This window comes from Pseudofrankia saprophytica, from assembly GCF_000235425.2.
Lineage (GTDB): Bacteria > Actinomycetota > Actinomycetes > Frankiales > Frankiaceae > Pseudofrankia > Pseudofrankia saprophytica.
On sequence record NZ_KI912266.1, the window covers coordinates 7,012,146 to 7,052,761 of the forward strand.

A 40,616-nucleotide genomic window follows, 5' to 3' on the forward strand; every position below is an offset into this window, starting at 1 on the left:
CCGGGTGGCGGCGCCGCGCCGCGTCGATCTCCGCGCGCCGCGCCGCGCCCCGGCGGCGAGTGAGCTGCTCACCCATTCCGACGCGCAGCAGGTCGAGGCCGTCAGACAGCGGGCGATGACGCGACTCGACCAGGCCGTCGGTGAAGAACACCAGGCTGGAACCGGGCGGCAGCTCGACGGCCGACTCGACGAACTGCGCGGGGTCGCCGACGCCCAGGGGCAGCCCGGGGTCGATCTCGAGGTAACGCGGATCGTCGTCAGGGGGCACCAGCAGCGGCGCCGGATGGCCGGCGCCGGCCAGCACGACCCGGGCGCACTGGTGGTCCGGCCCGTCCCCGGCGGGGTCGGCGTCTCGCGAGCCGGCGACCGGCGTCGCGGCGCGCGCCGGCTCGTAGATGCCGTACAGGCAGGTCGCGAACGGCAGGCCCGGCAGCGAGGAGACCATCACGTCGAGCCGGGCCAGCAGGTCGGCGGGCCCCCACTCCTCCAGCGCGTAGGCGCGCAGCGCGGCGCGCAGCTGGCCCATCACCGCGGCGGCGCGCAGCCCCCGCCCCATCACGTCGCCGATCGCGAGCCCGACCCGGCCGTCGGCCAGCGGGATGACGTCGTAGAAGTCGCCACCGACCTCCGTGCCGGCGGTGCCCGGCCGGTACTCCATCGCCACGTCGGCGCCCTCGAGCACGGGCGGGTGCGCCGGCAGCAGCGAGCGCTGCAGCGCCCGGCCGGCCTCCTGGGACTCGCGGTACATCCGGGCGTTGACGAGCGCGAGCGCGGCCCGGCCCGCGAGATCCTCCGCGAGTGTCTGCTCGACCTTCGTGTACGGAGGGTGGCCGTGTGCCCGACTCAGAGTCAGGGCCCCGATGACCTGGTCGCCGTACGGCATCGGCACGGTCATCGACGGCCCCCAGCCGAACTGACGGAAGCGCGCGTACTCCCGGGAGTCGGGGAACAGCGAGCGGCGCAGCGTCGGGGTGAGGTCCTCGATGCACATCGGCTCGCCGGTGCGCACCACCAGGCCCGGGGCGTAGTCGTCAGTCACGCGGGGCGGGTGGGTGGCGGTGAGCGCCCGGACGTAGGCGGCGGCCTGTGGGTCGGCATGGTCGACCAAGACCAGGTCGAGCACGTCGCCCTCAGGCGCACGCAGCCAGAGCATGGCGCCGTCGCCGAGGCGCGAGCGCGCCAGCTCGATCACCATCTCGATGATCCGATATGGCTCGAGTGAGCCGCCGAGCCGCAGGCTCGCGGCCGACAGGAACGACAGGCCCTCAAGGGCGGCCCGCTCCTCGGCGTGCCGCCGCCGCGCCCCGCGCAGCGAGCGGACGGCGCCCCACAACAGCTCGGCGCCGCGCGATCCACCAATCCTGGCCGGCCCGGATCCGCCGGGGGTGTCAGCCTCGGCCGACCCGCGGCTGCCGACCGGCCCGACCAGCCCGATCGGCAGCTCGGTCGCGACCGCCGGGTCGTTCTCAGTCGGCGAATCGGTATTCGCCGGCACGTCAACCGCCATCGCCACCTCGGCCGCCGGCGGAGCATCGGCCGCCGGCGACGTGTCAGCCGCCACCGGGAGCTCGGGCGCCTGGCATCCCGGCTCCGGAAGACGGTCCCGTCCCTCCGCACCGAGAGCCCTTAAGCGAGAACTCTTCGGAGTGGAACGATAACGGGCAGTCACGTCGTCCACTCGGGAAGTGTAGTTCAGCTAACCCAATGCTCGCTTGGTGAGAACATCTGCACCTTGCGCAACGAGGGCCCACCAGCCGCGACGACAGCCGGATGTCCTCCGCGCCATGACATCGGCCGACCTCGACGACCTCGACGGCATCGGTGATCTCGGTGCCCTCGGTGCCCTCCGTGACCTCGCCGATCTCGCCGATCTCGCCGACAGCCGGCGCCGCCAGCGGCTTGAATGCCCCTATGGCCCTGACCCCCGGCTGGTGGCGCGACGCCGTCTTCTACGAGGTCTATGTCCGCAGCTTCGCGGACGGCGACGGCGACGGGATCGGCGACCTCGACGGCATCCGCGCCCGGCTGCCCGAGCTGGCGGAGCTCGGCGTCGACGGCCTCTGGCTCACGCCGTTCTACCGCTCGCCGATGGCCGACCACGGCTACGACGTCGCCGACCACCGCGACGTCGACCCGCTGTTCGGCGACCTGGCCGCCTTCGACGCGCTCCTCGCCGAGGCGCATCGCCTCGGCCTGGCCGTGCTCGTCGACCTCGTCCCCAACCACTCCAGCGACGCCCATCCCGCCTTCCAGGCGGCGCTCGCCGCCCCACCCGGTGACCCGGCGCGGCACCGCTACCTGATCCGGCGAGGGCGCGGCGCCGCCGGCCTGGAGCCGCCGAACAACTGGATCTCGACCTTCGGCGGCGGGGCCTGGACCCGCCTCGACCAGGCCCGCCGTTTCCCGGCCTCCGCCGCGGCGACTCCGCCGACCACAGGCGACGAGGTGGCCAGAAGCGACCAGCCGGCCAAAGGCGACGAACCGGCCGAGTGGTACCTGCACCTGTTCGCGCCCGAACAGCCGGACTGGAACTGGTCCGACCCGGCGGTACGCGCCGATCACGAGCGGACCCTGCGGTTCTGGCTCGACCGGGGGGTCGACGGGTTCCGCATCGACGTCTCCCACGGCCTGATCAAGGACGACGAGCTGCGTGACAACCCACCGGGGCCGGCCGCCACCCCGGCGACCAGCTTCCGGGAGAAGCTGGAACCGCGCGTCTGGGACCAGGAGGGCGTGCACGACGTCTACCGGTCGTGGCGCACGCTCGTCGACGGCTACCAGCGCTCGGACGGCCGCGAGCGGGTGCTCGTCGGCGAGACCTGGGTCGAGGACCCGGACCGGCTGGCCCGCTACGTGCGCCCCGACGAGCTGCACCTGACGTTCGCGTTCTCGCTGCTGACCGTCGAGTGGTCGCCGGAGCAGTGGCGCCGGGCGATCCAGGAGGGCCTCGCGGCCACGGCCGCCGTCGGCGCGCCGCCGACCTGGGTGCTCGCCAGCCACGACGCGACCCGCCCGGTGACCCGCTACGGCGGCGGCGCGGCCGGCCTGCGCCGCGCCAGGGCCGCTCTGCTGACGCTGCTGGCGCTGCCGGGCGTCGTGTTCCTCTACCAGGGCGACGAACTGGCCCTCCCGCAGGTGGACGTGCCCCCGGAGGCCCGTCAGGACCCGGTCTGGGAACGCTCGGGGCACACCGCGGCCGGCCGGGACGGTTGCCGCGTGCCGATGCCGTGGTCGGGCGACAGGCCGCCGTTCGGCTTCGCGGCCCCCGGCGTCATCCCCTGGCTCCCGCAGCCCGCCGACTGGTCCGCGCTCACCGTCGAGGCTCAGCGCGCGGACCCGTCGTCCACCTGGCGGCTGGCCCAGTCGGCGCTGGCGGTCCGCCGTTCCTTCCAGGAGCACTCCGACCAGGAAGACCCTGACCAGGAAGGCCCCGCCGGGACCACCGGCCTCGGGTGGCCACGGGTCGCGGACGGCGTGCTGGCCTTCGAGCGCCGCGTCGTCGCGACCGAGCCGGCGCCGCCGCGGTCCACGCCCGCCGGGGCGCTCACGGACGCCGCCAGGAGCGCCCTCGCCGAGGTGCTCACGCGCGCCGGCCACGATGGGCCGCCCGCGGCCGGTCAGGGCGCCGGGCTCGTCCTGAGCTGCTTCCTGAGCACCGGGGCCGAGGCGCGGATCCCGGTGGCCGGCCGGCTGCTGCTCGCGAGCGACCGGGTCGAGCACGACGGCGAGACCCTGGTCATGCCACCCGACACCGCCGCCTGGATCATCCGGGCGGCGACCGGCGACGACGGCCGCGCGGCCTGAGGCGAGGCCTTCGGGCCGGACCGTTCCTCGGCGCGGGTCAGCCCACGGGCAGAATGGAGCGGTGAGCCGACAGCCGTCGCCTGCCCAGCCGACCCCCGAGCCGGCGCCAGCGCGACCGCCGGCGGACGCCGCGTCGCCCTCGGCGGACGCGGCGCGTCCCCCCTCGGGCCCGGCCCAGCCCATGCTGCCCGTCGGGCCGCCGCCAGGAGCGGACGAGACGTTCTACGCGTCCGTCGGCGGCGAGGAGACCTTCCGGCGGCTCGTGGCCCGCTTCTACGAGGGGGTCGCCGCCGACCCGGTGCTGCGCCCGCTCTACCCGGAGGAGGACCTCGGCCCAGCCGAGGAGCGGCTGCGGCTCTTCCTGATCCAGTACTGGGGCGGGCCGACGACCTACCACGAGCGGCGTGGCCATCCCCGCCTGCGGATGCGGCACGTCCCGTTCGCGATCGGCCCGGCCGAGCGGGACGCCTGGCTTGCCCACATGCGCGCCGCCGTCGACTCGCTGGACCTCTCCCCCAGCCAGGACGAGACGCTCTGGTCCTACCTCGTCTACGCCGCGGCCTCGATGCAGAACCGTCCCTAGCGAGCCGGGACGGCCGGCGCCGCGGCTTCCACGGTGCCCATCGTGCCGAGCGACCCGGAGACGGCGAGCGCGGGCGCGGCGGCGCCGCGCGGCAGCAGGAGGGTGCCGACACCCGCGATCGCGATCCCGACGAGGTCGAACACGAGGGCCGCGATCATGGCGTCGGCCAGGCCGCCGCGGTCCGCCACCGCGAAGAACACGGTCCCCATCCCGGCGACGCCGAGGGCCGACGACGCCTGCTGGGTGGTCGTGAGCAGTCCGCTGACCGCACCGCTGACGTCGGCGGGCGCGCCGGCGAGGACCGCGGCGACGAGCGCCGGGATCACCAGGCCGTTGCCGGTCCCCACCGCGAGCAGCGGCGGCATCAGCTGGGCTGTCGGAATCCCGGTGCCCTCGGCGGCGACGAGAGCGAGCATCCCGATCAGGCCCGCCGTGCTGATCAGGGCACCGACGGTGAGGGTCCGCGGGCCGTACCGGGCGACCAGGCCGCGCGCCGCCATGGACGACAGCGCGAACGCCACCCCGAGCGGCCCGAACACGAGCCCGGCGTTCAGCGGCGACCGGTGCTGCCCCTCCTGCAGGAAGATCGTGGCCGCGAGCAGGAAGCTGCCGAGGAAGGTGAAGAACCCGAAGCTGACCAGCAGCCCGGCGATGGTCCGCCGGGTCCGCAGCACGGCCGGCGGGACGATCGGGTGGCCGCCCGTCCGGGCGAGCCGGACCTCCCAGCGGCCGAACGCGGCCAGCACCAGCACGCTGGCGGCGAGCGCCACCCAGGTCCACAGGGGCCAGCCCTCGTCCCGGCCGAGCGTCAGCGGGACCAGCACCAGACCCAGCCCGGTCGCGAGCGCCGAGAGTCCGATGAGGTCGAGCGGCTCGGGCCGGGCGGCCTTCGACTCGGCGAGCAGCCGCCAGACCACCGCCATGGCGACGATCCCGATCGGCACGTTCACCAGGAAGATCGGCCGCCAGGCGAGCCCGAAGAGGTCCGCGTCGACCAGCAGGCCGCCGATGACCTGCCCGGAGACGGCGCCGAGGCCGATGGTGACACCGAAGAACGCGAACGCGCGTGGCCGCTCGGACGCCGGGAAGATCACGTTGATGATGGCGAGCGCCTGCGGCACCATCGCCGCCGCGCCAATGCCCTGCGCGAGCCGGCCGATGATCAGCGTCGCCTCGCTCGGGGCCACGCCGCACAGCGCCGAGGCGGCGGTGAACACCCCCATGCCGATCAGGAACATCCGCCGGCGGCCGGAGCGGTCGCCGAGCCGTCCACCGGTGATCAGCCCGGCCGCGTAGGTGAACGAGTAGCCGGCCACGATCAGCTCCAGGCCGGCGTCCGACGCCCGCAGGTCGCCGCCGATGCTCGGCGCCGCCACGTTGACGACGAAGACGTCGAACAGCGACATGAACGTGGCGACGAGGATCGCGGGGAGCACCCGCCAGCGCCGTGGGTCCGGTTCCGCCGGCTCGCCGGGCCGGGCCGAGCGGGCCGGCCCGGCCGCGCCGGCGGGCGCGGGAACGGCGACCGGGGCACGGCTGGCTGTGCTGGGCGAGGACAGCGGCGATGAGGGCGCACCCGCGGGCGTCTCGGTCGCGGGCTCGTCGACCTTGTTGGAGGCCATCAGGCTCCTCGACTCGTAGTTCGAGATCCGTCGAACTACGAGAAGTCGTCCGTGGCCCAGGGCATTCCCGGGAAACGATGCGAGCCTCGCGGCGTTCCTGACTGTGGTTGTCTGGTGGCCCGGGGCCGCGCCCCGAGCCGAGGGCTGGGAGGTGGGTCATGGGCACGCTGCCGATGCCGGCGACCCAGGACATCGATCTCGTCACCGTGCTCGCCTCGCTGGGCGACCCGTCCCGCCTCGAGATCGTCGGCGCGCTCGCCCAGGTCCAGGAGGCCGCCTGCGGTGAGCTGCTCGCCGGCCGGATGGCCAAGTCGACCCGCAGCCATCACCTGCGGGTCCTGCGCGAGGCCGGTGTCATCGCCACCCGCGCCGAGGGCACCCACAAGTTCTCCCGGCTGCGCCGCGACGACCTCGACGCCCGCTTCCCCGGCCTCCTGGACGCCATCGTGACCGGCGCGCTCCCGGCAGCGACCATCCCGCCACCTGCCACCCCGCCAGCGGCCACTCCAGCGGCGGCCACCCCGCCGGCCGCCGCCAGTGCCGGCCCCGCCCAGGCGCCGTCCTGATCGACCGCCGGCCAGCCCGGCGTCCCAGTGGCCTGGCGCGCGACAGCCAGCGTCAGGTGAGCACCGCGGCATGGTGCGCGGACCACTCGGCCAGCGCCCGCAATGGCCCGGAGGCGAACGACTCGCCCAAGGTCGTCAGCCGGTACGCGGAGCCAGGGCCTTCCTCATGAGTCAGCAGGCCCCGGGACACGAGGCGGCCCAGCGACTCGTGCAGGACCTTGTCACTGAGGCCACCGATCTCGCGGATGAGATCAGCTCGCCGGCGGGGTCCACGTCGAAGGGCCGTGAGCACCACGGGGTCCCAGGTGTGGGCCAGCAGTTCCGCGCCCGCTCGCACATGACAGTCGGCCACGAAGGTTGGGCAGTCCACGTCGTTCAGTCTCTCGCCTTTTCGCCTACCAATCGGTAGGACCGGGATCTCTAGCGTCCACGGCATGACCGATATCGGAATCCTCGGAACCGGCAACCTCGCCACCGCGCTGGGCACCCGCTGGGCGCGCGCGGGCCATGACGTCGCCATCGCGGGCCGTTCCAGCGACCGCGCCGCCACGGTCGCGGCGACCGTCGGCGGCCGTCCGACCACTCCGGCCGCCCTCGCCGCGGCCGAGGTGATCGTGCTGGCGATCACCCCGGCAGGCGTGCAGGAGGCGCTGACGCTGGCCGAGGCGACGAGCGGGGCGTGGAACGGCCGGGCACTCATCGACTGCACCAACGCCGTCGACTACGCCACGGGCCAGTTGCTGGTGCCCACGGGCTCCTTCACCGAGCGCGTCGCGGGGTGGGCGCCCGGCGCGCACGTGGTCAAGGCTCTCCACCTGTTCGCCGGGCAGATGTGGCTCGACGACCCCGACGCGCCCCGCACCGTCGCCGTCTGCGGCGACGATCCGGACGCGCTGGCGCTCACGTCCCGCCTGATCACCGACCTCGGGGGCCAGACCGCGGTTGTGGGCGGGCTCTCGGCGGCTCGACAGCTCGAGGAGGCCGCCGGCTTCGTCATGAGGCTCGTCGCGGCTGGATACAACCCGAGGACGGCCGTGCCGGACGTCACCCCGGCGCGTTAGGCGAAGGCCTTGGGCGCCGTTCGGGCCTCCGGTCGCGCTGGCTTCGCCGCCGTCGCGCGGCCGGGAGGCCCGCCAGCGGGTGTCAGGGCGCGCGCCGGTCCGTCCTGGGACGGTCCCAGCCGGGCGTGAGGGCGAACGGAAGGGCGCGCCAGGCCGGCTCCGGGCGAAAGTCGTGCCAGGTGCCGTCGAACGGGAAGAGCCCGGCCTCGACGTCCTTGATCAGTCGTTCGCCCTCGGCGCGGACGGCGGCGGCGTCGCGCACCCAGTAGCGGTCCGGGAAGGCGAGGCGCTCCTCGAGCTCGTCCTCGTCCTTCCACTCCCAGCCACGGTCCGGCCAGACCCAGATGTCGAGATCCTGGTCACAGCCATCGACACCGACGGCGCCATCGCCGTCACGCCAGCGGGTGACCGGCTCCTCGAGGTTGACGTACCAGGCGTCGAACTGGCCACGCCAGTCCCAGAACCACCAGACGCTGTGCGCCCGGTCGGGCGGGATCAGCATGAAGATGTCCGGGCCCCACCAGGTCGTCCGGGTGAGCACCGTCCGCTGCGTGATCCACTCGGCGAACGGCATGTCCCGGATCCCGCGGCCATCCTCGCTCATCCGGACCGCCGCCGGACCGCCGTGCGGGATCCAGACCCGCAACCCGCGCTCGTCGTCGCCGACCACGACGCCGCAGCGGACGAAGACCAGCTCGTCGTCGGTGAACATGCGGTGCAGGATCAGCTCGCCCGGCTCGAACGGCGGCCCGCCATGATCCACAGGCCCCACGATAGCGCCTTTCGGAGGCGCCTCGGCCCGGACGGCGCGGCGCGGGTCGGCCAAACGGTGGGAAACCGGTGACAAACGGGCACGTGCGGCCTCCCCTCCGATCACCGCGTCGCCGGGACCGCGGCACGGACCAATAGGGTTGACGCATGGCGCAGTACGTCTTCCAGATGCGCAAGGTGCGCAAGGCCCACGGCGACAAGGTCGTCCTCGACGACGTGACCCTGGCGTTCCTGCCAGGCGCCAAGATCGGGGTCGTAGGTCCCAACGGTGCGGGGAAGTCGTCCCTGCTCAAACTGATGGCCGGGCTCGACCAGCCGAGCAACGGCGACGCCCTGCTCTCTCCCGGCTACACCGTCGGCATGCTGGCTCAGGAGCCGGTGCTCGACGAGACCAAGGACGTCCGCGGCAACGTCGAGGACGGCGTGGCCGAGATCCGCAAGGTGCTCGCGGACTACGAGGCCATCAACGAGAAGATGGCCGACCCGGACGCGGACTTCGACACGCTTCTCGCCCGGCAGGCCGAGCTGATCGACAAGATCGAGGCCGCGAACGCCTGGGAGCTCGACAGCCAGCTCGACCAGGCGATGGACGCGCTGCGGCTGCCGCCCGGCGACGCCGACGTCTCCAAGCTCTCCGGTGGCGAGCGGCGCCGCGTCGCGCTGTGCCGCCTGCTGCTGGAGGCACCCGACCTGCTGCTGCTCGACGAGCCGACCAACCACCTGGACGCCGAGTCGGTGCTCTGGCTCGAGCAGCACCTGGCCCGCTATCACGGCGCCGTGCTGGCCGTCACCCACGACCGGTACTTCCTCGACAACGTCGCCGGCTGGATCCTCGAGCTCGACCGCGGCCGGGCACATCCCTACGAGGGCAACTACAGCACGTACCTGGAGAACAAGGCGGCCCGCCTCAAGGTCGAGGGCGCGAAGGACGCCAAGCGGCGCCGGATGCTCTCCCAGGAGCTGGAGTGGGTCCGCTCCAACCCGAAGGCCCGGCAGGCCAAGAGCAAGGCCCGCCTGTCCCGCTACGAGGAGCTCGCGGCGGAGGCAGACAAGTCCAGGCCGCGCGACTTCGACGACATCCAGATCCCGCCCGGCCCGCGGCTGGGCAGCCTGGTGATCGAGGCGAAGAACCTGACCAAGGGCTTCGGCGACCGGGTGCTCATGGACAACCTGTCGTTCAGCCTGCCGCGCGGCGGCATCGTCGGGATCATCGGCCCGAACGGCGTCGGCAAGACCACCCTGTTCACCATGCTCACCGGCGAGGCGAAGCCCGACTCGGGCGCGCTGACGATCGGCGACACCGTCGACATCTCCTACGTCGACCAGAGCCGGTCCGGCCTCGACGGGAAGAAGAACGTCTGGCAGGTCGTCTCCGACGGGCTCGACCACATCATCGTCGGCAAGGTCGACTTCCCGAGCCGGGCGTACGTGTCCTCGTTCGGTTTCAAGGGCCCCGACCAGCAGAAGCCGGTCGGCGTGCTCTCCGGCGGTGAGCGCAACCGGCTGAACCTGGCCCTCACCCTCAAGCACGGCGGCAACGTGCTGCTGCTCGACGAGCCGACGAACGACCTCGACGTCGAGACGCTGCGCTCGCTGGAGGACGCGCTGCTGGAGTTCGCCGGCTGTGCCGTGGTCATCTCCCACGATCGCTGGTTCCTCGACCGGGTCGCCACCCACATCCTCTCGTGGGAGGGCGACGACGAGAACCCCGCGAAGTGGTTCTGGTTCGAGGGCAACTTCGCCGACTACGAGGCCAACAAGCTCGAGCGCCTCGGCCAGGAGGCCGCCCGCCCGCACCGCGTCACCTACCGCAAGCTCAACCGCGACTGAGGCCGTCCCGTGCCGGACGCTCCGCGCCCGACGCCGGGCCGGGAGCCGGGGCCAGAGCCGCAGGGCCGCCGTCACAACGACGGCGGCCCCGCGGCGGTGATGTCATGGGCGCTGTCATGAACGGCTCGCCCGGTCGAGGCCGAGGCGCGGCACGCGGCGCGGACACCCGGTGGCCAGGCGACGCGGTTAAGGCGGTCTGACCGGGGAATCTCGCCGATGCGCTGTTCGCTGCACGAAACACGCTGCCGAGAGGCGCCGGCGGTCCTCCGGACCTCCGTTCATCGATGCTCCTTCGCAACCACCTGAGCATCGACGGCCTGTTCACTGGATGGCCGACTTTCAAGTCAGGCCGCCAGGCTGGTGAGGCTTCTCTGGCCCTTTTCCGCCGCGTTTCCTGGTCAGTAGTCGTCATTGGCGGCCGGTCATCACGGCTTGCCGCGCCACGTTTGTCATGCGTTCTTCTGGAGGTCGCCGCAGTGACTGCCACCCGTTACCCGCCCGCGACGTACCGGCCCGTACGCAACTTCTCCGGAACGATGATCCAGCCGACCAGGGGCCTCATCCCGCACGTGCAGGTGGGTCATGGCTCGCTGTTCCACTGGTTCGACAACCCGGCAAGCAGGGTCAGCGCGCATCTGTGGATCTCGAAGAACGGCACAATCGAACAGTACGTGCCACTCGACAGGAAAGCCTGGGCACAGGCCGCCGGAAATCCGCACTGGATCAGCGTCGAGTGTGAGGGGCTCGACAGCGAGGATTACACGCCTACCCAGGTGAAGCTACTGGGCGAGCTCTATGCCTGGGGCATGGACGAGTTCGGCTGGCCCGATCAGATCACCGACTCGCCGAATGGCCACGGCATCGGAACGCACCGGATGGGCGCCGGCCCGTGGGGCGGCCACTCGTGTCCCGGCAACATTCGGGCCAACCGGCGCCCCGACATCCTCGCCGTCGCGGTGGGCCTGCAGGGACCCCAGCCGAGGCCCGACGAGCACCCGCACTTCGCGAATATGCCCACGCTCCGTGAGGGGTCCCGCGGATCCGAGGTCGTGACGCTGCAGAATGCCCTCAACGCCGTGTTCAGTGCCGAGATCAGCGCTGGTCATCTTCCCGGGCTCGCCGCCGACGGCGCCTACGGGACGCTGACGTTGTCACGGGTGGCGTCGCTGCAGCGGTTCGCGTCGCCCTGGTTCGGGCCCATCGACGATGACGGGGTATGTGGTCCTGACACCTGGCGCAAGATCGACCACATCCTCGCCGGGATGCGTCAGCCAGTACCGGCATGACGGGACCACCGCCCGTGCCGCGCCACGGGCGGTGTCGCGTCCGACCTAGGACCAGGACGATCGAAGTCCGGGCGGTGCTCCCCGGCCGCAGGGCCGGGGAGCACCGCCCGGCGGAGCGCCCGTGTGTCCTCGCGACCGATGCGACCGTCCACCGATACGACCGTCCGAGGACCGTTTCCGGTCCGGGTACGCGGCTGTCTGATGGCAGGTTGGCCCTTTACTGGCCCGGCGCACGGTCCCGTGGCCCTGTCCTGCGCCCGCCATCTGCCGCGGCGGGGGCGGGGTATGCGGGCGATGTAGGCGACGTGGCCGGGTCGTCGATGTAGGCGGCGGCCTGGAGGGTGAAGAGCTCGGCGTACTGGCCACCGACGGCCATCAGCTCGCGGTGGGTGCCGGACTCGGTGATGCCGCCGTCCTCCAGGAAGATGATCCGGTCCGCCTGCCGCACCGTGGAGAAGCGGTGCGAGATGTAGAAGGCGGTGCGGCCGGTCGCCAGGGCGCGCAGCCGGGTGAACAGGTCGTGCTCCGCGCGGGCGTCGAGGGCGGCGCTCGGCTCATCGAGGACGAGGATCCGGGCGTCGCGCATGAAGCCGCGGGCGAGGGCGACCTTCTGCCATTCGCCGCCGGAGAGGTTCACCCCGTTGCCGAACCAGCGGCCGAGCGACGTGTCGTATCCGTGCGGCAGGGCACGGATGAAGCCGTCCGCGCCGCCGTCCAGGCCGGCCTGTTCGACGCGCGGCCGATCGGAAAGCGCGGCGAGCTCGCCCAGGCCGATGTTCTCCGCGGCGCTGGCCTGGAAGGAGACGTGGTCCTGGAAGACCGCGCCGATCTGGGCACGCAGCGCGTCCGCGTCCACGTCGGCGATGTCGACGCCGTCGACGAGGATCCGGCCGCCGTCGGGTGTGTAGAGCCGGCACAGCAGTTTGATCAGCGTCGACTTCCCGGCGCCGTTGCGGCCGACGATCGCGATCGTCTCCCCGGCGCCGACCTCGAAGCTGACGTCGTTCAGCGCCACCACCTCGGTGCCCGGGTAGCGGAACGAGACACCCTCGAAGACGACGTGCCCGCGCAGCGGCGTCGGCAGCGGCACCGGTGCCGGCAGCGGCGCGGGCGCGGGTGCCGGTTCGGGTGCGGGTGCGGCCCGCGGCGCCGGCACGGTGGCCGGGGCGTCGACCGGCGCCGCCTCGATCGCCGCCGCCTCGATCGCGGCCGCCTGGATCACCACCGCCTCCGATGCCACCCCGGGCGACGCGGCCGCCAGCCGGGCCGCCTGGTGCGCGGCCTGCCGCTCCGCCTCGGTCGGCGTGGCCAGCAGCCGGTACAGGTCGTCGACGTACAGGTTGTTCTCGTACATCTGGGTGAGCGAGCCCAACATGCTCGACACGTTGCCCTGCACGCTGGAGGCGGCGGTTCCGTAGAGAGTCAGGTCGCCGAGCGTGAGCCGCCCGGCGGCGGCCTGGAGCGCGACGTAGAGGTAGCTGCCCGAGCGGGCGAGCTCGGCGAGCAGGCTCCAGCCCAGTTCGGCGAGCTGACGGCGGATGGCCAGCTCACGCAGTCGTTGGTTGTAGTTGGCCGACAGCAGCCGGAATCGCTCGACGAGGTAGGGGCCCAGGTTGAAGATCCTGATTTCCTTGGCGTCGGTGTCCGTGGTCAGCACCCGCTGCAGGTAGTTGATCCGCCGGTTCACCGGCGACGTCCACCTGCTTCGCATGTAAGTCCACCGGCCGTAGCGGGTGTCGATGACGAAGGCGGGAATCGGCGCCACCAGCACGATGACCCCGAGTAGTGGGTTAAGGCTGACGAGCAGGCCGATCATGCTGACGAACGTCACCACCGTCTGCAGCAGCCCGAAGAACGTGGTGAGCGTGTCGAACGGCCGGGTGCCCTGCTGAGAGGCCCGCTGCAACAGGTCGTACGACTCGGACTGCTCGAAGAAGCTCAGCTCGAGCTGGCTGGCCTTCTCGACCACCATCGTCTGCACGGTGAGCGACAGCCGGTCGGACAGGATGCGTTGGACGATGGACCGCGCGGCCGACAGCAGCTGGCTGAGGATGGACACCGCGAACTGGATCAGAGCGAGCCAGAAGACGACCTGGGTGCTGGTCAGCGTGGCCACCCGCGGGCTGCCGGGCACCGGCAGTGCCAGGACCGACTGGTCGGGCTGATGGCCCGCCCGGATCTGCACCGCCCGGACCACCGCGTCGACGAGCAGTCGCGCCGTCGAGGCGGTCAGCGCGGGGAACAGCCCGACCACGACGGTCAGCAGCGCGAGCATCACCGTCGCCGACGCGCTCGCCCGCCAGCACAGCCGCAGCACCCGGGGAAGCCCGACCACGGTCGCCTTGGTGCCACGGCCGGCGTCCCGTAGCCGTTCACGCCACGGCTTCGGCGGATCCGGTGGCGGATCGGGGATGTCGACCGGCCCGGTCAGGCCGCTCGGCAGGCCGGACTCGTCCCGCTCCGGCCCGCGTCTGACGGAACGGCGCCTACCCGGCATGCGACCCCCTCGCGCTCCTCGACCGCTGGCGCCGGCCGGGTAACTCTCTCTGCCGGGACCATCGTCCTCTCCCGCGCATTCGGGACTTGCGACGTTCGCGCACGGCCGACCGAGACGCCGCCTGCGGACGCCGGCCGGCCGCCGGCGCAGGTTGTGGGGGTTGGCTGCCGGGTACGGGCCGACGTATGCCCGCAAGGACCCACGCGGCCCCCCGTGGACCGGATGGGCGGCCGCAGGCGAGGACCAGTGGCCACCCGCGGCCCTCATATCCGCCGGACCCGCTCGCAGCTGCCACGATGCGCCGGGCGCGCCCCGCTCACGGGGGACGGCCGGGCGGGTCGAAGCGGCCTCGGCGCGCGGCCATGGGCCGGCTCCAGGCGGCCTGGTCGCGGCGCACCCTGTGGGCGGTGGTGCTCCCGGCGCTCACCCTGCTCGCGGTGATCCTGCTGGAGATCAGCAATCGGACGTGGACGATCCGCGAGCTCGTGGTGATCAGTCCCATGGCCGCCGCGACGCTCGCGGGCCCGGGACTGACCGCCGCGTACGCGGTCGCCGCGGTCGTCACCGAGTTCGGGCTCGGTTGGTACGACGACCTCGACACGGCCGCGGCGGGCGGCTGGACGGCACAGATCGTCCGGCTCGGTGGGGTCGCGCTCGGCGGCGTGCTGGCGGTCCTGGCCAGCCGGTACAACACCGGGCGAGAGACCAAGCTGGCCAACGTCAGGCGGGTCGCGGAGGCCGCGCAGCAGGCGATCCTCACCGAGGTGCCGCCGACGTCCCGGGAGGGCCTGCGGCTCGCGGTCCGCTACGAGAGCGCCGCCGCCGAGGCGAGGGTGGGCGGCGACCTCTACGACCTGGTCGACAGCCCGTGGGGCACGCGGCTGCTGGTGGGTGACGCTCGCGGCAAGGGGCTCGAGGCGGTGCGGCTGGCCAGCCGGGTGCTCGGCTGCTTCCGCGTGGTCGCCCGCGGCCGCCAGCACATCCGCGAGGTCCTGCCCGACCTCGACGCCGAGGTGGCCAGCGTCGGCGGGCTCGACGACTTCGTCACCGGCATCGTCGCCGAGCTCGACGGGCGCCGGCTCACCCTGGCCAACGCCGGCCATCCCGACCCGCTGCTGTGGCGGCGCGGCCGGGTGCGGCTGCTCGCCCCGCTCGACCGCCAGCCGCCGCTGGGCCTCGGCGCGGGGGCCGCAGGGGCCGACGCGGGCGTGGTCACCGTGCGGCTGGAGCCGGGCGATCGCCTGCTGTTCTATACCGACGGGATCGCCGAGGCCCGGGAACGACGCACCCGTGCCTTCTTCCCGCTGCTCCCCGCCACCGAGCGTGCCTTCGGCCGCGCGGGCACCCTCGAGGAAGCCCTCTCGGATCTCGCCGCGGCGGTCCGCGCGTGGACCGGCTCGGCCCTGAGCGACGACGTCGCCCTGCTCGCCGTGGAAGTGCCGCTCGCCGCGGAGCCGCCGACCGACTCACGCTTCATCCCCGCGGGGACCTCGGCATGGAACCGGCCAGACCAGGCACCCAACCCGACAGGACATCCGATCAGACAGGACATCCAACCGGACAGGACACCGAGACGACGCTGGAAGGCGGGGGATGACGGGGATGACTCCACTCACCGAGCTGGACCTGCACCTACCCGAGCCGGTGCTCGACCTCCCACCGGGTGAGGCCGTACCGGAGACCGAGTTCATCGAGGCCGCGATGCGCTGGCATTTCGGCCCGACCACCGGCTCGCCGTTCTGGCTGCGGGCGGCCGATGACCTCGACTTCGACCCACGCCGCGACGTCCACACCGTCGCGGACCTGGCGAAGTTCCCCAACCTGGTGGACCTGCTGCGCGAGGTGCCGGCCTTCGACCTCGTCCCCCGCGGCTACGGACCAGACCCCGGGATCGGCGGGGTGTACGAGAGCGGCGGGACGACCGGCCCGCCCAAGCGGGTCGTCTTCCTGGAGGACTGGCTGGACTGGCTGATGGGTTACAGCGTCGCCGACCTGGCCGCCCGGCGCTGCCCCAGCGGCGTCGACTGGCTCGCGGTCACGCCGAGCGGGCCGCACATGTTCGGTGCCTTCATCGAGCGGTTCGTGCGCCGGTCCGGCCGGCTCCGGTTCACGATCGACCTCGACCCGCGATGGGTGAAGCGCGTCATCGCCGAGGGCCACGCCGACGAGGCCGACCGGTACGCCGACTACCTCATCGACCAGGTCCGGCACGTGCTGACCACGCAGGACATCCGCGTCATGGTCATCACGCCGCCGCTGCTGGAGCGCCTCGCCCGCCGCGACGACCTCGTCGAGCTCGTCCAGGCGAAGGTCAGGATGATCGAGTGGGGGGGCGCCCACATGGACGCCGACACCCGCGCCCTGTACATGACCGAGGTCTTCCCCGACGCCACGCTCTACGGCCGCTACGGCAGCACGATGGTCCTCGGCGCGGCGGTCGAGCGGCATGGGCTCACGGCGGACGACCCGTGCGTGTTCGACCCGCCGTCCCCCTACGTCACCTTCTCGGTGGTCGACCCGGAAACGCTGCGGCCGGTCGAGTACGGCGCCAGGGGGCAGGTCGTGATGAACCACGTGAGCCGCTCGGCGCTGCTGCCGAACAACCTGGAACGCGACCTCGCCACCCGCGTCGAGCCCCCGCCGGGGTCCGGACAGGCGGGCGACTCGGTCGCCGACGTCACTCCGGTCCACGTGTTCGGCGGGGAGACGGTGGTCGAGGGGGTGTACTGATGACCAGTCCGGTCAGCACCGACCTGCTGCAGCTGGACGCGCTCGGACCGGGCGGGCCGTTCCGGTCGCGGGAACGGCTGACGATCAACGACGTGACGGGGACGCCGATGGCCGAGCTGAGCCTGGTCCCCCGCCTCTTCGTGCACCGCGCCATGGCCGCGCTGCGGGGGGCGCAGACCTTGCCGGCGCAGGAGCGGCTCGCGGCGCTGGCCCGAGCCGCCGAGGCGTTCGAGCACGGCGCGCCCGCCGAGATCCCGACCGACGAGTACACGCACCTGGTCAGCCGGATGTCCGGGATGCCGATCTCCGTGGTGCGCTCGGCCGTGAAGGGAATCGCGCGCAGCCTCGCCGGCGCCGGCTCGGATGTCGGGTGCGCCCGCCCGACGGCCGCCGTCGAGAGCTGGCGGGACCCGGCGACCCGCGAGGGAAGCGCTGTGTGGACCCGGCGCGCCGAGGTGTTCGCGGTCCACGCGGCCGGCAACCACCCGGGAGTGCACTCGCTGTGGCCGGAGGCGCTGGCGCTCGGCTACCGGGTCGCCGTCCGGCCGTCGCGCCGCGAGCCGCTGACCCCGTACCGACTGATCACCGCGCTGCGCGACGCCGGCTTCGGCGCCGACCAGGTGGTGCTGCTGCCGACCGACCACACCGTCGCCGACGACATCCTGCGGGCGGCGGACCTGTCGATGGCCTACGGCGGCGACGAGGTGGTCCGCAAGTACGCCCATGACGGCACGGTGCTGCCACAGGGGCCGGGCCGGTCGAAGATCCTCGTCTCCGGCGGGGACTGGCGGCCACACCTGGACATGATCGTCGACTCGGTGGCCGACGAGGGCGGCACCGCGTGCGTGAACACGACCGCGGTCTACGTCGAGGGCGACCCGACCCCGCTCGCGAAGGCGCTGGCCGAGCGGCTGGCCGCGCTCCCGAGCCTGCCGCCGCAGGACGAGGCAGCGGTGCTGCCCACCCAGCCGATCGAGACGGCCCGCGCGGTGGAGAAGTACCTGCTCGACCACGCCGGTGACGCCACTGGGCGCCTCGGCGGCGACGGGATCGTCGACCCGCTGCCCGGCGGCGGCGCCGTGCTGCGCCCGGCCGTCTTCCAGGTGGACCGCGCCGACGCGCCGCAGACCGGCATCGAGCTGGGCTTCCCGTGCGTCTGGGTGGCGCCGTGGTCGGCGAAGGACGGCGCCGGGCCGCTGCGCGACACACTGGTGCTCACGGCGATCACCGAGGACGCCGGGCTGGTGGACCGGCTGGTCGACGACCCGTCGATCAGCAACGTCTACCTCGGCGACCACCCGACGTACTGGATGCGCCCGAACGTTCCGCACGACGGCTACCTCGGCGAGTTCCTGATGCGCACCAAGGCCGTCATCCGGGATTAGGCCTGCTCGATGCCAGCAGACGAACGGCGGCCGGCCGCCAGGCGAGACGCCTGGCGGCCGGATACGTCGTTGCTTGGCGAGCGGTTACGCCCAGCCCGGCATGGGGTAGCCGGCGGTGAGGTCGCGGACCTCGCCGGCGATCTGGGCGAGGACCGCCTCGTCGTCGTCCGCGGCGGCCTTGACGGCCTGGTCGATCCAGGCGGCGATCTGGCGCATCTGCCCGGGGCCCATGCCGCGGGTGGTGACCGCGGCGGTGCCGAGGCGCAGCCCGGACGGGTCGAACGGCTTGCGGGTGTCGTACGGGACGGTGTTGTAGTTCAGCTCGATGCCGGCCCGGTCGAGCGCCTTCGCGGCCGGCTTGCCGCCGATGCCCTTGCTGGTGAGGTCGACGAGGATCAGGTGGTTGTCGGTGCCGCCGGAAACCAGGTCGAAGCCGCGCTCGGTGAGCGCCTCGGCCAGCGCCGCCGCGTTCGCGACGATCTGGTGGGCATACGTCTGGAAGTCGGCCGTCGCCGCCTCGCGCAGCGCGACGGCGATCGCCGCGGTGGTGTGGTTGTGCGGGCCGCCCTGCAGGCCGGGGAAGACGGCCTTGTCGATCGCCGAGGCGTGGGCCGCGTCGGTCATCAGCATCGCGCCGCGCGGGCCGCGCAGCGTCTTGTGGGTCGTGGTCGAGATGACCGGTGCGTAGCCCACCGGCGACGGATGCGCGCCACCGGCGATCAGGCCCGCGATGTGCGCGATGTCGGCGGCCAGGACCGCGTCGACCTCGCGGGCGATCTCGGCGAACGCCGGGAAGTCGATCGTGCGCGGGATCGCGGTGCCACCGGCGAAGATGACCTTCGGGCGCTCGGCGAGCGCGAGCTGGCGGACCTCGTCCATGTCGACCCGGCCGGTGTCCTGGCGGACGTTGTAACGCACCGAGCGGAACCACTTGCCGGTCGCGGAGACCGACCAGCCGTGGGTGAGGTGGCCACCCATCGGCAGCGCCATGCCCATCACGGTGTCGCCCGGCTGCAGGAACGCCAGGTAGATGGCGAGGTTGGCCGGCGAGCCCGAGTATGGCTGGACATTGGCGTGCTCGACGCCGAACAGCGACTTGGCCCGCTCGATGGCCAGCGCCTCGATCGGGTCGATGAACTGCTGGCCCTCGTAGTACCGCTTGCCGACGTAGCCCTCGGAGTACTTGTTCGTCAGGATCGTGCCCGCCGCCTCGAGAACGGCGGTGGAGACGTAGTTCTCCGACGCGATCAGGCGGATCTTCTCGTACTGCCGCCGTGCCTCGGACTCGACCAGGTCAGCGATCTCCGGATCGGCGCTGACGAGGTGTTTGATGGCTGGCTCGTGCATGGGAGACCTCCAGGGATGTGGCTGCCCGGCCCGTCCGCGTCCACACGTCGCCGGTAGGTCGTCCGCATGGGCCGCCGACGGACGATGCGCACTGTGGGCAGGCGCTGTCCGCCGGTGACACCCAGGCGCACGGTGCCGTGCCGATCGGTCGCTCCCCGGTGGTTGATTCCACCCCAGCACGCCAGTCACGACTTGGCCTGAAGTCTAGCCGCCCGCCCCTGGCGAGCTTTCCACGCCCGGCGGGGGCACCGGACCGACGCGGTCAGGAGCGGTCGGAGCAGTCGGGAGCGGTCAGGGGCTGTCCGGCGGTCAGGAGCAGACGGTGCCGGGCTTGGGCGTGACCAGGTCGATCAGGTAGCGGTTGACGGCGTTGTGGACGCAGGTGCTGGGGCCCTCGTAGGCGCCGTGGGTGTAGGAGCGCCACGTCAGCAGGACGGCGTTCTCCAGCTGGCCGGCAAGCGAGCGTGCCTCCGGGTACGGCGTCGCCGGGTCGCCGGTGGTGCCGACCAGCAGGATCGGCGGCGAGCCCTCGGCCCGGAACGGCCCGGTGTAACGGTCGGCGGACGGGACCGGCCAGAAGGCACACGTCATGCCGCCGAGCGCCAGGGACGATCCGAAGCGCGGGGCCTCCCGGGAGAGATCGCGCACGAACCGCCGGAAGACGGCGAGGTCGGCTGGATAGGTCTGGTCGGCGCAGTTGATGGCGGTGTTCGCGTCGAAGGAGTTGTCGTACGTGCCGTCCTGGCGCCGTCCGGATCCCTGGTCCGCCAGCGACCGCAGCACGGAGCCGTCGTTGAACTCGTCGGCCAGCTCCAGGGCGACCGCGAGGATCGGCCACTGCTCCTCGCTGTAGAGCAGCTGGAGCACGGCCGTGATCGCGGTCGAGTCGTCGACCGGCCGGGTCCTGTCGGCGTCCTTGCCCTGTGCGTAGATCGGGTGCTTGGCGAGCCGGGCGATCAGCCGGTCGTAGGCGCCCCCGGGGTCGCCGTGGCCGAAGCCGCAGTTCGGGTCGCTCGCGCAGCTGGCGAGGAAGGCGTTGAAGGCCGCCTCGAAGCCCAGGGCCTGCAACCGGGTCTCCGCGAACGGACTGTTCGCGGACAGCCTCGGGTCGACCACCGCGTCGAGGACCATGGCGCGAATGTGGGTCGGGAACAGCTGGGCGTAGGTGGCGCCCAGCTCCGTGCCGTACGAGGCGCCGTAGGCGGTCAGCCGATCGTCACCGAGCGCGGCGCGCAGCACGTCGAGGTCGCGGGCCGCGAACTCGGTCGACAGGTACGGCAGCAGCGTCGCGCTCCAGCGCTCGCAGCCCCGCGCGACCAGCCGGTCCGACGCGGCGGTGTCCTCGAAGCCGGCCAGCACCTCGCCCTCCCGGGCGGGTGGCTGCCCGGCGGGCGCGGCCGTGGCGGGCGACGAGGACGGGCCGTGAGCCGGGCTGACGACGTCCGGGGAGACGGCCGTGGAGGAGCCCGAAGAGCCGCCCGGTAGCCGGTCGACGTCCTCGTCGATCTCCTCGCCGGCCCCGGCACCCGCACCGGCACCCGCGCCCGCGCCGGCTCCGGCGGCCCGGTGCGGAACGACGGCGCCGCCGGACAGCTCGCTGGCCTTCTGCCGGTCGGTGAGGCAGCGGACGGGCGCGCTCGCGCCGACACCCCGCTGGTCGAACCCGACGATGTCGAACCGGTCGCGTACCGCCTTGTCGAACAGCTCCGGGTACGTCCGGATGGAGTCGACGCCGGAGACCCCGGGGCCGCCTTCCAGGTAGACGAGGGATCCAAGTCGCCGCGCCGGTTCGCCCGCCGGTCGGCGGATCACCGCCAGATCGATCGTCCCGTTGCCGGGATGCGCGTAGTCCAGCGGGACGGGCAGCGTCGCGCATTCCAGTCCCGTGCCACACGCCGTCCAGGCCGACAGCCGGCCCGTCCCGGCCTGCGGCGACGGAGCCACCGCCATGCCGGCGGCCGGCGCCGGGGCGACCAGGCCGGCCACGGACAGCGAGGCCAGGGCCAGGGCGCTGGTGAGCCGCGCCCGCCGCGAGCCGGCGGGCGCCGCGGCGCTGGTGGTCCCCCGGGGACCGGCTCGCCGATGATCTCGACGAGGCCCTCGACGCTCGGCCCGACGCTGGCCTTGGTGCTGGCCTTGGTGCTGGTACCGCCAGGGCTGGTTCACGGGCCTCGGCCTCCGGTCGGGTCGGCGCGGCGCCCGGGGGTCCCTGCCAAATCGGCGGAACCGATCCGGCAGGTCTGTGGCGCGGCGATCAGCGACGAGCCGCCAACACAAGCGACAGCTCAGTCACAGTGCGTGACAGTCGCGTCGTGCTCCCTCCCCGTCCCGACCGGACCCCAACCCTCGGCGTCGACAACCCCCCGCCGGGTGCGACCCCTGCCCAGTAGCGAGGCCGGGTGCGTTTCGGGCAGGAAAGCGGCAGACTCCGGGCGTGGACTATCCAGCGCTGTTCCAGGCGGAAGCGGAGGCGCTGCTCGCCGCCGCGACCAAGGACCTCGATGCGCCCGTGCCGTCCTGCCCCGGCTGGGACAACCGCCGGCTGCTGAGCCACGTCGGCCGGCTGCTGGACTCGACGGTGACGCACCTTCCCCGCGGCGTCGTCGACCCACCGCCCCGCGTCGAGCGGCCACCGGCCGAGAACGACGCGCTCGCCGGGTACTTCCGGCGTGGAGTCGCCGGCACGCTCGCCGCGTTCCGGGATCTCGACCCGGCGGCTCCGGCGTGGAACTTCACCCTCGAGCCGAAGGTCGCCGGCTTCTGGCGACGCCGGCTGGCCCACGAGACGCAGATCCACGCCTGGGACGCGGCCGGCGCGATCGGCGAGACCCGCGAGTTCGACCCGGCGTTCGCCGCCGACGGCATCGACGAGGCACTGCGCGTCCTGCTGCCGGCCGCCCGCGCCGCCGGCCTGTCCAAGCCCGGCGACGGAACCGCCCACATCCATCTCACGGACACGCCGGGCGAATGGATGATCAGCCTGAATGGCGGGACCGTCGACGTCACCGAGGGCCACCACAAGGGTGACGCCGGCCTGCGCGGCCCGGCCGGCCAGGTCCTGCTGGCCCTCTGGGGCCGGGTCCCGTTCGACGCCCAGGGCCTGAACGCCTTCGGCGACCAGGACCTCCTGGTCGCGCTGCGCCCCACCTGATCCCGGTCGCCCGGCGTGCCGTCAGCTGGCGAAGTTGGCCTGGATGCGCTGGAGAAGGTAGTCACCGGCGGTGATGTCCGGGTGGCGGCCTGAAGGACTGCTGATCACGGCGTCGGTGTTGGCCTGGGCGAAGAACGCCAGGCTGTAGCGGGAGCCGTCGCGCTCCCCCGCGCCGGGCAGCCGGACGCGGTGGAACGTCGACGGCAGCGCGTCGTCGCTCCAGCGCATCAGCATGTCGCCGATGTTGCACGTGACGGCGTCCGCGGTGGCCGGCACCGACGTCCACCGCTCGTCGGCGGCCTCCTTGCCCGGCATGACCTGCAGGCCGCCCTGCCCCTCCCGCTGGAACAGCAGGGTGAGGCAGTCGAAGTCTGTGTGCGCGCCGGCGCGCCAGATCCCGGGTGTGTCACGGACCGCCGGCGGCACCGGGAAGTAGTGCAGCAGCCGCAGCGTGCTCTGGTAGGTCGGGCGCGCCGGGTCGTGGGCGGCGGTGAAGAAGTCGCGCGGGAGGCCGAGGCGATCGGCGAAGCAGCCGAGCACCCGCATCGCCAGCTCCCAGCAGCGGCGCTCGAACCCGAGCATGGTGGCCTGGAACCCGGCGAGCTCGTCCTCACTGGGCCAAAGTCCGTCCATCCGCGGCCGGGTGACCTGAAACGACTCCTTCTGGTCTGCCGTCCGGGTGGACGGCCGGACCTGGGTCATCTTCTCCCAGCCGGCGTTCTGTCCCTTCTTCAGCGGGAACCGACCCTTCACCGCGTCCGGCAGCGCGAAGAACGCCTCCGTCGCGGCGAACGCCGTGTCGACCTCCTCGGAGTCGATCCCGTGGTCGACGAGTTGGAAGAACCCGATGTCGGCCGCCGCCGCCCACAGCTCGCCGGTGATCTCGTCCCGCCGGGCGTCGAAGTCCCGCAGCGAGATCCGCCGGATCTCCCGGTCGGTCGCCTCGGTCCCAGCCCCGCCCAGCCGGCTCTCCCTGGCCAGCTCGGTCAGCGCGTATTCGGGTGTGCTCATGGTTCTCGCTCCCACTCGGAAGGCACGCGGAATCGGTCGCCGACGCCCGGTCGACGTTGACCCACGGCGTGCCCCGTCCGTCGGCGGCAACGGCCGATTCGGATGGGGAATCCTCGCGCGCAGTCTAAGACCGGGCCGAACCTGGCCCGTCGCGGCGCAGGTGGCGGGCCGCGGCGGCCCGGACCGCGGTGCTCAGCCGGTCGAGCAGCGGGGAGTCGAGGCGCCAGCGCTGCCAGTGCAGCGCGACGTCGAGGTGGGCGTCGGTCAGGACGACCAGCCGGCCGGCGGCGAGGTCTTCCGCCAGCTGCGCCTCGGGCAGCATGCCCCAGCCGAGGCCGAGGCGGACCGCGGTGTGGAAGTCCGCCGTCGTGGGCACCCGGTGCGCCGCCGGGGCGCCGGTGACGCCCAGCTCGCGCAGGAGCTGGTGCTGGAGGTCGTCCTTCTCGTTGAAGACGACGAGCGGCATCCGATCCCACTGGTAGCCGGCGGCGGCGAGCCGCCAGCGACCGGCGAGGCCGGGGGTGGCCGCCGGGTGGTAGCGCAGCGTGCCAAGCGGCTCCGCCCAGCAGCCCTGGACGGCGACCGGGTCGCTGGTCACGGCGGCCAGGGCCTCGCCGCCGCGGAGCAGGTCGGCGGAGAACGCCTGGTCCTCGACGTGCAGTCGAAGCACGACGTCGTCCCAGTGCGAGGCCGCGGCGACGACGTCCGCGAACCAGGTGGCGAGCGAGTCCGCGTTGACCGCCACCGACACCTCGGCCCTGGCCGACGAGCGGCCGACCAGCGCCTCGAGCGCCTCGGCCTGCAGCAGCCTGGTCTGACGCGCGAACCGCAGCAGCGCCTCGCCGGCGGAGGTGGGCCGGCACGGCGCCGAGCGGCGGACGAGGACCTGGCCGGCGGCCGACTCGAGCGCACGGATCCGCTGGCTGACCGCGCTCGGCGACAGGTGCAGGTGGCGGGCGGCGGCGTCGAAGCTGCCGAGTTCGACGATCGCGACGAGAGTCGCCAGCTGCGCCGGCGGCAGCTCCAGCTCCATGAAGCGATACTAATGAATCTGAAGAAACTTTCGTTGGCCTTCAGCAGGGGACGAACCTAGCGTGGCGGCCGTGCTCGCCTCCGCCGTAGCCGGTCTGCTGACCGGGTTCTCACTGATCGTCGCCATCGGCGCGCAGAACGCCTTCGTCCTGCGCCAGGGGCTCGCCCGCCAGTGGGTCGGCACCGTCGTCGCGATCTGCGCGGGTTCGGACCTGGCGCTGATCGTCGCCGGCGTCGGCGGGGTCGGCGGCCTGCTGACCCGAACCGCGCCGGCACTGGCGGCTGTCCGCTGGCTGGGCGTCGTCTTCCTGCTCTGGTTCGCCGCCGGGTCGCTGCGCCGTGCCTGGCACGCGCCGTCGTCACTGCGCGTCGACGGCGGCTCCGCCACGGACCGCGGCACCGACTCGGCACGGGCCGCGGTCGCGGCACGCACGGCCGCCTTCACCTGGCTGAACCCGCACGTCTACCTGGACACCGTGCTCGTCCTCGGCACCGTCGGCGGCAACGAGGGGACGACCGGGCGATGGTGCTTCGCGGCCGGCGCCGGCCTCGCGAGCTGCCTGTGGTTCACCGGCCTCGGCTACGGCGCGCGTCTCGCGTCCGGCGCCCTGGCCAGCCCCACGACCTGGCGCGCCCTGGACCTCGTCATCGGCCTGACCATGCTGTACGTGGCCTACCGCCTGGCGTTCCTCTGAAGGACCGGCGCCGCGCCGAGGGCGCCCACGCGGCATCTGCCCGTCGGCGGCGCGCCTGGGTTGCTGTCAAGCTAGCAATGTGCCGAACACCGTGGGTATGGAGCTGATCGACCTGACGGTGCCGATCACGGCGGGAATGCCGGTCTATCCGGGGGATCCCGAGGTCCAGGTCGCGGCGGCGCTGACAGTCGCCGGCTCGGGCGTCAACGTGCGCCGGATCCACCTGGGATCGCAGACCGGGACCCACGTCGACGCGCCGTACCACATCGACGACTCGCTCCCCCGGCTCGACGAGATCCCGCTCGAGCGGTTCACCGGACCGGGGGTCCTCGTCGACGCGCGGCGGTACGGACCGGACGCCGAGATCGGCCTGGAGGCCGTGCCCGGGTCGCTGGCCGACGGCGCCATCGTGGTGATCGTGACCGGCTGGTCGACGCGTTGGGGGACGGACGAGTACCTGCGGCATCCGTACCTCGGGGCCGACGCGGCGCGGGCCCTCGTCGACGCCGGCGCGCGGACCGTCGCGGTCGACGCCGCGAGCGTCGACCGCACGACCGGGCCGGACGAGGAGTTCACCCTGCCGGCCCATCAGATCCTGTGCCGCGCGGGTACCGTCATCGCCGAGAACCTCACCGGCGCGCAGCGGCTGATCGCGGCGCGCGACGCCGGCCACGCGATCGAGATGTTCCTGTTCCCGCTGGCGCTCGCCGGCTCGGACGGCGCCCCGGTCCGCGCCGTCGCGCGGATCACGCCGCACGGGGCCCAGGCGCATCGTCCCTAGGTCTGACCCCGGCTCTCACCCCTGGGTCTCGTCGGCGCCCGCGCCGTAGGCGACGACCGAGAGGAAGCGGATCGGGAGGGTGACCAGGTCCTGCGGGCCGTGGGTCCCCTCGCCGTCGAGCTGGAGCGCGTCGCCCGGGCGCAGGGTGTAGCTGGCCTCGCCGTGGCCGTAGACCATCTCGCCTTCGAGCATGTAGAGCAGCTCGGTGCCCGGGTGCTGGAAGAGCGGGAAGGTCTCGCTGCGCTCGGTCAGCGTGACCAGGTGGGCCTCCATCCGCTTGTGAGGGCCGCGCAGGCCGCCAAGCAGGGTGTAGTCGTGGCCGACCCGGGTGCCGCGGGCCACGATGCGTGCACCGGCGCCCGCCGGGGTGAAGACGGCCTCCCGTTGGTCGTCGGCGCCGCGGAACAGCGACGTGACCGGCACGTCGAGCGCGTCGGCGAGCCGGGCGAGCGTCGTCAGGCTGCAGCTGGTGTTCGCGTTCTCGATCTTCGAGAGCATCGGCTTCGAGATGCCGCTGCGCGCTGCCAGCTCCGCGAGGGTGAGCCCGGCGGCCTGCCGCATCCGCCGCACCTGGGCCGCGATGACCCGCTCGAGCCGCCCCTCCTGGGGCGACGGGCCGCCGGCCTCGCGCACCGCCGGCCCGGTGTGCGGGAAGCCGGGCGCGTCGAGATCCTCGCCGTCGCTCATCGTCCCCGCCCGGCTGTCGGGGCGCCGGTGGTGCTCACAACGATCCGCCGCGCCCGGGGATCCAGTCCGTGCCGGCCAAGGGGACGCGTGCCATCGCGGCGGCCTCGATCGTGAGCGCCACGAGGTCCTCGGGCTCCAGGTTGCGCACGTGCGACTTGCCGCACGCGCGCGCGATCGTCTGCGCCTCCATCGTCAGCACCCGCAGGTAGTTGGCGAGCCGGCGGCCGCCCTCGGCCGGGTCGAGCCGGCCGGCCAGCTCCGGGTCCTGCGTGGTGATGCCGGCCGGGTCGCGGCCATCCTGGTAGTCGTCGTAGAAGCCCGCCGCCGAACCGAGCGCCGCGTACTCGTCGGCGTGGCGCGGGTCGTTGTCACCCAGCGCGATGAGGGCCGCGGTGCCGATCGCGACCGCGTCCGCGCCGAGCGCCATCGCCTTGGCGACGTCGGCGCCGGTGCGGATGCCGCCGGACACGATGAGCTGGACCTTGCGGTGCAGGCCGAGCTCGCGCAGCGCCTGCACCGCCTGCGGGATCGCGGCGAGCGTGGGGATGCCGACGTGCTCGATGAACACGTCCTGGGTGGCCGCGGTGCCGCCCTGCATGCCGTCCACGACGACGACGTCCGCGCCGGACGCCACCGCGAGCTTCACGTCGTAGTACGTCCGGGACGCGCCGATCTTGACGTAGATCGGCTTCTCCCAGTCGGTGATCTCGCGCAGCTCCAGGATCTTGATGGCGAGGTCGTCGGGGCCGGTCCAGTCGGGGTGCCGGCAGGCGGAGCGCTGGTCGATCCCGGCCGGCAGCGTGCGCATCGCCGCGACCCGGTCGGAGATCTTCTGCCCGAGCAGCATGCCGCCGCCGCCGGGCTTGGCGCCCTGGCCGAGCACGACCTCGATCGCGTCGGCCTTGCGCAGGTCGGTCGGGTTCATGCCGTAGCGGCTCGGCAGGTACTGGTAGACGAGGTGCTTGGACTGGCCGCGCTCCTCGGGCGTCATCCCGCCGTCGCCGGTGGTGGTGGAGGTGCCGACCTCGCTGGCGCCGCGGCCCAGCGCCTCCTTGGCCTGCGCGGACAGCGCCCCGAAGCTCATCCCGGCGATCGTCACCGGGATCGCCAGGCGCAGCGGGTACTTCGCGTTGCGGTCGCCGAGCACGACGTCGGTGTCGCACCGCTCGCGGTAGCCCTCCAGCGGGTAGCGCGACATCGACGCCCCCAGGAAGAGCAGGTCGTCGAAGTGCGGCAGCCGGCGCTTGGCGCCCCCGCCGCGGATGTCGTAGATGCCGGTCGCCGCGGCGCGCTGAATGCCGGCGATCGTCTCCCGGTCGAAGGTGTGCGACTCCCGAAGGCCGAGCAACGCTGGGTCCGGCGGATACCCGGTCATGGAACCCTCCTCTTGACGCGGGCGGACGGTGGAAGTTTGGTGGGGCGGCATCAGTAGGCGGTCGAGTTGTGCGTGGCGAAGTGGTAGAGCCCGCGGGCCGAGCCGTAGCGGCGGAACCGTTCGGGCGCGTACTCGCCAGCGGGCTCGATGCCGGCGGCGGTGAGCAGCTCGGCCAGCTCGACGAGATGCTCGGGGCGCAGCTCCTTCTCGACGCAGTCGGCGCCCAGGCCGCCGGCCGCTCCGCGGACGTAGATCCGCGCCTCGTAGATCGAGTCGCCGAGACCGTCGCCGGCGTCACCGCAGACCACGAGGCGGCCGGCCTGGGCCATGAACGCGCTCATCGGACCGATGTCGCCGCCGACGACGATGTCGATGCCCTTCATCGAGATGCCGCAGCGCATCGACGCCGAGCCCTCGATCACCAGCAGGCCGCCGTGCCCGGTCGCGCCGGCCGACTGCGAGGCGTCGCCGCGGACCCGCACGACGCCCGACATCATGTTCTCGGCGACCCCGGTGCCGACACTGCCGTGCACCGTGATCATGGCGCCGTCGTTCATCCCGGCGCAGTAGTAGCCGGCGTGGCCCCGGATGTCGATCGTCACCGGTGCGTGCACCCCGGCGGCGATCGCGTGCGCGCCCTGGGGTCGCAGCACCTCATAGGACGTCGCCGACGGGGCGTGCAGCTCGCTGTTGAGCGCGCGGACCGTCGTGGCCGCGAGGTCGAAGGTGACCGTCTCGACCGCGCCGGCGCCGCTGCCGGCCGGGCCGACGGTGGCCGGGCCGACGGTGGCCGGGCCGACGGTGGCCGGGCCGACGGTGGCCGGGCCGACGGTGGCCGGATCGACGGTGGCCGGATCGCTCAGCGGTGCCATGCGTAGACCCTTTCCGGCTCGGGCTCGTAGATCCGGGCGGCGCCGATGCCGGGCAGGTCCGCGAGCGCCCGGAACTCCGAGGCCATCGCGACCCAGGCCGCGGTCTCGGCGATGATCGCCGGCTTGCAGGCGATCGCGTCGCGCACGACGGCGAACCCGTCATCGCTGGTGACGAGCAGCGTGTAGAACCCGTCGAACCGGTCGCACAGCAGCCGCAGCGCCTTGTCCAGGTCGACGCCCTCGGCGAGCCGCGCGGCGACGAACCGGGCGCCGACCTCGGAGTCGTTCTCCGAGTCGAACCGGACGCCCTCGTCCTCGAGCTCCCGGCGGATCGTCGCGTGGTTGGCGAACGACCCGTTGTGGACGAGGCACTGGTCGGGGCCGACCGAGAACGGGTGACAGCCCGCGGGGATGACAGCCGACTCCGTCGCCATCCGGGTGTGCGCGAGGCCCTGCCAGCCCTGGGCGTTCACCAGGTCGTAGGTCACGGCCAGGTCCCGCGGGCTCCCGATGTCCTTGTAGACGGTCAGGTCCAGGCCGGAGCCGACGACCAGTGCGTCGGGCGCCGACCGGCGGACCGCGTCGACGAGCGCGTCGACGGCGACCGGCGCCGCGATCACGGTCGTGGCGCCCGCGGCGGTCACCAGCGGGTCCGGGCCGCCCGGCAGGGCCGCCCGCACGGCGGCCGAAAGCTCCGCCCTGGCCGCGTCCAGCGCGGCGTCGGCCGCCACCGCGAGACCGCCCGCGCCTGTGGCCGCGGCACCGGCCTTGGCCTCGGCCACGGGTAGCAGCACCGACACGGCCGCGTGGCCCTCCGGGCAGCGGCGGCGGTCGCCGTAGACGGCGACGCCGGCCGAGTCAGGTCCGCGCTCGGCGACCTGGCACAACATGGTCTCCAGCAGGCGCCCGAGCTGGGGATGCAGCTCGGGGTCGCGCAGGTGAAGCCCGACGATCCCGCACACGGCCCGTTCTCCTCTCGGGATGCGGCGAACTGGGGATTCGGCGGACGCGGCCAGGGGTCAGGGGTCAGGACGCCGGGTCAGGACGAGGGGTCAGAAGGCCGTGAGGTAGCGGTCGTGCTCCCAGGAGCCGACCCCCGCGTGCCATTCGAAGAACTCCTCCCGCTTGAGCGCGGCGAAGTAGTCGGCCACCCCTGGCCCGGCGGCGTCTAGGCCGGCGGCGACGACCGGGTCGGCGCCCAGCGCCTCCACCGCGTGCAGCAGGGTCGGCGGCAGCTCGGACCTCACCGGCCCGGCCGCGGCGCCGCCGGGGTCGCCCGGGTCGAGCGCGTGCTCGATGCCGTCGAGGCCGGCGGCGAGCGCCGCCGCCAGCGCCAGATATGGGTTGGCCGAGCCGTCGCCCCCGCGCAGCTCGATGCGGTGGCGGTCGGGGATGCGCACGTAGTGGGTGCGGTCGTTGCCGCCGTAGGTCGCGCGACTGGGCGACCAGGTCGCGCCCGAACGCGTCGACGTCGCACCGGTGCGCTTGTAGGAGTTGACGGTCGGCGCGAGCACCGACTGCAGCGCGGGCGCGTGCGCGAGGATTCCGGCGAGGAAGCGGCGCGCGACGTCGGACAGCCCGAACGGCGCGCCTGTGTCCCCGGCAGGGAACAGCGGGGTGCCGTCGTGCCACAGCGACAGGTGCAGGTGCAGGCCGGAGCCGGTCCGGTCCGCGAACGGCTTGGGCATGTAGGTCGCGGTCATGCCGCGCCGCTCGGCCAGCACGGAGATCAGGTAGCGGGCGGTGATCACCCGGTCGGCGGTGGTCAGCGCGTCGGCGTAGGCGAAGTTCTGCTCGAACTGGCCGTTGGCGTCCTCATGGTCGTTGGCGTAGTTCGCCCATCCGAGCGCGTTCATCGCCGTCGACACCTCGGTGAGGTGGTCGTACATCCGGGTCAGGCCGCGGGCGTCGTAGCAGGGGCGGGGCGCGACGTCCCGCGGGTCCGCGAGCCCGAGCACGCCGTCCGCGCCGCGGGTGACCAGGAAGTACTCGATCTCGGCGCCGGCGAACAGCTCCAGGCGCCGGCTCGCCGCCGCCGCGAGCTGAGCCTTGAGGATCACCCGCGGCGCGAAGTGCCAGGGCACGCCCTCGACGTGTGGGTCGCAGTGCACCAGCGCGAGACCCTCCTTGACCCAGGGCAGCGGGGTGTAGCTGGCCGGGTCGGGGATGGCGATCAGGTCGGGGTCGGACGGCACCTGGCCGATCGCGCCCACCGCATAGCCGGCGAACCCGACGCCGTCCGCCAGCAGCTCGTCGACGGCCTCGATCGGCACGAGCTTCGCGCACGGCTTGCCGGCGAGGTCGACGAACATCGCGAGGATGAACCGCACCCCGTCCTCGCGGGCCCGGGAGGCGAGGTCCTGCCCGGTCGCGGCGGCTGGCGCGGGGTCGGTGCGGGGGGCACTTTCGTCGATCGTCACGTCAGGCTCCACTGGCTCGGAAGAGGTCCGGGCGACGGCGCGTCGACGCTCGCTCCCCTGCCGCCAACTCGCACCCTAACGGGAAACAAGGTATCGGCGCAGGAAACAAGACAGGTTACGCGGGCATGACGATTCGTGGCATACGCCTGACCGCGCAGGTATGCCCGAACATGGGGCCAGACAGTGCCGCGCCGCCACCACCAGCCACACCGGATCGGGCCGGTCAGCCGCGAAGAAGCCAAGGAGCCAGATGCCTGCCAGGCGGATCGTGCTCGCCTCCGGGTCGCCGCGCCGGCGCGAGCTGCTCGCCGGTCTGGGGGTGGCCTTCGAGGTCGTGACCAGCGACGTCGGCGAGGACGTCGAGACCTTTGCCGGCCCGGAGGACTTCGCGCTTCAGCTGGCCCGGCGCAAGGCCCGGGCGGTTGCCGGACGCGTGGGCGACGCGCTGGTCATCGGCGGTGACACGGTCGTCGAGCTGGACGGGCGCATCTTCGGCAAGCCCGGCGACCAGGACGAGGCGGTCGAGATGATCGGCCAGCTCAGCGGCCGGACGCACCGGGTCGTGACGGGGCTCGCCGTGGTCGACGCGGCCACCGGCGAGCACCGGGAAGGCGCGACGACGAGCGCCGTCACGATGCGCCCGCTCGGCGAGGACGAGATCCGGGTGTACGTAGCCTCAGGCGAGCCGTTCGACAAGGCGGGCGCCTACGCGATCCAGGGCCTGGGCGGCCGGCTGGTCGCGAGCGTCGACGGCGAGCTCGACAACGTCATCGGCCTGCCCACGGCCACCCTGCGCCGCCTCCTGGCGGCCTTCGGCGTCACCGCCTGACGCCCCGCCAGCCGGTCCCGGACCTCGGCACTCTTCCCACTGCCGCCGATCAACGCCCCATCCGGCGATGACTACTCTCCGCGTTGGACCACGCACGGCTGTACGGGCCGCTGACCCGGCGCTGACCGACACCGAAGGTGAACCCCTCGCCCCGACGCTCCCACGCGCGACAGCCGCCCCCGCCGCAGGCCCGCTCGATCCCGATCCGTGTTATTTCAGCCACTCCATAGACACGCCTATCCGACGCGGTTCGACCCCGGTCGTTTGATGTGTGTCGGATGGGCGTGTCTATGGAGTGGCTTAGATGCCACGGACTGAGTCTCGGGCGGCGACCCAGGACTCGATCATCGCGCGGGCGATCGACGAGCGGCCGGGCAGGAGAAACTGACCGTCGCCACCGCCTCGCCAGTCGCCTTGCGCCAGCGCCTCGTCGAGTTCGCGGCGGTGGACCCACATCGCCTCGGCGATCTCACTGTCGTCCAGCCGGATCGGCTGGGACGGGTCGGCGGCGGCGTGGAAGGCGAGCATCAGGGAGCGCGGGAATGGCCAGGACTGGCTGCCCAGGTAGCTGACGTCCGTGACGTCGACGCCGACCTCCTCGTTGATCTCCCGCGCGACGCACTGCTCGAGTGACTCTCCGGCCTCGACGAAGCCCGCGAGCACCGAGAACCGGCCCGCCGGCCACGTCCGCTGCCGGCCGAGCAGGATCTGGTCGGCGCCGTCATGGACGAGGCAGATGATCGCCGGGTCGGTGCGGGGAAACTCCTCGTGCTCCTTGGCGGCGCACACCCGCGCCCAGCCGGCCTTCGTCGGCCGGGTCGGCGAGCCGTCGCGGGAGCAGAACCGGGCACGGTCGTGCCAGGTCAGCAACGCGACCGCGGTCGTGAACAGGGCGGCGTCGAGCCCGGCCAGTTCGCCACCGACCGTGGCGAGGTTCAGCCAGCGCGTTCTCGGTATCTCCTCGGTGCCCGGATCCTCGTCGGCCCGGTCGGTGCGCACCGCCCAGTAGACGGTCCCGTCGCCCTCGCCGAGAAGCACGGCGTCGGCCGGCGGGAACTCCGCGACGCTCGCCCCGGAACGGGTCACCAACCGTGCCACGGCGTTGGCGTCGCCACCGGCGTCGCCAACGCCGTGGGCGTCCGGCGGTGAGGCCTCAGGCGCACCGCCGATCTCCGCGGACCGCCGGACGCGAGGCATGGCCGGCAGCGTGATCGTCGAGCGCCCCTCCTCGTCGAGGGTGACAACCCGCGCCGCCGCCCAGCTCTCCCGCTGGCGCCGCGGGTCCAGCCGGAACGGTTCCTCGCGCAGGACGGTGGCGCTTGCCAGCGCGGGCGGCCTGACCAGCCCAAATCCACTCACGCTCGCATCTTCCCCCGAAGCGCCAGTCTCTCGTCGTCGGGCCGCCAGCCGCCAGCCGCCAGCCGACGCCGGCGACCAAGACCCTCCGACCGCGCGAGGTTGAGACACCGCGACGAGCAGTTCCCCGCCAATCCACGTCACCCGATCGGAAGGAGACCTCGTGACCCGGCTCCTCAGCCCTTCGAGTCCTGCCCGCGGGGCCGAGGAGCCCAGAGGTGGTCGCCGGACGCGCCGGCGCCGGCCCGCGGGGAGGGCGGGCCCGCGATATGGCCGAGGATGTCGGCGGCGATCGCGGCGGGTGCCTGGAACGGGCCGAAGTGGCCCAGGTGGTCGTACACCCGCAGCGTCGCCCGTGGCAGCGCGGCGGCGAGCCCCGGGCCGAACGCGGCAGGTGGCCGGACGTACTCGGTGGCGCCCGCCGCGACCAGCACCGGGAGGTCTGCGCCGGCCACCGTCGTGAAGGTGATCCGGCCGCTCGCGTCGAACGTCCTCGCCTCGTTCTCGGGCAGGCAGCGCAGCCGCGCGGTGCCGTCCGGCAGGTCCTCGAAACCGTGCTCGACGTAGGCGGCGAGGGTCTCGGCGGTGAGCTCGCCGAGCGGCGGCCGGGAGGCGTAGCGCCACAGCGCCGCCTCCCGGGACGGGAACACCGCGCGGCGCCGGCGGGCGCCGGCCGCCAGCGAGTTCGCCACGATCTGGAACCCCACCGGCGTGACGACCGGCTCATAGACGTAGGCCGACGCGAGCAGGCCTGGCCGGTCGGCCTCGGCCTGCAGCGCGACCGCGCCGCCCATCGAGTGGCCGACGGCGTGCACCGGGCCCGCCCCCTGGTCCTCGATCGCCGCGACGGCGGCGGCCACCTCGGCCGTCCAGGCGTGCCAGTCAAAGATCGCGTCCGCCGGCGCCGGCGTCTCGCCGTGGGCGGGGAAGTCAAGTGCCCACACGTGGGCCCGCGTCCCGAGCGGCCGCGCGAGCGGCGCGTACATGCGCCCGCAGAACCCGGTCGCGTGGCAGATCAGCACCGCGGGTCCCGCGCCGGGACCGACCCCGCCGAGGTCGTGCAGGACGACCGTCGTGCCCCGCTCAGTCGTCAGCCGCATGCAGCCTTGCTACCAGGCCCTCAGCGGACGAACCACCAAAGGCCGCCAATCCGGCAATCCCGGCGACGGGGAGGTCCCGCCCGCGCATCGGCCGGATGGCACCGGGCAGGATCGGGCCTGTGGCTGAGCCCCGACGCCGCGCCCGCGCGCACGGCATCTCCTTTGACGGCACGCCGGGCCCGCTGAACGCGATCACCGATGTCCCAGGTGTCGAGCTGGGCTACGTGACGCTGATCAGCGGTGAGGGGCCGCTGCGGACCGGCGCGGGGCCGGTCCGGACCGGCGTCACCGCGATCCTGCCGGCCGGGCGCGGGGGCATCGGCTCGGCGGTCGCCGCCGGGGTCCACGCGTTCAACGCCAACGGCGAGATGACGGGCGCCGCGTGGCTGCGGGAGACTGGCAGCCTGGCGATGCCGATCCTGATCACGAACACCCACGCCGTCGGCCCGTGCCACCGCGGTGTCATCGACTGGGTGGTCGCCAACCGGCCGGATCTGGCCCGCGGCTGGCTGCTGCCGGTGGTCGCGGAGACCTGGGACGGCTACCTCAACGACATCAACGGCAGTCATGTGACCGCGGCCCACGCCGTCGCCGCGATCGACGCCGCCGCCGGCGGGCCGGTCGCCGAGGGCGCCGTCGGTGGCGGCACCGGGATGATGTGCTACGGCTTCAAGGGTGGCAGCGGCACCGCCTCCCGGGTCGTGCGTTATGGCCCCGACGGCTATGTGGTCGCCGCGTTCGTTCAGGCGAACTTCGGCCGCCGCGACGAGCTGCGCGTCGCCGGTGTCCCGGTCGGCCGTCTGCTCGGCGACGGCGAGGGCGGCGGCGCGGACTCCTCCTCGGGCGTCGCGGATCCCGCAGCCGGCACGGACGCCTCGAACGCCTCGAGCGGCATGGGCCGCATGGGCGGCTGGGACGGTGACTGGTCGGCGCCGCCCGGTGCCGGCAGCGCCATCGTGGTGCTCGCGACCGACGCGCCGCTGCTGCCCGGGCAGTGCGAGTCGCTCGCGCGCCGGGCGCCGATGGGCATCGCGCGCACCGGGACCACCGGCTCGCACTTCTCCGGTGACCTCGTCATCGCCTTCTCGACCGCGAACGCCGGCGCGCTCACCAGCCGGTTCCCCGGCGGCGAGCCGACCGCCGACGACTACGCCGCGCTGCGCTTCATCCCCTGGGGTTGGATGGACCGGTTCTACGAGGCGGCGGTCCAGGCGGTCGAGGAGGCCGTCATCAACGTCCTGACCACCGCCGCGTCCCTGACCGGCCGTGACGACCACCACGCCGCCGCTCTTCCCACCGACCGCGTCATCGAGTTGCTCGCCAACCGGTCCGGCTGAGCTCGGGCGGCCGACCGGTTCCCAGCGCCGTGGATGATCGGCACGTTATTTGACCCCGACGTCGAAACTACGGGAGGTTGGGTGGACCGGGAGGAGGCCACCATGGGCGAGGTGGAGCTGGGGGCCGACACGCCTCAGATAGATCTGTTCGAGGCGATGCGGACGGCTCGTTCGCTGCGGCGGTTCAAGCCCGACCCGGTGCCGGACGAGGTGCTGGCCCGCTGCCTGCAGGCGGCCACCTGGGCGCCGAGCGGTTCCAACTCGCAGAACTGGCGCTTCGTCGTCCTGCGTTCGCCGGAGGCCCGCGCGATCCTGGGCCCGGCGTTCCGCGCCGGCTGGGACTGGGTCTGCACCAGCATCTACGGCTACGAGCCGCGCCCGGCGGACGACGACGACTCCAAGCAGGCGCGGCTGACCCGCACGATGCTGAACCTCGTCGACAACTTCGAGAACGTGCCGGCCTATGTGCTGTTCTGCCACCGCCTGACGGGCTTCGTCGACGAGTTCCTGGAGGCGGGCTCGATCTTCCCCGCGATGCAGAACTTCCTGCTCGCCGCCCGCGCCCACGGGCTCGGCACCGTTCCGAGCACCTGGTTCGCCTTCGGCGAGGACAAGCTGCGCGCCTACGTCGGCATCCCGGACGGGTGGCGGATCGCCTCCCTGGTCGCCGTCGGCTGGCCGGAGGGCCACCACGGCCCGGTCCGGCGCAAGCCGCTGAGCAAGGTCACCGCGCTCGACACCTGGGACAACCCCTTCCTCCCCGCCGAGAGCTGACCCGCGGCCCCGCCGCGAGCTGACCCACACGGCGGTCGCCTGCCCTCCTGCCAGCGGCTGCACGGGCCTACCAGCGGCTGGGCGGGCGCAGGACGAGCCGGTCCATGATCGGGCCGGCCGCGTCGAGCTCGGCGAGCCGCAGTGTCATCGCCCGGACGGCCACCGCCGGCGGGCGGGCGGCCGCGATGGCGGAGCGGAGCGTCTCGACGGCCTCGTTCCAGCCGGTCCCGCCCTCGTCGAGCGGCGCCGTCAGCAGCCTTTCGGTGATCTCGGTCGAGATGCGGTCCAGCGCCTTGCGCCGCGCCTTCGCCCTGCTCTCGTCCTTGCGGTCATCCCACCAGCCGCGGACCTGGTCGGTCACCACCGTCGTGAGCGTGTTCGCCACGGGGATCGCGGACTCGATCAGGTCGAGCCGGCGCACGAGCATCTTCGCCTTCTCCACCTGGGCCGGCGTCGTGAAGGGGGAGGTGACCACTCGCCTGCGGTTGCGGAACGACTCGTACCGCGTCAGCTCGTCGCGGATCTGGGCGAGCGGCATGCCGACCTTGATCTCGACGATGTTCTTGACCAGGCCGAAGCCGTTCTCCCGCAGGACCACGCCGACCCCGCTCGCCGGGGCCTTCGGCTTCCCGCCGGGCTGGTCACCCGGGAGGCCGCGCAGCAGGTCGCGCAGCAGCTGGCGCAGGTCCGCGGCCGCGGGACGGTCCGCCTGGGCGGCGAGCTCGACGGAGATCTCGCGGCTGAGCTGGTCGAGCCCGGCCGTGTGCCGGTCCATCCAGGTCTGCACGGCCGCCTCCACCCGCCGGCGCAGCTCGGCCGGCAGCTCGGCGCCCTCGGCCGAGCCGACCTGCCGCTCGGCGTCCCTGGCCCGTTCGACGACGGTCGCGGCGAGGACCTCGCGGGCGGTCCTGTCGAGGTCGAGCAGCTCACGCTCCCACCGGTCGCCGCGGGCACGCTGCCGGTCCGCCTCCTCGAGGTTCTCCGCCAGCGACACGCGCTCGGCGGCGGCGAGCCGGCGGGCCTGGATCGCGTGGGTGAGCCAGAAGCGGGTCCGCGCGGCGGCGCGCAGCTCGTCACGCTGGGAAACGAGGGCCGCCAGGTCGGTGCGCAGGCCGGCGATGCCGTCCCACTGCCGGCCGTCGTCGTAGTCCGACGGCTCCGGGTCGGGCTCCTCGCCGACCTCCTCGAACGGGTCCGCGGCCACGACGTACACCGCGTACTCGTCGGCGGCCATCGCGGTGCCGATCAGCTTGCGCAGCTCCGCTGCCTTCGACCGCCCGAAGGCCCGGTAACGCTCCTCGTCCGCCGGGTCCGCGGCCGTGTCCGCCTTCGCGACGACCATGAGCCGCGAGCCCGGCGGGAAGACGGGCGCGGCAGCTCCGAGGTCGGCGCCCAGGGCGCGCAGGACCTGGCCGCGGTCGGACGTGATCAGGCTCGGGGCCAGCACCACCATCACCGCGTCGGTCAGCAGCAGCGCGCGGTCCGCGCGGGCGTCGTGCGCCTCCTGCCCGCTCGCGATTCCGGGGGTGTCGAGGAAGCGCAGCTGCCCCGACGTGACGGCGCCGACGGCGAAGGTCGACCGCCCCGCGCCGACCGTCACCCAGTCCGGGACCGGCGTCCCGTCGTCGGTCAGCAGGCGTTTGAGCAGGCTCGACTTGCCCGCGCTGTACGGGCCGTAGACGGTCACGTGGACCTCGGGGTACCGGTCGAAGGCCGACCACTCGGCGGCGAGGTCGTCGACCTGCGCCTGTCCCAGGATCTGGCCGACGCGGTGCTGAAGCTCCGCGAGCCATTGTCCGGCCGTGTCAGTCGTCATCCTGGGATCCGATCGTTGGCTGAGCCGTTCGTGACCCGGGGTCGTCCGGGGTGCCGGTCGCGCCCAACAGGCGTCGGGCGCGCGTGATCGCGTCGCGGCAGCGGGCGGCGCGGCCGGACAGCGCACCGGCCTCATCCGTGGCCCGCCGCTGATCGTCCGCCATCGCGGGAAGCCGCCGCGCGAGCTCGTCGAGATCGTCTGCGAGCGGGACCAGGCTCCCCAGTGAGTCCTCGAACCGTTCGACCGCCTCGGTCAGCCGGTCCTCGACTCCCCGCAGCTCCTCGGCGCGCGCCCGCTCCGACTTCGCGGTCTCGTGCCGGTCCCACATCAGCAGCGTGAGCTCGGCGGCGCCGATCGCGATCTGCAGCCCGCCGCCGAACCGCGCGACCATCCTGGCGGTCCCGGCCGGCCCGCCCACCCGCTCGGCGTTCCTGGCGACGCGTGCCGGGTTCATGAGCACCTTTCCGAGCGGCTTCGCCAACGGCCCGCCGATCCTGCCGAGGGTCGCCGCGTAGTCGCGCCGACGCCGCCGCAGCCTGCCGAGATCGACGTCCAGGCCCAGCGCCGGCGCGGCGCCTGGCTCCTGGGCGAGGCCCGCCGCGTCGCCCATCGCCGCCAGGCGCCAGGCGGCGATGGACCTACGGGTCTGGGAGCGCCATTCGGCGATGCGTTCCCGCAGCTCCGGGTCGTCGCCGAGCGACGCGAGCCTGGCCGCGAACGCGTCGCGCCCGGCGGTGTCCCGGGTGGAGCGGATGCCGTGCACGAGCCATCCGACGTGGTCACGCACGAGGGTGTCGAGCGCGGCGCGGCGTTCCCGGCCGAGCGCCTCGCCGGTGGCGATCGCGTCCTCGACGGACCGCGCCCGCTGGCCGAGCCGGGCCCCCTTGGCGACCAGGGCCGCCGCGTGCCGGTCGTGGTCGGCGGCGAGCCGGTCGAGGCGGCCTATCCCCGCCCGCAGCACGCCGATGTCGGCTCCGTTCGCCAGGAGGCCGGGCCGACGCTCGTCCAGCGCGGCGACGAGCTCGGCCATCCCGTCCCAGCCAGCGCCAGCGCTGGCGCTGGCGCCGCCCGTGCCGAGCCCGAGGCCAGCCGCCTCGTCGGGGTCCGCCGCCACCGCCAGGACGCTGTCCGCCGTGACGGCGTCGTCCGTGCCCGCGCGCCGCGCCAGCCGGTCGAGGAGGTCGGCGAGCTCCGCGCGCTTGCTCGCGACGGCGCGCCGGAACTCCCGCGGCGCGAGCACCGGGTCGGACAGCTCGTCGATCCGCGTCAGTACGAAGATCGTCCGCCCCAACCGGTCCGAGCCGCCGACCGCGTCCGGGGCCACGGCCCGACCGAGCCCGTCGTCGCTCGCGGCCGACAGCGCGGGCGTGACCAGGTGGAGGATCAGCGCGGCGTCCTCGATCGCCGACCGCGCGAGCGCGTCGTGCTCGACGCCCTCCGCGGTTCTCGCGCCGCTGGCCAGGCCAGGCGTGTCCACGAGGAGCAGGCCGCGCCATGGATAGGCCGTGACCCCGCTGGTCGTGACGCGCGCGCCGCTGGCCGGTCCGTCCGGCGCCGCACCATCGCCGCCGCCGCCGTCGTCCCCGCCGCCGCCATGATCATGATTCCAGTCGTGGTCGTGGTCGTCCGCCAGCAGCCGCCTGATGAGCGCCGACTTGCCGCTGCTGTAGTCGCCGACGACGGCCACCCGGGGCCGGCGGTCCGCGGCGAGACCCAGCAGGTCCGCCAGCCCCGCCGCGTCGACGTCGGCGGCGTCCAGGGAGCGCATGGCCGTCCTGAGCCAGCGCGTGCCGGCGCGCGGCCGTGGGACCAGGTCGCGGGGCGGCTCGGACGCGGCGGGGCGCGCCCACGCCTTCCCGTTCGGTCCCGGCGCTGAGGCCGGGACGTCCGCGCGGCCC

Annotated in this window: 33 protein-coding genes and 1 riboswitch; of the genes, 15 read left to right on the forward strand and 18 right to left on the reverse strand. The window is 73.4% G+C overall.

Going from position 1 to position 40,616, the window contains the following annotated elements; all coding sequences use genetic code 11:
• Positions 1-1,507, reverse strand: a 1,507-nt coding sequence (locus tag FRCN3DRAFT_RS55465) for a PP2C family protein-serine/threonine phosphatase (protein WP_007517281.1), incomplete at its 3' end; no start/stop codon positions are given.
• Between the two features lie 404 nt (positions 1,508-1,911).
• Between FRCN3DRAFT_RS55465 and FRCN3DRAFT_RS46950 the strand changes: the two genes are divergently transcribed.
• Together FRCN3DRAFT_RS46950 and FRCN3DRAFT_RS0229530 are read left to right on the forward strand one after the other, a co-directional pair.
• Positions 1,912-3,804 carry an alpha-amylase family glycosyl hydrolase gene (locus FRCN3DRAFT_RS46950; protein WP_007517283.1) on the forward strand — a complete coding sequence of 631 codons (1,893 nt, stop codon included), beginning with the start codon at positions 1,912-1,914 and terminating at the stop codon, positions 3,802-3,804.
• 181 nt (positions 3,805-3,985) lie between these two features.
• Positions 3,986-4,387 (forward strand): globin, encoded by a 402-nt coding sequence (locus FRCN3DRAFT_RS0229530; protein WP_007517285.1) that lies wholly within the window; start codon positions 3,986-3,988, stop codon positions 4,385-4,387.
• Here FRCN3DRAFT_RS0229530 and FRCN3DRAFT_RS0229535 read toward each other — a convergent pair.
• The gene (locus FRCN3DRAFT_RS0229535; RefSeq protein WP_007517287.1) at positions 4,384-6,009 is read right to left on the reverse strand and encodes an MFS transporter; all 1,626 of its coding nucleotides are present in this window, start codon (positions 6,007-6,009) and stop codon (positions 4,384-4,386) included. The two genes, FRCN3DRAFT_RS0229530 and FRCN3DRAFT_RS0229535, sit on opposite strands and share 4 nt — an antisense overlap.
• Positions 6,010-6,167: 158 nt before the next feature.
• On the opposite strand from FRCN3DRAFT_RS0229535, the gene FRCN3DRAFT_RS46955 reads away from it, so the two are divergent.
• Complete coding sequence (locus FRCN3DRAFT_RS46955; RefSeq protein ID WP_007517294.1) at positions 6,168-6,575, forward strand: ArsR/SmtB family transcription factor; 408 nt, start codon at positions 6,168-6,170, stop codon at positions 6,573-6,575.
• Between the two features lie 52 nt (positions 6,576-6,627).
• Here the strand turns inward: FRCN3DRAFT_RS46955 and FRCN3DRAFT_RS0229545 are convergent, their stop codons facing one another.
• Positions 6,628-6,945: a winged helix-turn-helix transcriptional regulator gene (locus FRCN3DRAFT_RS0229545; protein ID WP_007517295.1), complete on the reverse strand. Its 318-nt coding sequence runs from the start codon at positions 6,943-6,945 to the stop codon at positions 6,628-6,630.
• 64 nt (positions 6,946-7,009) lie between these two features.
• Between FRCN3DRAFT_RS0229545 and FRCN3DRAFT_RS0229550 the strand changes: the two genes are divergently transcribed.
• Positions 7,010-7,636, forward strand: coding sequence for an NADPH-dependent F420 reductase (locus FRCN3DRAFT_RS0229550; RefSeq protein WP_007517296.1), 627 nt, complete (start codon positions 7,010-7,012; stop codon positions 7,634-7,636).
• A gap of 82 nt (positions 7,637-7,718) precedes the next feature.
• Here the strand turns inward: FRCN3DRAFT_RS0229550 and FRCN3DRAFT_RS0229555 are convergent, their stop codons facing one another.
• Entirely contained in the window at positions 7,719-8,399 is a 681-nt protein-coding gene (locus tag FRCN3DRAFT_RS0229555) for a ribonuclease FAU-1 family protein (RefSeq protein WP_035925372.1), read from the reverse strand.
• A 155-nt stretch (positions 8,400-8,554) separates the two neighbouring features.
• Here FRCN3DRAFT_RS0229555 and ettA point away from each other — a divergent pair, with 155 nt between their 5' ends.
• Positions 8,555-10,237, forward strand: a complete 1,683-nt coding sequence (gene ettA / locus FRCN3DRAFT_RS0229560; RefSeq protein ID WP_007517298.1) for an energy-dependent translational throttle protein EttA — start codon at positions 8,555-8,557, stop codon at positions 10,235-10,237.
• Positions 10,238-10,713: 476 nt separating this feature from the next.
• Positions 10,714-11,523, forward strand: coding sequence for a peptidoglycan recognition protein family protein (locus FRCN3DRAFT_RS0229565; protein WP_007517299.1), 810 nt, complete (start codon positions 10,714-10,716; stop codon positions 11,521-11,523).
• A gap of 217 nt (positions 11,524-11,740) precedes the next feature.
• Here FRCN3DRAFT_RS0229565 and FRCN3DRAFT_RS0229570 read toward each other — a convergent pair whose 3' ends face one another.
• A complete protein-coding gene (locus FRCN3DRAFT_RS0229570) occupies positions 11,741-14,020 on the reverse strand; it encodes an ABC transporter ATP-binding protein (RefSeq protein WP_007517300.1) in 2,280 nt (759 codons plus the stop codon).
• A gap of 362 nt (positions 14,021-14,382) precedes the next feature.
• On the opposite strand from FRCN3DRAFT_RS0229570, the gene FRCN3DRAFT_RS46960 reads away from it, so the two are divergent.
• Genes FRCN3DRAFT_RS46960 through FRCN3DRAFT_RS0229585 form a run of 3 tightly spaced genes read left to right on the forward strand, consistent with a single transcriptional unit; the run spans position 14,383 to position 18,135 of the window.
• On the forward strand, positions 14,383-15,687 hold the full coding sequence (locus FRCN3DRAFT_RS46960; RefSeq protein WP_007517303.1) for a PP2C family protein-serine/threonine phosphatase: 1,305 nt from the start codon (positions 14,383-14,385) through the stop codon (positions 15,685-15,687).
• A complete protein-coding gene (locus tag FRCN3DRAFT_RS0229580) occupies positions 15,623-16,750 on the forward strand; it encodes an AMP-binding protein (RefSeq protein ID WP_035925375.1) in 1,128 nt (375 codons plus the stop codon). Before FRCN3DRAFT_RS46960 ends, FRCN3DRAFT_RS0229580 begins: the two co-directional genes overlap by 65 nt.
• Complete coding sequence (locus tag FRCN3DRAFT_RS0229585; RefSeq protein ID WP_007517307.1) at positions 16,750-18,135, forward strand: aldehyde dehydrogenase family protein; 1,386 nt, start codon at positions 16,750-16,752, stop codon at positions 18,133-18,135. The genes FRCN3DRAFT_RS0229580 and FRCN3DRAFT_RS0229585 overlap by 1 nt, the downstream gene beginning before the upstream one ends.
• Before the next feature lie 84 nt (positions 18,136-18,219).
• Here FRCN3DRAFT_RS0229585 and FRCN3DRAFT_RS0229590 read toward each other — a convergent pair whose 3' ends face one another.
• Positions 18,220-19,482 carry a serine hydroxymethyltransferase gene (locus tag FRCN3DRAFT_RS0229590; protein WP_007517309.1) on the reverse strand — a complete coding sequence of 421 codons (1,263 nt, stop codon included), beginning with the start codon at positions 19,480-19,482 and terminating at the stop codon, positions 18,220-18,222.
• A 112-nt stretch (positions 19,483-19,594) separates the two neighbouring features.
• Positions 19,595-19,681, reverse strand: a riboswitch (ZMP/ZTP riboswitch).
• A gap of 110 nt (positions 19,682-19,791) precedes the next feature.
• Positions 19,792-21,648, reverse strand: coding sequence for an alpha/beta hydrolase (locus tag FRCN3DRAFT_RS52040; RefSeq protein ID WP_007517310.1), 1,857 nt, complete (start codon positions 21,646-21,648; stop codon positions 19,792-19,794).
• 268 nt (positions 21,649-21,916) lie between these two features.
• Here FRCN3DRAFT_RS52040 and FRCN3DRAFT_RS0229600 point away from each other — a divergent pair, with 268 nt between their 5' ends.
• Positions 21,917-22,633 carry a maleylpyruvate isomerase family mycothiol-dependent enzyme gene (locus FRCN3DRAFT_RS0229600; protein WP_007517311.1) on the forward strand — a complete coding sequence of 239 codons (717 nt, stop codon included), beginning with the start codon at positions 21,917-21,919 and terminating at the stop codon, positions 22,631-22,633.
• A gap of 21 nt (positions 22,634-22,654) precedes the next feature.
• On the opposite strand, the gene FRCN3DRAFT_RS0229605 is transcribed toward FRCN3DRAFT_RS0229600, so the two are convergent.
• Complete coding sequence (locus FRCN3DRAFT_RS0229605) at positions 22,655-23,644, reverse strand: isopenicillin N synthase family dioxygenase (RefSeq protein ID WP_007517313.1); 990 nt, start codon at positions 23,642-23,644, stop codon at positions 22,655-22,657.
• 124 nt (positions 23,645-23,768) lie between these two features.
• Positions 23,769-24,677: a LysR family transcriptional regulator ArgP gene (locus FRCN3DRAFT_RS0229610; protein ID WP_007517315.1), complete on the reverse strand. Its 909-nt coding sequence runs from the start codon at positions 24,675-24,677 to the stop codon at positions 23,769-23,771.
• A gap of 70 nt (positions 24,678-24,747) precedes the next feature.
• On the opposite strand from FRCN3DRAFT_RS0229610, the gene FRCN3DRAFT_RS0229615 reads away from it, so the two are divergent.
• Together FRCN3DRAFT_RS0229615 and FRCN3DRAFT_RS0229620 are read left to right on the forward strand one after the other, a co-directional pair.
• On the forward strand, positions 24,748-25,371 hold the full coding sequence (locus FRCN3DRAFT_RS0229615; RefSeq protein WP_035930141.1) for a LysE/ArgO family amino acid transporter: 624 nt from the start codon (positions 24,748-24,750) through the stop codon (positions 25,369-25,371).
• Between the two features lie 79 nt (positions 25,372-25,450).
• Entirely contained in the window at positions 25,451-26,152 is a 702-nt protein-coding gene (locus tag FRCN3DRAFT_RS0229620) for a cyclase family protein (protein WP_027141060.1), read from the forward strand.
• A gap of 15 nt (positions 26,153-26,167) precedes the next feature.
• On the opposite strand, the gene FRCN3DRAFT_RS0229625 is transcribed toward FRCN3DRAFT_RS0229620, so the two are convergent.
• The 5 genes from FRCN3DRAFT_RS0229625 to glnT form a co-directional block, all read right to left on the reverse strand.
• Positions 26,168-26,839: a helix-turn-helix domain-containing protein gene (locus FRCN3DRAFT_RS0229625; protein WP_007517321.1), complete on the reverse strand. Its 672-nt coding sequence runs from the start codon at positions 26,837-26,839 to the stop codon at positions 26,168-26,170.
• 34 nt (positions 26,840-26,873) lie between these two features.
• A complete protein-coding gene (locus tag FRCN3DRAFT_RS0229630; RefSeq protein WP_007517323.1) occupies positions 26,874-28,214 on the reverse strand; it encodes an FMN-binding glutamate synthase family protein in 1,341 nt (446 codons plus the stop codon).
• A gap of 50 nt (positions 28,215-28,264) precedes the next feature.
• Complete coding sequence (locus FRCN3DRAFT_RS0229635; RefSeq protein ID WP_007517326.1) at positions 28,265-29,086, reverse strand: glutamate synthase; 822 nt, start codon at positions 29,084-29,086, stop codon at positions 28,265-28,267.
• A complete protein-coding gene (locus FRCN3DRAFT_RS0229640) occupies positions 29,074-30,048 on the reverse strand; it encodes a class II glutamine amidotransferase domain-containing protein (protein ID WP_007517328.1) in 975 nt (324 codons plus the stop codon). Before FRCN3DRAFT_RS0229640 ends, FRCN3DRAFT_RS0229635 begins: the two co-directional genes overlap by 13 nt.
• A gap of 90 nt (positions 30,049-30,138) precedes the next feature.
• Positions 30,139-31,506, reverse strand: coding sequence for a type III glutamate--ammonia ligase (gene glnT, locus FRCN3DRAFT_RS0229645; protein WP_007517330.1), 1,368 nt, complete (start codon positions 31,504-31,506; stop codon positions 30,139-30,141).
• Between the two features lie 250 nt (positions 31,507-31,756).
• On the opposite strand from glnT, the gene FRCN3DRAFT_RS0229650 reads away from it, so the two are divergent.
• Complete coding sequence (locus FRCN3DRAFT_RS0229650; protein WP_007517331.1) at positions 31,757-32,335, forward strand: Maf family protein; 579 nt, start codon at positions 31,757-31,759, stop codon at positions 32,333-32,335.
• Between the two features lie 300 nt (positions 32,336-32,635).
• Here FRCN3DRAFT_RS0229650 and nudC read toward each other — a convergent pair whose 3' ends face one another.
• Both nudC and FRCN3DRAFT_RS0229660 read right to left on the reverse strand, forming a co-directional pair.
• On the reverse strand, positions 32,636-33,694 hold the full coding sequence (gene nudC, locus FRCN3DRAFT_RS0229655; RefSeq protein ID WP_007517333.1) for an NAD(+) diphosphatase: 1,059 nt from the start codon (positions 33,692-33,694) through the stop codon (positions 32,636-32,638).
• Between the two features lie 173 nt (positions 33,695-33,867).
• A complete protein-coding gene (locus tag FRCN3DRAFT_RS0229660; RefSeq protein ID WP_007517335.1) occupies positions 33,868-34,791 on the reverse strand; it encodes an alpha/beta fold hydrolase in 924 nt (307 codons plus the stop codon).
• A 119-nt stretch (positions 34,792-34,910) separates the two neighbouring features.
• On the opposite strand from FRCN3DRAFT_RS0229660, the gene FRCN3DRAFT_RS0229665 reads away from it, so the two are divergent.
• Both FRCN3DRAFT_RS0229665 and FRCN3DRAFT_RS0229670 read left to right on the forward strand, forming a co-directional pair.
• The gene (locus tag FRCN3DRAFT_RS0229665; protein ID WP_007517343.1) at positions 34,911-36,128 is read left to right on the forward strand and encodes a DmpA family aminopeptidase; all 1,218 of its coding nucleotides are present in this window, start codon (positions 34,911-34,913) and stop codon (positions 36,126-36,128) included.
• Between the two features lie 102 nt (positions 36,129-36,230).
• On the forward strand, positions 36,231-36,902 hold the full coding sequence (locus tag FRCN3DRAFT_RS0229670) for a nitroreductase family protein (RefSeq protein WP_027141061.1): 672 nt from the start codon (positions 36,231-36,233) through the stop codon (positions 36,900-36,902).
• A gap of 67 nt (positions 36,903-36,969) precedes the next feature.
• Here FRCN3DRAFT_RS0229670 and FRCN3DRAFT_RS0229675 read toward each other — a convergent pair whose 3' ends face one another.
• Both FRCN3DRAFT_RS0229675 and FRCN3DRAFT_RS55470 read right to left on the reverse strand, forming a co-directional pair.
• A complete protein-coding gene (locus FRCN3DRAFT_RS0229675) occupies positions 36,970-38,718 on the reverse strand; it encodes a GTPase domain-containing protein (protein ID WP_007517346.1) in 1,749 nt (582 codons plus the stop codon).
• The coding region (locus FRCN3DRAFT_RS55470; RefSeq protein WP_232794193.1) for a P-loop NTPase family protein at positions 38,708-40,616 on the reverse strand (1,909 nt) is incomplete at its 5' end. The genes FRCN3DRAFT_RS55470 and FRCN3DRAFT_RS0229675, both read right to left, overlap by 11 nt.

Excerpts from the sequence above, each read along its gene's own strand:
- FRCN3DRAFT_RS0229660 (WP_007517335.1), bottom strand. The coding sequence starts at position 34,791 with ATGCGGCTGACGACTGAGCGGGGCACGACGGTCGTCCTGCACGACCTC.
- FRCN3DRAFT_RS0229570 (WP_007517300.1), bottom strand. The coding sequence starts at position 14,020 with ATGCCGGGTAGGCGCCGTTCCGTCAGACGCGGGCCGGAGCGGGACGAG.
- ettA (WP_007517298.1), top strand. The coding sequence starts at position 8,555 with ATGGCGCAGTACGTCTTCCAGATGCGCAAGGTGCGCAAGGCCCACGGC.
- FRCN3DRAFT_RS46950 (WP_007517283.1), top strand. The coding sequence starts at position 1,912 with ATGGCCCTGACCCCCGGCTGGTGGCGCGACGCCGTCTTCTACGAGGTC.
- FRCN3DRAFT_RS0229580 (WP_035925375.1), top strand. The coding sequence starts at position 15,623 with ATGACTCCACTCACCGAGCTGGACCTGCACCTACCCGAGCCGGTGCTC.
- FRCN3DRAFT_RS0229625 (WP_007517321.1), bottom strand. The coding sequence starts at position 26,839 with ATGAGCGACGGCGAGGATCTCGACGCGCCCGGCTTCCCGCACACCGGG.
- FRCN3DRAFT_RS0229670 (WP_027141061.1), top strand. The coding sequence starts at position 36,231 with ATGGGCGAGGTGGAGCTGGGGGCCGACACGCCTCAGATAGATCTGTTC.
- FRCN3DRAFT_RS0229530 (WP_007517285.1), top strand. The coding sequence starts at position 3,986 with ATGCTGCCCGTCGGGCCGCCGCCAGGAGCGGACGAGACGTTCTACGCG.
- FRCN3DRAFT_RS0229630 (WP_007517323.1), bottom strand. The coding sequence starts at position 28,214 with ATGACCGGGTATCCGCCGGACCCAGCGTTGCTCGGCCTTCGGGAGTCG.
- FRCN3DRAFT_RS0229605 (WP_007517313.1), bottom strand. The coding sequence starts at position 23,644 with ATGAGCACACCCGAATACGCGCTGACCGAGCTGGCCAGGGAGAGCCGG.
- FRCN3DRAFT_RS0229590 (WP_007517309.1), bottom strand. The coding sequence starts at position 19,482 with ATGCACGAGCCAGCCATCAAACACCTCGTCAGCGCCGATCCGGAGATC.
- FRCN3DRAFT_RS0229675 (WP_007517346.1), bottom strand. The coding sequence starts at position 38,718 with ATGACGACTGACACGGCCGGACAATGGCTCGCGGAGCTTCAGCACCGC.
- FRCN3DRAFT_RS0229635 (WP_007517326.1), bottom strand. The coding sequence starts at position 29,086 with ATGGCACCGCTGAGCGATCCGGCCACCGTCGATCCGGCCACCGTCGGC.
- FRCN3DRAFT_RS0229610 (WP_007517315.1), bottom strand. The coding sequence starts at position 24,677 with ATGGAGCTGGAGCTGCCGCCGGCGCAGCTGGCGACTCTCGTCGCGATC.
- FRCN3DRAFT_RS46960 (WP_007517303.1), top strand. The coding sequence starts at position 14,383 with ATGGGCCGGCTCCAGGCGGCCTGGTCGCGGCGCACCCTGTGGGCGGTG.
- FRCN3DRAFT_RS0229550 (WP_007517296.1), top strand. The coding sequence starts at position 7,010 with ATGACCGATATCGGAATCCTCGGAACCGGCAACCTCGCCACCGCGCTG.
- FRCN3DRAFT_RS0229585 (WP_007517307.1), top strand. The coding sequence starts at position 16,750 with ATGACCAGTCCGGTCAGCACCGACCTGCTGCAGCTGGACGCGCTCGGA.
- FRCN3DRAFT_RS0229535 (WP_007517287.1), bottom strand. The coding sequence starts at position 6,009 with ATGGCCTCCAACAAGGTCGACGAGCCCGCGACCGAGACGCCCGCGGGT.
- FRCN3DRAFT_RS0229650 (WP_007517331.1), top strand. The coding sequence starts at position 31,757 with ATGCCTGCCAGGCGGATCGTGCTCGCCTCCGGGTCGCCGCGCCGGCGC.
- FRCN3DRAFT_RS46955 (WP_007517294.1), top strand. The coding sequence starts at position 6,168 with ATGGGCACGCTGCCGATGCCGGCGACCCAGGACATCGATCTCGTCACC.